The sequence below is a fragment of the Solimonas sp. SE-A11 genome (assembly GCF_030345715.1).
Taxonomy (GTDB): domain Bacteria; phylum Pseudomonadota; class Gammaproteobacteria; order Nevskiales; family Nevskiaceae; genus Solimonas_A.
On record NZ_JAUASX010000002.1, the window covers coordinates 115009 to 172679 of the forward strand.

50 protein-coding genes (2 of these 50 only partly in view) are annotated in these 57671 nt (G+C 67.5%); 30 read left to right on the plus strand and 20 right to left on the minus strand.

All coding sequences use genetic code 11. The features are described 5' to 3' along the window. From QT386_RS04020 to QT386_RS04030, 3 genes are all read right to left on the minus strand, one after another. Positions 1-200: the beginning of a TIGR00266 family protein gene (locus QT386_RS04020; protein ID WP_289272455.1), read on the minus strand. It extends 469 nt beyond the left edge of the window; 200 of the gene's 669 nt are visible here — the first part of the coding sequence; it begins with the start codon at positions 198-200; the stop codon falls past the left edge of the window. After that, on the minus strand, positions 184-1392 hold the full coding sequence (locus QT386_RS04025; RefSeq protein WP_289272456.1) for a M48 family metallopeptidase: 1209 nt from the start codon (positions 1390-1392) through the stop codon (positions 184-186). The genes QT386_RS04020 and QT386_RS04025 overlap by 17 nt, the downstream gene beginning before the upstream one ends. Positions 1393-1520: 128 nt before the next feature. Next, on the minus strand, positions 1521-3707 hold the full coding sequence (locus tag QT386_RS04030; protein ID WP_289272457.1) for a molybdopterin oxidoreductase family protein: 2187 nt from the start codon (positions 3705-3707) through the stop codon (positions 1521-1523). Between the two features lie 142 nt (positions 3708-3849). Between QT386_RS04030 and QT386_RS04035 the strand changes: the two genes are divergently transcribed. Continuing rightward, positions 3850-5172: a dihydroorotase gene (locus QT386_RS04035; RefSeq protein WP_289272458.1), complete on the plus strand. Its 1323-nt coding sequence runs from the start codon at positions 3850-3852 to the stop codon at positions 5170-5172. 14 nt (positions 5173-5186) lie between these two features. Beyond that, entirely contained in the window at positions 5187-5762 is a 576-nt protein-coding gene (locus tag QT386_RS04040; protein WP_289272459.1) for a DNA-3-methyladenine glycosylase I, read from the plus strand. Between the two features lie 73 nt (positions 5763-5835). Here QT386_RS04040 and urtE read toward each other — a convergent pair whose 3' ends face one another. From urtE to QT386_RS04070, 6 genes are all read right to left on the minus strand, one after another. Beyond that, a complete protein-coding gene (gene urtE, locus QT386_RS04045; RefSeq protein ID WP_289272460.1) occupies positions 5836-6531 on the minus strand; it encodes an urea ABC transporter ATP-binding subunit UrtE in 696 nt (231 codons plus the stop codon). Further along, positions 6525-7379 (minus strand): urea ABC transporter ATP-binding protein UrtD, encoded by an 855-nt coding sequence (gene urtD / locus QT386_RS04050; RefSeq protein WP_289272461.1) that lies wholly within the window; start codon positions 7377-7379, stop codon positions 6525-6527. The genes urtE and urtD overlap by 7 nt, the downstream gene beginning before the upstream one ends. After that, positions 7376-8482: an urea ABC transporter permease subunit UrtC gene (gene urtC / locus QT386_RS04055; protein WP_289272462.1), complete on the minus strand. Its 1107-nt coding sequence runs from the start codon at positions 8480-8482 to the stop codon at positions 7376-7378. Before urtC ends, urtD begins: the two co-directional genes overlap by 4 nt. Beyond that, complete coding sequence (gene urtB, locus QT386_RS04060) at positions 8482-10053, minus strand: urea ABC transporter permease subunit UrtB (protein WP_289272463.1); 1572 nt, start codon at positions 10051-10053, stop codon at positions 8482-8484. Before urtB ends, urtC begins: the two co-directional genes overlap by 1 nt. A gap of 203 nt (positions 10054-10256) precedes the next feature. Next, positions 10257-11528, minus strand: coding sequence for an urea ABC transporter substrate-binding protein (urtA, locus tag QT386_RS04065; protein ID WP_289272464.1), 1272 nt, complete (start codon positions 11526-11528; stop codon positions 10257-10259). A gap of 84 nt (positions 11529-11612) precedes the next feature. Beyond that, a complete protein-coding gene (locus tag QT386_RS04070; protein WP_289272465.1) occupies positions 11613-12635 on the minus strand; it encodes an outer membrane beta-barrel protein in 1023 nt (340 codons plus the stop codon). Between the two features lie 341 nt (positions 12636-12976). Here QT386_RS04070 and QT386_RS04075 point away from each other — a divergent pair, with 341 nt between their 5' ends. The 15 genes from QT386_RS04075 (at position 12977) to QT386_RS04145 (ending at position 27530) form a co-directional block, all read left to right on the plus strand. After that, a complete protein-coding gene (locus tag QT386_RS04075; protein WP_367401388.1) occupies positions 12977-16387 on the plus strand; it encodes an ATP-binding protein in 3411 nt (1136 codons plus the stop codon). Next, entirely contained in the window at positions 16380-17297 is a 918-nt protein-coding gene (locus QT386_RS04080) for a response regulator transcription factor (RefSeq protein WP_289272467.1), read from the plus strand. The genes QT386_RS04075 and QT386_RS04080 overlap by 8 nt, the downstream gene beginning before the upstream one ends. Before the next feature lie 28 nt (positions 17298-17325). Further along, positions 17326-17949, plus strand: coding sequence for a HupE/UreJ family protein (locus tag QT386_RS04085; RefSeq protein WP_289272468.1), 624 nt, complete (start codon positions 17326-17328; stop codon positions 17947-17949). Positions 17950-17969: 20 nt separating this feature from the next. Next, complete coding sequence (locus tag QT386_RS04090; protein WP_289272469.1) at positions 17970-18848, plus strand: urease accessory protein UreD; 879 nt, start codon at positions 17970-17972, stop codon at positions 18846-18848. After that, on the plus strand, positions 18848-19150 hold the full coding sequence (locus QT386_RS04095; protein ID WP_289272470.1) for an urease subunit gamma: 303 nt from the start codon (positions 18848-18850) through the stop codon (positions 19148-19150). The genes QT386_RS04090 and QT386_RS04095 overlap by 1 nt, the downstream gene beginning before the upstream one ends. An 8-nt stretch (positions 19151-19158) precedes the next feature. Beyond that, positions 19159-19482 (plus strand): urease subunit beta, encoded by a 324-nt coding sequence (locus tag QT386_RS04100; protein ID WP_289272471.1) that lies wholly within the window; start codon positions 19159-19161, stop codon positions 19480-19482. Between the two features lies 1 nt (position 19483). Continuing rightward, a complete protein-coding gene (gene ureC, locus QT386_RS04105; protein WP_289272472.1) occupies positions 19484-21190 on the plus strand; it encodes an urease subunit alpha in 1707 nt (568 codons plus the stop codon). Positions 21191-21192: 2 nt separating this feature from the next. Continuing rightward, entirely contained in the window at positions 21193-21750 is a 558-nt protein-coding gene (ureE, locus tag QT386_RS04110; protein WP_289272473.1) for an urease accessory protein UreE, read from the plus strand. Positions 21751-21809: 59 nt separating this feature from the next. Beyond that, positions 21810-22454 (plus strand): urease accessory protein UreF, encoded by a 645-nt coding sequence (locus QT386_RS04115; RefSeq protein ID WP_367401389.1) that lies wholly within the window; start codon positions 21810-21812, stop codon positions 22452-22454. Positions 22455-22457: 3 nt separating this feature from the next. Beyond that, the gene (gene ureG / locus QT386_RS04120) at positions 22458-23090 is read left to right on the plus strand and encodes an urease accessory protein UreG (RefSeq protein ID WP_289272475.1); all 633 of its coding nucleotides are present in this window, start codon (positions 22458-22460) and stop codon (positions 23088-23090) included. A gap of 258 nt (positions 23091-23348) precedes the next feature. Then, positions 23349-23720, plus strand: coding sequence for a hypothetical protein (locus tag QT386_RS04125; protein ID WP_289272476.1), 372 nt, complete (start codon positions 23349-23351; stop codon positions 23718-23720). A 61-nt stretch (positions 23721-23781) separates the two neighbouring features. Further along, positions 23782-25233, plus strand: coding sequence for a TolC family protein (locus QT386_RS04130; RefSeq protein WP_289272477.1), 1452 nt, complete (start codon positions 23782-23784; stop codon positions 25231-25233). Continuing rightward, positions 25233-26537 carry a multicopper oxidase family protein gene (locus tag QT386_RS04135; RefSeq protein WP_289272478.1) on the plus strand — a complete coding sequence of 435 codons (1305 nt, stop codon included), beginning with the start codon at positions 25233-25235 and terminating at the stop codon, positions 26535-26537. The genes QT386_RS04130 and QT386_RS04135 overlap by 1 nt, the downstream gene beginning before the upstream one ends. A 64-nt stretch (positions 26538-26601) precedes the next feature. Further along, complete coding sequence (locus QT386_RS04140) at positions 26602-27012, plus strand: heavy metal-responsive transcriptional regulator (RefSeq protein ID WP_289272479.1); 411 nt, start codon at positions 26602-26604, stop codon at positions 27010-27012. Then, positions 27009-27530 (plus strand): DUF4396 domain-containing protein, encoded by a 522-nt coding sequence (locus QT386_RS04145; protein ID WP_289272480.1) that lies wholly within the window; start codon positions 27009-27011, stop codon positions 27528-27530. Before QT386_RS04140 ends, QT386_RS04145 begins: the two co-directional genes overlap by 4 nt. Before the next feature lie 87 nt (positions 27531-27617). On the opposite strand, the gene cysS is transcribed toward QT386_RS04145, so the two are convergent. The 10 genes from cysS to QT386_RS04195 all read right to left on the minus strand — a co-directional run bounded on the left by cysS (position 27618) and on the right by QT386_RS04195 (position 43174). Then, on the minus strand, positions 27618-28994 hold the full coding sequence (cysS, locus tag QT386_RS04150; RefSeq protein ID WP_289272481.1) for a cysteine--tRNA ligase: 1377 nt from the start codon (positions 28992-28994) through the stop codon (positions 27618-27620). Positions 28995-29292: 298 nt separating this feature from the next. Next, a complete protein-coding gene (locus QT386_RS04155) occupies positions 29293-30372 on the minus strand; it encodes an aminopeptidase (protein ID WP_289272482.1) in 1080 nt (359 codons plus the stop codon). Continuing rightward, positions 30369-31880 (minus strand): hypothetical protein, encoded by a 1512-nt coding sequence (locus QT386_RS04160; RefSeq protein ID WP_289272483.1) that lies wholly within the window; start codon positions 31878-31880, stop codon positions 30369-30371. The genes QT386_RS04155 and QT386_RS04160 overlap by 4 nt, the downstream gene beginning before the upstream one ends. Before the next feature lie 82 nt (positions 31881-31962). Next, positions 31963-32889 carry a helix-turn-helix transcriptional regulator gene (locus QT386_RS23335; protein ID WP_289272484.1) on the minus strand — a complete coding sequence of 309 codons (927 nt, stop codon included), beginning with the start codon at positions 32887-32889 and terminating at the stop codon, positions 31963-31965. Between the two features lie 19 nt (positions 32890-32908). Beyond that, positions 32909-34354, minus strand: coding sequence for a wax ester/triacylglycerol synthase family O-acyltransferase (locus QT386_RS04170; RefSeq protein WP_289272485.1), 1446 nt, complete (start codon positions 34352-34354; stop codon positions 32909-32911). A 106-nt stretch (positions 34355-34460) separates the two neighbouring features. Next, entirely contained in the window at positions 34461-35360 is a 900-nt protein-coding gene (locus QT386_RS04175) for a cation diffusion facilitator family transporter (RefSeq protein WP_289272486.1), read from the minus strand. Between the two features lie 18 nt (positions 35361-35378). Beyond that, positions 35379-35846, minus strand: coding sequence for a chemotaxis protein CheW (locus tag QT386_RS04180; RefSeq protein ID WP_289272487.1), 468 nt, complete (start codon positions 35844-35846; stop codon positions 35379-35381). Beyond that, positions 35843-42256 carry an Hpt domain-containing protein gene (locus QT386_RS04185; RefSeq protein WP_289272488.1) on the minus strand — a complete coding sequence of 2138 codons (6414 nt, stop codon included), beginning with the start codon at positions 42254-42256 and terminating at the stop codon, positions 35843-35845. The genes QT386_RS04180 and QT386_RS04185 overlap by 4 nt, the downstream gene beginning before the upstream one ends. Position 42257: 1 nt before the next feature. Further along, positions 42258-42806, minus strand: coding sequence for a chemotaxis protein CheW (locus QT386_RS04190; RefSeq protein ID WP_289272489.1), 549 nt, complete (start codon positions 42804-42806; stop codon positions 42258-42260). Between the two features lie 14 nt (positions 42807-42820). Further along, positions 42821-43174 carry a PleD family two-component system response regulator gene (locus QT386_RS04195; protein WP_289272644.1) on the minus strand — a complete coding sequence of 118 codons (354 nt, stop codon included), beginning with the start codon at positions 43172-43174 and terminating at the stop codon, positions 42821-42823. Positions 43175-43352: 178 nt separating this feature from the next. On the opposite strand from QT386_RS04195, the gene gshA reads away from it, so the two are divergent. The 8 genes from gshA to QT386_RS04235 all read left to right on the plus strand — a co-directional run bounded on the left by gshA (position 43353) and on the right by QT386_RS04235 (position 51551). Beyond that, complete coding sequence (gene gshA / locus QT386_RS04200) at positions 43353-44663, plus strand: glutamate--cysteine ligase (protein ID WP_289272490.1); 1311 nt, start codon at positions 43353-43355, stop codon at positions 44661-44663. After that, positions 44660-45607: a glutathione synthase gene (gene gshB / locus QT386_RS04205; protein WP_289272491.1), complete on the plus strand. Its 948-nt coding sequence runs from the start codon at positions 44660-44662 to the stop codon at positions 45605-45607. The genes gshA and gshB overlap by 4 nt, the downstream gene beginning before the upstream one ends. Positions 45608-45717: 110 nt before the next feature. Beyond that, the gene (locus QT386_RS04210) at positions 45718-46275 is read left to right on the plus strand and encodes a YqgE/AlgH family protein (protein ID WP_289272492.1); all 558 of its coding nucleotides are present in this window, start codon (positions 45718-45720) and stop codon (positions 46273-46275) included. Then, positions 46272-46688 carry a Holliday junction resolvase RuvX gene (ruvX, locus tag QT386_RS04215; protein WP_289272493.1) on the plus strand — a complete coding sequence of 139 codons (417 nt, stop codon included), beginning with the start codon at positions 46272-46274 and terminating at the stop codon, positions 46686-46688. Before QT386_RS04210 ends, ruvX begins: the two co-directional genes overlap by 4 nt. Before the next feature lie 87 nt (positions 46689-46775). Continuing rightward, complete coding sequence (locus tag QT386_RS04220) at positions 46776-47732, plus strand: aspartate carbamoyltransferase catalytic subunit (RefSeq protein ID WP_289272494.1); 957 nt, start codon at positions 46776-46778, stop codon at positions 47730-47732. After that, positions 47729-49003, plus strand: coding sequence for a dihydroorotase family protein (locus QT386_RS04225; RefSeq protein ID WP_289272495.1), 1275 nt, complete (start codon positions 47729-47731; stop codon positions 49001-49003). Before QT386_RS04220 ends, QT386_RS04225 begins: the two co-directional genes overlap by 4 nt. A 124-nt stretch (positions 49004-49127) precedes the next feature. After that, positions 49128-49493 (plus strand): PleD family two-component system response regulator, encoded by a 366-nt coding sequence (locus QT386_RS04230; RefSeq protein WP_104228324.1) that lies wholly within the window; start codon positions 49128-49130, stop codon positions 49491-49493. A gap of 36 nt (positions 49494-49529) precedes the next feature. Further along, a complete protein-coding gene (locus QT386_RS04235; RefSeq protein WP_289272496.1) occupies positions 49530-51551 on the plus strand; it encodes a methyl-accepting chemotaxis protein in 2022 nt (673 codons plus the stop codon). A gap of 580 nt (positions 51552-52131) precedes the next feature. On the opposite strand, the gene QT386_RS04240 is transcribed toward QT386_RS04235, so the two are convergent. Continuing rightward, positions 52132-52278, minus strand: coding sequence for a hypothetical protein (locus tag QT386_RS04240; RefSeq protein ID WP_289272497.1), 147 nt, complete (start codon positions 52276-52278; stop codon positions 52132-52134). A gap of 39 nt (positions 52279-52317) precedes the next feature. Between QT386_RS04240 and QT386_RS04245 the strand changes: the two genes are divergently transcribed. The 5 genes from QT386_RS04245 to QT386_RS04265 form a co-directional block, all read left to right on the plus strand. Next, entirely contained in the window at positions 52318-53169 is an 852-nt protein-coding gene (locus tag QT386_RS04245) for a cation diffusion facilitator family transporter (protein ID WP_289272498.1), read from the plus strand. 150 nt (positions 53170-53319) lie between these two features. Continuing rightward, positions 53320-54975, plus strand: coding sequence for a phosphoenolpyruvate carboxykinase (ATP) (locus QT386_RS04250; RefSeq protein WP_289272499.1), 1656 nt, complete (start codon positions 53320-53322; stop codon positions 54973-54975). A 196-nt stretch (positions 54976-55171) separates the two neighbouring features. Next, positions 55172-56779, plus strand: coding sequence for a glycerol-3-phosphate dehydrogenase/oxidase (locus tag QT386_RS04255; RefSeq protein WP_289272500.1), 1608 nt, complete (start codon positions 55172-55174; stop codon positions 56777-56779). Positions 56780-56874: 95 nt separating this feature from the next. Continuing rightward, positions 56875-57513 (plus strand): fumarylacetoacetate hydrolase family protein, encoded by a 639-nt coding sequence (locus QT386_RS04260; protein WP_289272501.1) that lies wholly within the window; start codon positions 56875-56877, stop codon positions 57511-57513. 20 nt (positions 57514-57533) lie between these two features. After that, on the plus strand, positions 57534-57671 hold the start of the coding sequence (locus QT386_RS04265; RefSeq protein WP_367401390.1) for a DUF502 domain-containing protein. It continues 483 nt past the right edge of the window; the window shows 138 of its 621 coding nt (coding positions 1-138); the start codon lies at positions 57534-57536; the stop codon falls past the right edge of the window.

The window sequence follows — 57671 nt, forward strand, 5'->3', positions numbered from 1 at the left end:
AAGCGGTTGATGAACAGCGACTCCCCACCCAGGTACTTGCGCGCCAGGCCGCGCCAGAAGCCGCCGTTGAGGCGGGTGCGCAGGTCGAGCTCGGCCGACATGCTGGCCATGGCGTCGGACTCGGCAACGATCGACTCACCGGGCTCCAGCATCAGCTGCAGGTAGGCGAATGCCGGCCTGCCCTCAATTGCGGTTTTCATCTTCCGTCCCTTCCTCTTCGTCCTTGTTGTCTTGCGCCACGATAGCCCGGACCTGCTCCTGCAGGCGCTGGAAATCGGCGTCCAGGTTCACGTAGGGCCCCGGCTGCTTCGCCGCCATCTTGCGGATGGCCTCGATGCGGTCCTGGGTCTGCGGATGCGTGCTGAGGAACTTGGAGGCTCCCTCCAGCACATCGGCGGTGCGGTCACCGGCCGTCTTACGGATCTTCTCCTGGCGCTTCTTCTCCTCCGACTGCACCAGCTCGAAGAAGCGCACCATGCCCAGCGGATCGATGCCGGCGCGCTGCAGCAGTTCCACGCCGCGCTTGTCGGCCTGCTTCTCGAAACCGCGCGAATAGCTTTGGTTGAGCAGCAACGGCGCGGCGGAAGCCAGCGTGGCCGCCAGGCCCGCCACGTCGCCCAGCAGGGCCTGCGCGATCAGCAGCACGCCGGCCGAGGTGATCACCGAGCGCATGCCGTGCTGCTCGGTGACGTGCGACATCTCATGCGCCACCACGCCCAGCAGCTCGTCGGCCGTGCGCGCGCGCAGGATCAGCTCGGAGTTGATCACCACGTAGCCTCCCGGTAAGGCAAAGGCGTTGATCTGGCTGTCCTTGGCGATATGGAAACGGAACGGATAGCGCGGCTTCTCGATCTGCTGTTCCAGCGGGTCGGTGAGCTTCTTCAGCTGCGCCGCCAGCGCCTTGTCCTCCACCAGCTGCGCGCCGATCTCGTACTGGGCGAAGACTCGCTTGCCCAGCCCCTCCTCCCACTCCGGCGGAATGCGCTTGGCCGCCATGCCGGCGAAGATGTCGATGTTGAACAGAAAGGCCAGCGGCAGGCCCAGCAGCAGCAGGGCGATGGCAAGGGTCGCCAGCCAGCCACCGGTGCGCTTGCGGCGCATCGAGGACAGGGCCGGCTGCAACTCGGGCTGCTGCGCCAGCAGAGGATCGGCGATCAGGCTGCGGTCGTCGGTGTATACCGACCAGCCCAGCCGGGCCGGGTTGCTGATGAACACGAGGCGATCCGAGGCGCCACCCAAGCGCAGCTCCGCGCCACGGAACGGGAGGTCCACCGCGCCGGTAGCGCAGCGGAACTGGAAGCCCAGCGGCGTGACCAGCAGCTCGCCGGAGCTGCGGCCATCGGGCAGACTGTCATGAAAAGCATGTGCGGCGTAGCGGGACGGCGACGGCAAAGCGGCTCTCCCCGGGAGTCGGTGCGTCTGCGGCGAAATGCAGGCGCCAATCTACTGGAGCCCATGGCCCCGGACAACGTGGTCCGGTCGTCAGGTGTGCCGCAGGTCCGCTTTTACTCCCCGATCCGTCAGGCGGCCCGCACCCTCGCCGCTTCCACCGTCACCGGAATACCATTGAGCGCGGCGTTGCCGGACAGTGCGTCCAGCGCCTGGTCGTCGGTGAGGTCATTGGCGCTCTGCCCCGCCTGCGCCTGGGCGATGCGCAGCTTCACACCCGGACGTGCATGCCCCCAGCCGTGCGGCAGCGAGACCACGCCGGGCATGATGTCCTCGGTGGCCTGCATCTCCACGTCCACGCTGCCGACACGGGAACTGACCCGCACCATCTGCCCATCGGCCAGGCCGCGCGCCGCGAGATCCTGCGGATGCATGAACAGCTGATGACGCGGCTTGCCTTTCACCAGCCGCTGCGAGTTGTGCATCCAGGAATTGTTGCTGCGCACGTGACGGCGGCCGATCAGCCACAGCTCGCCCGGCCGCGGTGCCGCCGCTTCCTGCGACAGCAGCTCGCGCTCGAAACGCTGCAGGTCGGCCAGCACCGCCGCGGGGGCCGCGGCGATACGCTTGCTCTTGCCATGCAGCCGTTGCGGCAATGCCGGGCGCAGCGGCCCCAGGTCCACCCCATGCGGATGGGCCTTGAGCTTGGCCAGGCTCAGCCTCTGTGGCGCCTTGCGGCCGTAGGGCCCCAGGCGCAGGCCCAGGTCCAGGATGCGATGCGGCGGCGCACGCAGCAAGAACTCATCCTTGAGCTTGGCGCTGAGCCGCTTCATCAGCGACCCGCGAGGGCGCTCGTCCTGGCGCTCGCGCAGGCGCCGGCCCAGCCTGGCGAAGATTTCCCAGTCGTGCAACGCGCCCTTGGGCTTGGGGAAGATGGCCGGGCTGTACTTGGCGGTGTTGCGCACCGCCAAGTGGTGGAACACCAGGTCGTAGTGATCGTGCTCCAGGCCACCGGTGGGCGGCAGGATGAAATGCGCGTGCCGCGTGGTCTCGTTGAGGTAGGTATCCACGCAGACCATCAGGTCGAGCTGCTCCAGCGCCTGGTCGAGCTGCCGGCCATTGGGCGTGGACAGCACCGGGTTGCCGGCGATGGTGATCAGCGCCCGCACCTGGCCCTCGCCGGGCGTCAGGATCTCTTCCGCCAGCGCCGACACCGGCAGCTCGCCGCCGAACTCCGGCAGGCCGCGGACGCGGGTCTTCCAGGCGGCGTAGTGGCCGGGCTTGGAATTGCCGCCCTTGATCAGGTCCACCGCCGGATGCGGCAGCATCACGCCGCCCTCGCGGTCGAGATTGCCGGTGGCGATATTGAGCAGCTGGATGGCCCACTGGCACAGCGTGCCGAAAGCCTGCGTCGACACGCCCATGCGACCATAGACTGCGGCGGTCGGCGCCGCTGCCAGGTCGCGTGCAATGCGCCGGATGTCGTCCGCCCCGATGCCGGTGACGGCCGCGGCGCGCTCAGGCGTATAGCTGCGCAGCGCCTCCGCGGCCTGGTCCAGGCCATCGGTGAACTGAGCCAGCCGGCCGGGCTTGGCCAGGCCTTCGTTCAGCACCACGTTGAGCAGGGCCAGCAGCAGGGCCGCGTCGCTGCCGGGGCGGATGAAGTGGTGCTCGTCCGCGACCTCGGCCGTTTCCGTGCGGCGCGGGTCGATCAGCACCAGCCGGCCGCCGCGGGCCTGCATCGCCTTCAGTCGGTTGCGGAAGTCCGGCACCGTCCACAGGCTGCCATTGGAGGCCATGGGATTGGCGCCCAGCATCAGGATGTACTGGCTGCGGTCGATGTCCGGCACCGGAAGCAGCAGTTGGTGCCCATAGAGCCAGTAGGCCACCAGCTGGTGCGGCAACTGGTCCACCGAGGTGGCGGAATAGCGGCTGCGCGTCTTCAGCGGGCCGAACAGTGCGGCGCTATGGGTGAGGTTGCCCCAGTTGTGCACACTGGGGTTGCCCAGGTAGGCCGCGACGCTGTTGACGCCATGCTGGCGCTGCACCGCCACCAGACGGTCGGCGATCTCGTCCAGCGCCTCGTCCCAGCCGACCTCCTCCCAGCGTTCACCCACACGCTTGAGCGGTCGCCGCAGGCGGTCCGAGTCTTCGTGCAGGTCCTGCAGCGCCACGGCCTTGGGACAGATATGCCCCCGCGACAACGGGTCCTTGTCATCGCCGCGGATCGAGACGATACGCCCGTCGCGCACCCGGAACTCCAGGCCGCAGATCGCCTCGCAGAGGTTGCAGGCACCGTAGTGGACTTCTTCGCTCATTGGGTCTCCTCGCTGGCTGCAGGCTAGCCCCGGTCTGGTGCCGGAGGCCCATCATAGCGAGCCCCGGCCCGGCCCACACGCCCAGCCCTGACGGCCCGGCAAAGGCGTAAAATCGGCCGGACTACCCGCCCGGAGGCCCCCGATGTTGATCACCAACGCCCACATCATCAACGAAGGCCATGAAACCGCCGCCGACCTGCTGATCGTCAACGGCCGCATCGAGAAGATCGCCCGCAAGATCAACGCCCCCGCCGGGGTCCAGGTCTACGACGCCAAGGGCCAGTGGCTGCTGCCCGGGGTGATCGACGACCAGGTCCACTTCCGCGAACCTGGCCTGACCCACAAGGGCGACCTCTACACCGAGTCGCGCGCCGCGGTGGCCGGCGGCACCACGTCTTACTTCGACATGCCGAACAACATCCCGGCGATCACCACGCGGGAGTTGCAGCGCCAGAAGTACGCCATGGCCGAGGGCCGCAGCTTCGCCAACTACGCCTTCTACTTCGGCGGTGCCAACGACAATCTCGAGGAGATCGCCGCCCTGCAGCGCAACGAGGCCTGCGCCATCAAGGTGTTCATGGGCGCCTCCACCGGCAACATGCTGGTCGACAACCCCACCACCCTCAACGGCATCTTCGAGCGCGCCCCCATGATGGTGGTGACGCACTGCGAAGACACCCCGATGATCAAGGCCAACGAGGAGGCCGCCCGCCAGAAGTACGGCGAGGACGTGCCCTGGTCCGAGCACCCCAACATCCGCTCCGCCGAGGCCTGCTACGAATCCACGCTGCTGGCCACCACGCTGGCCAAAAAGCACAACGCCGACCTGCACGTGCTGCACCTGACCACCGCACGCGAGCTGGAGTTCTTCACCCCCGGCCCGATCAAGGGCAAGAAGATCACCGTGGAGGCCTGCGTGCATCACCTCTACATGGACGACCGCGACTACGCCGCCCTCGGCGCGCTGATCAAGTGCAACCCCGCCATCAAGACCCCGGAGGACCGCCGCGCGCTGGTCCGCGCCGTGATGGAAGACCGCATCGACATCGTCGCCACCGACCACGCCCCGCACACTGCCGAGGAAAAGGCCAACAAGTACTTCAAGGCGCCCTCGGGCCTCCCGCTGGTGCAGCACTCCCTGCTGATGCTGATCGACCTGGTCAAGCGCGGCGAGATGAACATGCGCACCGTCGTGCAGAAGACCAGCCACGCCGTCGCCGACCGCTTCGGCATCCCGGACCGCGGCTACATCCGCGAGGGCTATTGGGCCGACCTGGTGCTGGTGGACCCGCATGGCAGCACCACCGCGCGCAAGCAGGACATCCTCTACAAGTGCGGCTGGTCGCCGGTAGAAGGCCGCACCTTCCCCGCCAGCATCCTCGCCACCTGGGTCAACGGCAACATCGTCTACCAGGACGGCCAGGTCGTCGGCGGGCCGCGCGGCCAGCGCATGAACTTCGTCTGAGCCGGGGCCGCCGCATGCCCGTCGCCGCCGAACCCTGCCCCTGGTGCCTGTCCACCCCGCAGTACCGCGAATACCACGACCGCGAATGGGGCGTGCCGGTCCACGACGACCGTGTGCTCTTCGAGTTCCTGATCCTGGAAGGCGCCCAGGCCGGCCTGTCCTGGCGCACGATCCTCGAGCGCCGCGACGGCTACCGCAAGGCCTTCGCCGACTTCGACCCGCAGAAGGTCGCGCGCTACACCGACGCCAAGCTGGAGAAGCTGCTGCTGGACCCCGGCATCATCCGCAACCGCCTCAAGGTCTGGGCCGCACGCGCCAACGCCCAGGCATTCCTGGCCGTGCAGAAGGAGTTCGGCAGCTTCGACGCCTACCAGTGGAGCTTCGTCGGTGGCAAGCCGGTGGTGAACCGCTGGAAGTCGCTCAAGGAAGTCCCGGCCCGCACCGAGATCTCCGACCGCTACAGCAAGGACCTGCAGAAGCGCGGCTTCAAGTTCGTCGGCAGCACCATCATCTATGCCCACATGCAGGCCACGGGCATGGTCAACGACCACCTGGTGAGCTGCCCGAGACACAAGCAGGTCGGCGCCTGATGGCCCCGTAGGAGCGGCCGTTGGCCGCGAATGGGTGGATCGCGGCCCAACGGCCGCTCCTACGTGAGACGGATCACACCGTCAGGTGATGCTTCACCAGTTCATCGCTGAGCGCCGGGATCGCCCCCTGCGCCACCACCCGCCCCTTGTCCAGGATGCGGAACTCGCTGGCCACGCGGCGCGCAAAAGGCAGCTTCTGCTCCACCAGCAGCACGGTCAGGCCGGTATCCTGGTTAAGTCGCAGGATCAGGTCACCGATCTCCTGCACGATGTTCGGCTGGATGCCCTCGCAGGGCTCGTCCAGGATCAGCAGGCGCGGGTCGTAGATCAGCGCGCGGCCGATCGCCAGCTGCTGCTGCTGGCCGCCGGACAGGTCGCCGCCACGGCGGCGTGCCATCTGCTTGAGCACCGGGAAGGTGGAATAGACCTTCTCCAGCGCCTCCGCCTGGCCGCTCTTGCGCACGTACAGCCCCAGTCGCAGGTTCTCCTCCACCGTGAGCTGCGGGAAGATCTCGCGCCCCTGCGGCACGTAGCCGATCCCCATGCCGGCACGACGGTCAGCCGCCACCCGGCGGATGTCCTTGCCCTCGTAGAGGATCTCGCCGCTGGCCACCGGCAGCAGCCCCATCACCGCACGCAGCAGTGTGGTCTTGCCCATGCCGTTGCGGCCCATCAGGCAGGTCACGGAACCGGTCGCCACCTCCAGGTCCACGTCCCAGAGTGTATGGCTGCCGCCATAGAACTGGTTGACGCCCTTGACGCTCAGCATCGCGGTTCTCCCAGGTAGACCTCGACCACCCTCGGATCGTTCTGCACCTCGTCGATCGAGCCCTCCGCCAGCACACTGCCCTCATGCAGCACCGTCACCTGCCGCGCGATGGAGCGCACGAAATCCATGTCGTGCTCCACCACCACCACCGAATGCTTGCCCGCCAGCGACAGCAGCAGCTCCGCGGTCCGCTCGGTCTCCTGCGGAGTCATGCCGGCCACCGGCTCGTCCACCAGCAGCAGCTGCGGCTCCTGCATCAGCAGCATGCCGATCTCTAGCCACTGCTTCTGGCCGTGCGACAACACCCCGGCCAGCGCGCCGCGGTGCTCCTTCAGGCCGATGGTCTCCAGCACCTCGTCGATCCGCAGCAGTTGCGCCGGGCTGAGCTTGGCGAACAACATCTTCCACACCGACTTGTCGCCGGCCATGGCCAGCTCCAGGTTCTGGAACACCGTGTGCTGCTCGAACACTGTCGGCTTCTGGAACTTGCGGCCGATGCCGGCCTGTGCGATCTGCGGTTCGCTCATGCCCAGCAGGTCGATGGTCTGGCCAAACCAGGCCGTGCCGCTGTCCGGCCGGGTCTTGCCGGTGATCACGTCCATCATCGTGGTCTTGCCGGCGCCGTTGGGGCCGATGATGCAACGCAGTTCGCCGGCCTCCACGTACAGGGTCAGCTTGTTCAGCGCGCGGAAGCCGTCGAAGCTGACCGTGATGTCCTCCAGGTACAGCACTGTGTTGTGGCTGAGGTCCAGCCCCGGCGGATTGTGCCGCTCGAACACGTCGCCGCTGCGCGGCGACGGCCGCAGGCGTGCCGGGATCAACCGGGAGAAGGCGTGCGGGACGTTCATGCGGCACCCCGGCGCAGCTTCAGCTTCGAGATCAGCCCCACCAGGCCCTGCGGCAGGAACAGCGTCACCACCACGAACAGCGTGCCCAAGGCATAGAGCCAGATATCGGGCAGCACCGTGGTGAACCAGGTCTTGGCGTAGTTGACCACCACCGCGCCCAGCACCGCGCCGTAGAGCGTGCCGCGCCCACCCACCGCCACCCAGATCACCACCTCGATCGAATTGATCGGGCTGAACTCACCGGGGTTGATGATGCCCACCTGCGGCACGTACAGCGCGCCCGCCACGCCGGCCAGCATCGCCGAGAACACGAATAGCCAGAGCTTGTAGGACTCCACGCGGTAGCCGATGAAACGCGTGCGGCTTTCCGCATCGCGCACCGCCTGTACCACGCGGCCCAGGCGCGAACCGGTGATCATGCGGCCGGCGGCAAAGGCCACGCCCAGGGCCAGCGCCGTCGCCAGGAACAAAGCCATGCGCGTGCCAGGCGCCTTCAGGTCGAAGCCGAGGATCTCCTTGAAGTCGGTTAGGCCATTGTTGCCCCCGAAGCCCATCTCGTTGCGGAAGAAGGCCAGCAGCAGCGCATAGGTCAGCGCCTGCGTGATGATCGACAGGTACACGCCGGTGACGCGCGAGCGGAACGCCAGCCAGCCGAACACGTAGGCCAGCAGGCCCGGCGCCAGCAGCACCATGATCGCCGCGAACCAGAACATGTCGAAGCCCTGCCAGTACCAGGGCAGCTCGCTCCAGTTCAGGAACACCATGAAGTCCGGAAGCTCGGCATTGCCGTAGACGCCGCGCGTGCCGATCTGGCGCATCAGGTACATGCCCATGGCATAGCCACCCAGCGCGAAGAACGCCGAGTGACCCAGGCTGAGGATGCCGCAATAGCCCCAGATCAGGTCCACCGCCACCGCCAGGATCGCGTAAGACATGTACTTGCCGACCAGGGTCACCGTGTAGGTCGACATGTGCAGCGGCGAGCCCTCCGGCACCGCCAGGTTCAGCAGCGGCACCAGCACCGCGGTGGCCAGCAGCACGGCGTAGAAGCCGAAGGCGCCGCGCTCATTGCGCCAGGCCAGCAATCGTTCCATGAAAGTCATCAGTGGCCCTCCGCCGCGCGGCCTTTCTGCGGAAACAGACCCTGCTTGCGACGCTGGATGAACAGGATGATGAACACCAGCACCAGGATCTTGGCCATCACCGCGCCGACCCAAGGTTCCAGCAATTTGTTCGTCACGCCCAGCGCCATGCCGCCGATCAGCGTGCCCCAGAGATTGCCCACGCCGCCGAACACCACCACCATGAAGGAATCGATGATGTAGGCCTGCCCCAGGTTGGGTCCGACATTGGTCAGCTGCGACAGCGCCACGCCAGCGATGCCGGCAATGCCGGAACCCAGGCCGAAGGTCATCGCATCGACTCGGGAGGTGGCGATACCCATAGCCGTGGCCATGCGGCGGTTCTGCGACACCGCCCGCACCTTCAGGCCCAGCGAAGTCTTGTTCAGCGTCAGCCACAGCGCGGCGAACACAATCAGCATGAACAGCACGATGTAGAGGCGAATCCAGGTGACCGACAGCAAGTCGTTGAACTGCAGCGAGCCGCTGAGGAAGCCCGGCGTCTGCACCGAGCGGTTCAGCGGCGAGAACACCGAGCGCACCAGCTGCTGCAGCACCAGCGACAGGCCGAAGGTCGCCAGCAGGGTTTCCAGCGGGCGCCCGTAGAGATGCCGCACGATGCCACGCTCGATCGCGACGCCCGCCAGGCCGGAGACGATGAAGGCCACCGGGATCGACAGCAGCAGGGCCAGGCCGATGTGGTTCGGCAGCAGCAGCTGCATGACGTAGGCGGTATAGGCGCCCAGCATGATCAGCTCGCCATGCGCCATGTTGATCACGCCCATCACGCCGAAGGTGATGGCCAGGCCGATGGCCGCCAGTACCAGCACCGAGCCCAGGCTCAGGCCGAATAACAGGGTTTCCACGCCCTGGTAGAAGCTGCGCCACGATTCGATGCTGCGCACCGCCGCCAGGGCGGCGGCGCGCACCTGGGCGTCCGCGTCGGCCTCGTCGCCGGACGCCATCTGCGACAGGCTGTTGTAGACCTCGGCGCTGCGGTCTCCGTCCAAGCTGGCGATGGCCGCCAGGCGCTGCGACGGTTCTCCGGCCTGCAGCTCGGCCAGCGCCAGCGCCAGCTCGATCTCGTTTGTCACCGCGGCGTCGGTCTCCTGCTGCAGGCGCGCCTGCAGCGCCGCCACCGCGGATTCGTCCAGCTCGCGGCGCATCTCGCGCACCGCCCGGATGCGCGCCGAGGCCGTCGGGCTGGCCAGCGCGAACTGCGCCAGCATGCCCTTGAGACCCTTGCGCAGCCGGTTGTTGGTGCCGATCTTCTCCAGGTCATCGGCCTCGACCTTGCCCGCGCTGCCGCTGGCGGGGTCAACGTAGCCGCCCTCGCCCTCCAGCCAGATATGGCCGGAGGCATCGGCGTAGAGCTTGCCGTCCAGCCAGCCCTGCAGCAGCGCCTGGGCCTGGGGATGACCGCTGCGGGCGATCTGCCCCGCCAGCGCTTCCTTATCCATGTAGGAGGCCGTCGGCAATGACGCCACGGCCGTATCGAATTCGTTGCCGGCGGGGGCCTGCGCCCAGGCGACGGCGCCTCCCAGCCAGAGCATAAAAAGCAGCAGCGGCCGGCACAGAAGTGCGAAGCGACCTCGGTACCGCCGCTGCTGATTCCTTCGGAGCTGCATGTTCGTTTCCACGTCAGGGCCTTTCATCGATGCCCCTGTCGCTGCGACGGGGAAATGGATGACAAGTCCTAGAAAAGGGTCGGGAAAGCCGGCTCCCGCCTTCGGGAGCCGGCCTCCGCGTCAGGGCCTCAGTAGTTCTGGCCCGAACACTTCTTGGTCTTGGTGTTGTAGTTGCCGCACTTGAGCTTCACCCAGTCAGCCTCCACGTCCTTGCTGCCCGGCAGGTAGTCGGACCAGGCATCGCCCGCCACTTCACCCTTGGTCTGCCAGACGATGTCGAACTGGCCGTCCTCGCGGATCTCGCCGATGTACACCGGCTTGGTCAGGTGGTGGTTCGGCAGCATCTTGGCGGTGCCGCCGGTCAGGTTGGGCACTTCCAGGCCGATGATGGCGTCGCTGACCTTGGACACGTCGGTGGTCTTGGCCTTCTCCACCGCCTTGACCCAGAGGTTGAAGCCGATCACGGTCGCTTCCATCGGGTCGTTGAAGGTGCGGTCCGGCTTCTTGATGAACTTCTGCCAGGTGGCGATCTCGGCCTTGTTGGCCTTGGTGTTGATGCTCTGGAAGTAGTTCCAGGCCGCCAGGTGGCCGACCAGGGGCTTGGTGTCGAGGCCCGCCAGTTCCTCCTCACCCACCGAGAAGGCCACCACCGGGATGTCCTCAGCCGAGATCTTCTGGTTGCCCAGTTCCTTGTAGAACGGCACGTTGGCGTCGCCGTTGATGGTCGAGACCACCGCCGTCTTCTTGCCCGTCGAGCCGAACTTCTTGATGTCCGCCACGATCGACTGCCAGTCGGAATGACCGAAGGGCGTGTAGTTGATCATGATGTCTTCCGGCTTCACGCCCTTGCTCTTGAGGTAAGCCTCGAGAATCTTGTTCGTGGTGCGCGGGTAGACGTAGTCGGTGCCGGCCAGCACCCAACGCTTCACGCCCAGATCCTTCATCAGGTAGTCCACCGCAGGGATGGCCTGCTGGTTGGGCGAGGCACCGGTGTAGAACACGTTCTTGGAGGACTCTTCACCCTCGTACTGAACCGGGTAGAACAGCAGGCCGTTGTTCTTCTCGAACACCGGCAGCACCGACTTGCGCGACACCGAGGTCCAGCAGCCGAACACCACATCGACCTTGTCCTTGACCAGCAGCTGCTCGGCCTTCTCGGCGAACAGCGGCCAGTTGGAGGCCGGGTCCACGACCACGGCTTCCAGCTTCTTGCCCATGACGCCGCCCTTCTTGTTCTGCTCCTCGATCAGCATCAGGACGGTGTCCTTCAGTGTGGTCTCGGAGATGGCCATCGTGCCGGACAGCGAGTGCAGCACGCCGACCTTGATGGTGTCGGCCGCCTGGGCCGCGAAGCTGGCGACGCCGAGCGCGGCGGCCGTCAGGATGAATTTGAGTTTCATGAATAGAGACTCCGTTTTTGGTATGAGGTTGGCTGCGTCAGCCGGTCAGGGCTGGCGCAGCGTGATGACGCCGGGGAGGCCGGATCAGAACGTGAACAGGGCTTCGAGCGCGAACGCGTCCGAATCACCGTTGGTGTCGGAGCTGTCCTTGCGGTACTCGAGCACCAGCAGCAGGTTTTCGCCGACCTTGTAGCTGGGCGACAGGGTGATGGCGCTGCCATCGTCGACCGTGCCGCCGGCGGCGTTCTTGATCTCGAAGTCGTGGTAGCGCAGTGTGATGCCGTAGGGGCCCTTGGCGTAGTTGGCCATCAGCAGGTAGCCATCGCCATCGCCATTGACGACCGCGCTGGAATCACCGTAGTCGACCGTGTTGTACTCACCCGCGAAGGTGAATCCCGAGACCGCGTAGGACACCCAGGCGTTGATGATGTCCGTGTCGGTGTCCTTGTCGATGATGTAGAACGCCTTCGCGGTCAGGCCTTCGATCGGCATCACGGCTAAGCCGAATTCGTATCCCATCTTGTCGTCGACGCCGTCGACGCTGTTGCGGTCGTTCGGGTTGAAGGCGCTGGCGACGACGGAGCCCATCACCGCGAACTTGCCGCCGTTGTAGTAGGCCGACAGGCCGTTCTGGTAGTAGCCGTAGAAGTACTTGGCATAGCCGGTGCCGCTGTACTGGTACAGGCCGGTCGGCTCCTCGGTTTCCCAGCCGCTGTAGCTCAGGAAGCGGCCGGCCTTCATGCTGAACTGCTCGGTGAAGGCCTTGGTGATGAAAGCCTGCTCGACAAAGGTGTCGTCGCCGCTGCCTTCGAAGCCCTCGCCGTACTCGATGTCGACCTGGGCGGAAACGCCGTCCGAACCGGCGTACTTGAAGTCGATCTCGAACTGGTCGATGCCGACGCTTTCCGTGCTGGAGCCGGCGTCCGGGCTCACGGACGAGTACGACATGTCCAGGAAGCCGGTGATGCTGATGCCCTTGCCCAACTCGATCTCGGCGTGTGCCACGGGAATGGCGCCCATCGCGCCAGCGGCCATCAACGCCGATGCCCAGCGCGTGAGCTTGCCGATCCCGTTCATGCGCCGCGTTGCCGTGTCCTTCTTACTCACGTTCCATCTCCCTGTAAGTGCATCCGTCAATGGGCTCGAGCCCGAGAAATTCCGACGGAGGGGGCAGGCATTGGCCGGGTATCGGCATCCTTCTTGCTTCGCCGACCCCGCCCCCCTGTTGGCGGCCCCTCTCCCTCTGCCAGAACAGGCTAGGCGGCGGGTCGGAAGGCCGGTATGGGGTAATTGGCGTAAGGGGGTGGGGTATTTGACGTAGATGCAAAGCCCAGGCGCCCCGGCATCATTCGACCGTGCGTGGAGAGGACAAGCAGGAAGATGGCCCGGACAGACTCGAGGACAGGCAGCGGCAGCGCCGCGGCAGGCCATAGGGCCCTGCCGTGACGGTGGCGCTGCAGCCGCAGACGGCGCCGCCCGCGCGCAGCCGCCAGCGCATCGTTCGCGAGCGCCGGCAGTACAACAAGTGGGTGGGCAGCCAGACGCTGGAGGATTACGCGCTGCGCTATACCGCCGAGAAGGCGCGCAAGTACTCGTCCTTCCGTGTCGCCAACACCGCCTTCGGCGCCATTTCCTTCCTGGCCTGCGAGGCCATCGGCGCCACACTGACCCTGGCCTACGGCTTCGCCAACGCCGCCACCGCCATCGCCCTGGTCTGCGCGCTGATGTTCTTCATCGGCCTGCCCATCGCCCGCTATGCCGCGCGCTTCGGCCTCGACATCGATCTGCTGACCCGCGGTGCCGGCTTCGGCTACATGGGCTCCACGATCACCTCGCTGATCTATGCCTCGTTCACCTTCCTGCTGCTGGCGATCGAGGCCAGCATCATGTCCGGTGCCCTGCACCTGCTGTTCGACATTCCGCTGTGGCTGGGCCACATCGTCAGCGCCCTGCTGGTGATACCCATCGCCATCTACGGCATCCGCATGATCAGCCGCGTGCAGCTTGCCACACAGCCGGTCTGGCTGATCCTGCAGTTCGCGCCCTTCGTGTTCCTGCTGCTGTCCGGCAGCCAGCAGATGGCCGGCTGGATGCACTTCCCCGGCCGCCAGGGCGCTGCGGACGGCAGTCTCGATCCCATGTACCTGGCGATCTGCGCCTCCACCCTGCTGTCGCTGCTGCCACAGATCGGCGAGCAGGCGGACTACCTGCGCTTCCTGCCGGATAGCCAGAAGATCGGCCGCTGGCGCTGGTGGACCGCGCTGCTGACCACCGGGCCGGGCTGGGTCCTGATGGGTGGCATCAAGCTGATGGCCGGCTCCTTCCTGGCCTACTTCGCGCTCAACCACGGACTCAGCGAGTCCAGCGCGGCGGAGCCGGCGGAGATGTTCTTCGTCGTGTTCCGCGAAATGATCGGCTCGCCCCTCGTCGCCCTGGTGCTGACCGGCGTCTTCGTCATCACCTGCCAGCTCAAGATCAACGTGACCAATGCCTACGCCGGCTCGATCGCCTGGTCCAACTTCTTTTCGCGCCTGACCCATGCGCATCCGGGCCGCGTGGTGTGGCTGGTGTTCAACGTGCTGCTGGCCCTGCTGCTGATGCAGGTCGGCATCCTGCGCGTCATCGAGACCGTGCTGGTGCTCTACGCCAACTTCGCCGTAGCCTGGATCGGTGCCCTGACCGCCGACCTGGTCATCAACAAGCGCCTGGGCCTGAGCCCCGCCGGCATCGAGTTCAAGCGCGCCCACCTGTACGACATCAACCCGGTCGGCGTCGGCGCCATGGCCGCCTCGATCATCGTTTCGACCACCGCCTTCGTCGGCACACTGGGTCCCATGGCCCAGGCGCTCTCCCCCTTCGTGGGCCTGTTCGTCGCCTTCGCGATGGCGCCGCTGATCGCCTGGCTGACCCGGGGCCGCTACTACATCGCGCGCCGCCCGGACGGCCTGTCCACGCGCGCCGAGCAGTTCTGCTCCATCTGCGAGAACAGCTTCGAGCGCAACGACATGGCCTTGTGCCCGGCCTACAACGGCCCGATCTGCTCGCTGTGCTGCACCCTGGATGCGCGCTGCCACGACACCTGCAAGACCAACAGCCGCTTCAACGAACAGGTCACCCAGCTGCTGTCGCGCTTCCTGCCGCAGCGCTGGCTCAGCGGCGAGTACGGCGGCACCGGCCAGTTCGTCGGCACCTTCCTGCTGTTCAACCTGGTCGTCGGCTCGCTGCTGGGCTTCATCTACCTGCAGTACGTCGCCGCCTCGCCCGCGGAGGCCGAGGTGGTCGGCCACGCCCTGATGATCGTGTTCTTCACGCTGCTGGTGGTTACCGGGGTATCGGCCTGGCTGCTGGTGCTGGCCCAGCACAGCCGCCAGGCTGCCGAGCAGGAGACCCGCCACCAGACCGCGATGCTGATGGACGAGATCGAGGCGCACGAGAAGACCGACGCGGCCCTGCAGAAGGCCAAGGAGCTCGCCGAGAGTGCCAACGAGGCCAAGAGCCGCTACATCGTCGGCATGAGTCACGAGATCCGCTCGCCGCTCAACGCCATCCTCGGCTATGCACAACTGCTGGAGCGCGGCACCGCCCGGCCGGAGAACGCGATCCAGGTCATCCGCCGCAGCGCCGGACACCTGTCCAACCTGGTCGATGGCCTGCTCGACATCTCCAAGATCGAGAGCGGCGTCCTGCGCCTCAGCCGCGACAAGGTGCCCTTCGCCGAATTCCTCGACCAGATGTCCGACATGTTCCGCATGCAGGCCGCGGCCAAGGGCATCGAGTTCCGCTACACGCGGCCGCAGCAGCTGCCCGCCGCAGTCAACGCCGACCAGAAGCGTCTGCGCCAGATCCTGATCAACCTGCTGTCCAACGCCATCAAGTACACCCGCGACGGGCATGTGGGCCTGGCAGTCCGCTACCCGTCCAGCCAGGTCGCCGAGTTCGAGATCAGCGACAGCGGCATCGGCATCCGTCCAGAGGACCTGGACAGTATCTTCAAGCCCTTCGAGCGCGGCGGCATGCCCGGCATCGAGGCCGTGCCCGGCGTCGGCCTCGGCCTGACCATCACCAAGGTCCTGGTACAGATCATGGGTGGCGAGATCGCCGTGCGCAGCACGCCCGGCCAGGGCAGCCTGTTCTCGGTGCGCCTGTACCTGTCGCAGGCCGCGGCCGGCAGCATCAGCACCGAGCGGCGCCGCATCGTCGGCTACCTCGGCCCGCGCGTGACCGTGCTGATGGCCGACGACGATCCCGCCCATCGCGGCCTCATGGAGGGCATCCTGCGCCCGCTGGGCATCAACCTGTTCGCCGCCAGCGACGGCCTCGGCGGCCTGGAACTGGCCAGCGAATGCAACCCGCACCTGGTCATGCTCGACATCGCCATGCCCGGCATGAACGGCTGGCAGGTCGCCGAAACCCTGCGGGCGCTGGAAGCGCCGCAGCCGAAGATCATGATGGTCTCGGCCAATGCCCATGACTACAGCCCGGGGGGCGACGGCAACGCCGTGCATGACGCCTTCCTGATCAAGCCCATCGACGTCGATAGCCTGCTGGAGCGCATCGGCACGCTGCTGGGTCTGCGCTGGGTCTACGAGGGCGAGGAGCCGGAGCGCGAACCACTGCCCGCCCTGGCCGCCAACGAACGCCCGCCCCAGTCGGCCCGCCAGTTCGTGGACGAACTCGTGCGCCTCGGCCGCATCGGCCACGTGCGCGGCATCGAGGCCAAGCTTCGCGAGATGCAGGCCCAGGTGCCGGAAAGCGAGGCCTTCGCGCAGCGCCTCCTGAGCCTGGTTGCCGCCTTCGACATGAAGGGCTACGCGCAGCTGCTCGACAGCGTGCGCGAAGAGGTCGCCCGCGATGCATGACACGGCCACCAAGCGGCGCGACATCGTACTGGTGGTCGACGACACACCGGGCAACCTGAGCTTCCTCACCGACACGCTCGACCAGGTCGGCGTCACCGTGCTGGTCGCCACCGACGGTCTGAGTGCGCTGGCGCTGGTGGACCAGATCACCCCGGACCTGATCCTGATGGACGCGATGATGCCGGGCATCGACGGCTTCGAAACCTGCCGCCGCCTCAAGCAGGACAAGCAGCTGGCACACGTGCCGGTGATCTTCATGACCGGCCTCTCGGAGAGCTGGCATGTGGTCAAGGGCCTGGACGTCGGCGGCGTCGACTACGTCACCAAACCCATCGTGGTCGACGAGCTGCTGGCGCGCATCCGCGTACACCTGGCCAATGCACGCCTCGCCCACGGCACCCGGGCCGCCCTGGATGCCACCGGCCGTTTCCTGCTGTCCACCGACCAGCAGGGCCAGCTGCAGTGGTGTACGCCGCGCGCCGCGCAACTGCTGTCCGAGCTGTTCTCCAGCAGCGAAGGCCACGGCCTGCCGATGTCGGTCGCCGAGCGCCTGCGCCAGTTGCGCCAGCAGGGCACCGACGCGCAGGACAGCGCCTTCGTCGAGGCCGAGGGCCGCCGCCTGGAGTTCTCCTACATCGGCACCACCGGCCCCTCGGAGTTCCTGTTCCGCCTCGCCGACGTCAGCCCCGGCCGCGAGGAGCGGACGCTGCAGGACGCCCTGTCGCTCACCGCCCGGGAAGCCGACGTGCTGGTGTGGATCAGCCGCGGCAAGGCCAATCGCGAGATCAGCGAGATCCTCGGCATCAGCCACCGCACGGTGAACAAGCACCTCGAAACGGTCTTCGAGAAGCTCGGCGTCGAAAACCGCGCGGCCGCCGCCGCCAGAGCCGTACGTATCCTCAATCAATAGCCCTCATAGCCCCATGGAGCACCGTCTCGTGAAGCCCTTTCCTTTATCGCTGCGCCGGATCGCCCTGCTTGCGCTGCTGTGCGTCCCGGTGATCGCCCAGGCCCACCCCGGCCACGCCGGCTTCGCCCTGCGCGACGGCTTCCTGCATCCCTGGCTCGGGCTCGACCACCTGCTGGCGATGCTGGCCATCGGCCTGTGGGCCCGCCAGATGCAGGGCAGCCCCGCCGGCGCGAGCGAGCCGAGGACATGGGCCTCGCTACTGACGCTCCCGGCCCTATTCGTGCTGGCTGTGGCCGTGGGCGCCACGGCCGGCGAGCGCATCGGCGGCAGCGGGCTGGTCGAAACCCTGATCGCCGCCTCGCTGATCGCGCTGGGCGCCCTGCTCGCGGCGGCCCGCAGGCTGCCTCTCGGCGTGAGCGTAACCCTGGTCCTCGCGATGGGCCTGGCCCATGGCTGGGCCCATGGCGCCGAGATTCCGGTCGATGCGCCGCGGCAAGCCTTCTTCGCCGGCTTCCTGTCGGCCACCGCGCTGCTGCATCTCTGCGGCATCGCCCTGGCAAGCCTGGCGATCCACCGGGGTGCCGCCACGGGACTGCGCGCCAGTGGCATCGGCCTGGCCGCGGTCGGCTGCGGCCTGCTGGCTGGCATCTGAGCATCGCGAGGTCTGATGCCATGACGAGCACCGCGACAAGTCCGGTAGTGGTCGTGGGGCGGCCGTACGCCCAGCGCCGTGCCTGGCACGCGCGTATCCGCATGCAGGTCGACTCGCAGGACGGCCGCAGCCGCCTGCGCGACTGCGAGCACGCCGGCCCGCTGCGGATCCAGAAGGTCCTCTATCCGCAGGGCGGCCAGCTTGCGCAGTTGCTGCTGCTGCATCCTCCAGGCGGCATCGCTGGCGGTGACCAGCTCTCCATTCAGCTCAGGGTCGAGCCCGGAGCGCATGCCCTGCTGACCACGCCCGGCGCGGGCAAGTGGTACAAATCCGGCGGCGACATCGCGCGCCAGGACGTCGTCCTGCAGGTCGCGCCGGGCGCCGCGCTCGAATGGCTGCCGCAGGAGGCCATCGTCTTCGACCAGGCCGTCGCCGAGCAGACCCTGACGGTGGACTGCAGCGGCGACGCCCGCTGCTGCGGCTGGGACATCGTCGTGCTGGGCCGGCAGGCCCGCAACGAGCGCTTCATGGCCGGCCGCTGGTCGCAGCGCATCGAGATCCGTCGCGACGGCCAGCCGCTGTGGCTGGAGCGCAGCCGCATCGCGGGCGACGACGAACTGCTGCGCTCGGTCGTCGGCTGGAACGGTCACCACGTCAGCGGCCTGCTGTGGGCCACCGGCTTCACGCCGGGCGAATCGCTGATCGATCAGTGCCGCGCCGCGGTCGAGCAGGACGGCGTGATCGCCGGCGTCACCTTCCTGCCCGACGGCCCGCTGCTGGTCCGCGTCCTGGGCAGCAGTGCGGAGCAGGTACGCGAGGCACTGACCCGGGCCTGGGCACTGCTGCGGCCATCCCTGTTCGGCGTCGCCGCGCAAACGCCAAGAATCTGGAGCACCTGATGGAACTGACCCCACGCGAGAAGGACAAGCTGCTGATCTTCACCGCCGCGCTGCTGGCCGAGCGACGCCGCGCCCGAGGCCTCAAGTTGAACTACCCGGAAGCCGTGGCGCTGATCTCCGCCGACATCATGGAGGGCGCGCGCGACGGCCGCAGCGTCGCCGAGCTGATGCGCCACGGCCGCAGTCTGCTCAAGCGCGAGGACGTGATGGACGGGGTCGCCGAGATGATCCCGGACATCCAGATCGAAGCGACCTTCCCGGACGGCACCAAGCTGGTGACGATCCACGACCCCATCGTCTGAGAAAAGAAATGACTCCCGGAGAACTGCTGGCAGCCGAGGGCGAGATCGAGCTCAACGTCGGTCGCCCCACCATCCGCCTCAAGGTGAGCAACACCGGCGACCGTCCGGTGCAGGTGGGTTCGCACTACCACTTCCACGAGACCAACGAGGCGCTGGACTTCGACCGCGCCGCCGTCCGCGGCTTCCGCCTCAACATCGCCGCGGGCACCGCGGTGCGCTTCGAGCCGGGCCAGGAGCGCACGGTGGAGCTGGTCGCGCTGGCAGGCGACCGCATCGTCCATGGATTCAATGCCCGGGTTTCCGGGCCGCTCGATACCCAGGGGAGCAACTGACATGGCCCTGAAAATTTCCCGCCAGGCCTATGCCGAGATGTTCGGACCCACGGTCGGCGATCGCATCCGCCTGGCCGATACCGCGCTGATCGCCGAGGTCGAGAAGGACTTCACCGTCTACGGCGAGGAGGTGAAGTTCGGCGGCGGCAAGGTGATCCGCGACGGCATGGGCCAGTCGCAGCGCCTGAGCGCCGACTGCATGGACACCGTCATCACCAATGCCCTGATCATCGACCACTGGGGCATCGTCAAGGCCGACATCGGCATCAAGAACGCGCGCATCCAGCGCATCGGCAAGGCCGGCAACCCGGACATCCAGCCAGGCGTCAACATCGTTATCGGCCCGGGCACGGAGATCATCGCCGGCGAAGGCATGATCGTGACTGCCGGCGGCATCGACAGCCATATCCACTTCATCTGCCCGCAACAGATCGACGAGGCCCTGAACTCCGGCGTCACCACCATGATCGGCGGCGGCACCGGCCCGGCCACCGGCAGCTTCGCCACCACCGTCACTCCCGGCCCCTGGCACATCGAGCGCATGCTGCAGGCGGCCGAGGCCTATCCGATGAACCTGGGCTTCCTGGGCAAGGGCAACGCCAGCCTGCCGGCACCGCTGCACGAGCAGATCGCCGCCGGCGTCATCGGCTTGAAGCTGCACGAGGACTGGGGCACCACGCCGGCCGCCATCGACTGCTGCCTGGGCGTCGCCGATGAAACCGACACCCAGGTCGCCATCCATACCGACACGCTCAACGAATCCGGCTTCGTCGAGGCCACCGTCGCCGCTTTCCGCGGCCGCACCATCCACACCTATCACACGGAAGGCGCGGGCGGCGGCCATGCGCCGGACATCATCAAGGTCAGCGGCCTGCCCAACGTGCTGCCCTCCTCCACCAACCCGACGCGGCCCTACACCGTCAACACGCTCGACGAGCACCTGGACATGCTGATGGTCTGCCATCACCTGGACGCGTCGATCGCCGAGGACGTGGCCTTCGCCGAATCGCGCATCCGCAAAGAGACCATCGCCGCCGAGGACATCCTGCACGATCTCGGCGCCTTCTCGATGATCTCCTCCGACTCGCAGGCCATGGGCCGCGTCGGCGAGGTCGTCATCCGCACCTGGCAGACCGCGCACAAGATGAAGCAGCAGCGCGGCGCCCTGGCCGGCGACAGCGCACGCAATGACAACGCCCGCATCAAGCGCTACGTCGCCAAGTACACCATCAACCCGGCCCTGACCCACGGCATCGCCCACGAGGTCGGCTCCGTCGAAGCCGGCAAGTGGGCCGACCTGGTGCTATGGAAGCCAGCCTTCTTCGGCGTCAAGCCCTTCCTGATCATCAAGGGTGGCATGATCGTCAGCGCCGCGATGGGCGATCCCAACGCGTCCATCCCCACGCCGCAGCCGGTGCACTACCGCCCGATGTTCGGTGCCCACGGCAGCGCCGTGCTGCACAACTCCCTGACCTTCGTCTCGCAGGCCTCGCTGGCCGCCGGCATCGGCGAGCGCTACGGCTTGAAGAAACCGCTGGCAGCGGTGCGGGGCTGCCGCTCGATCACCAAGGACGGGATGATCCACAACAGCTGGCAGCCGGATATTTCCGTCGATCCGGAGACCTACGAGGTCATCGCCGACGGTCAGTCGCTGGTCTGCGAGCCCGCCACCGAGCTGCCGATGGCCCAGCGCTACTTCCTGTTCTGAGCATGAGCACCCTGCTGAAGATCACCGAGCGCCTGCCGCCGCCAGACCAGCCCGGCCTGCGCGAAATCGTGTTGAGCTATGGCGAGCGCGCACGCAGCCGCCTGCGCGCCGTGCTGGAAGACGGTACGGAGGTCGGCCTGTTCCTGCCTCGCGGCACGCAACTGCGCGGCGGCGATGGCCTGCGCGCCGAGAACGGCGAGGTCATCCGTGTCCGCTCCGCCGTGGAGCCGCTGTACCGTGTCACCGCCCCGACGGATACGGCCGATCCGGCCTTCGCGCTGCTGCGCGCCGCCTACCACCTGGGCAACCGCCACGTGCCGCTGGCACTGTCGCCGGGCGAGCTGCTGCTGGAGCCCGACCCGGTGCTGCGCGACATGCTGCAGGGCCTGGGCATGCTGGTGAGCGAATGCCTGACCGCGTTCGAGCCAGAGGCCGGTGCCTACGGCGGCGGGCATCGCCATGATCACGACGAGCAGGCCGGCTCCATCGGCGAGCTGCTGTCGCAGCAGGCCCACGCGCGCACGGCGGTCGACATGGCGACCCTGCAGTTTCACCGGTGAGCGACCTGACGCGCCACAGGCTGGAGATCGTAGCGCCAGCGGCCGACGGGCTGGATGCCATGGGCGCCCTGCTGCAACTCAGCAGCCCCGCCCTGCCGGTCGGCGCCTTCAGCTACTCGCAGGCGCTGGAGTCGGCCATCGACAGGGGCGTCGTCACCGACGCCGCCACGGCGCAGCGCTGGATCGCCGAGTCCCTGGAGCTGGTGCTCGGCCGCTACGAGGCGCCGGTCTGGTGCCGCTTGCGCAATGCCTGGGACGCAGGGGACATCGCGCGCTTCTCCGCATGGAATTGCGAGTTCATCGCCAGCCGCGAGACCCGCGAACTGCGCGCCGAGACTCTGCAGATGGGCTACTCGCTGCGCCAGCTGCTGCTCGCCACCGGCTGCGCAGACATCCCCGCGGGCGAGCTGTGCTTCCCCGCCGCCCATGCCTGCGCCAGCGCTCTCTGGGGCATCTCGCCATCGCTGGCCCTGTACGGCTACCTGTACAGCTGGCTGGAGAACCAGGTCATGTCCGCACTCAAGGCCGTGCCGCTGGGGCAGGTCTCCGGGCAGAAGCTGCTGCTCGCGGTGCGGCCACGGATTTCCGGCGTGGTCGAAGCCGCCTTCGCGATGCGCGACGAGGCGCTTTCCACCCAGGCACCGATGCTCGGCCTGCTCAGCAGCCAGCACGAAACCCAATACTCGAGACTATTCAGGAGCTGATGCATGGACAGGAACAACACAGATCACGGCGGCCCGTTGCGCGTCGGCATCGGCGGCCCGGTCGGCTCCGGCAAGACCACCCTGGTGGAGGTCCTGTGCAAGCGCATGCGCGATCACCACCGTCTCGCGGTGGTGACCAACGACATCTACACCAAGGAAGACGAGCGCTTGCTGGTGGCCGCCGGAGCGCTGGCGCCGGAGCGCATCATGGGCGTGGAGACCGGCGGCTGCCCGCACACCGCGATCCGCGAGGACGCCTCGATCAACCTCGAAGCCGTGGACCGCATGAGCCAGCGCTTCCCGGACCTGGAGCTGATCTTCATCGAATCCGGCGGCGACAACCTGGCCGCCACCTTCAGTCCGGAACTGTCGGACCTGACGATCTATGTCGTCGACGTCGCCGGCGGCGAGAAGATCCCGCGCAAGGGCGGCCCGGGCATCACCAAGGCCGACCTGCTGGTGATCAACAAGACTGATCTCGCCCCCTACGTCGGCGCCAACCTGGAAGTCATGGCCCACGACGCCACGCGCATGCGCGGCAAGCTGCCCTTCGTGATGACCAACCTGAAGACCGGCGACGGCGTCCAGACCGTGATCGACTTCATCGTCAGGCGCGGCATGTTGGGCGCAGCCTAGCGAAGCCTCGACGGAGTTACCGTTCGCCCTGAGCCTGTCGAAGGGTGAACGGTAACCAATTGGCCTACGTTGGCGAGGATACCCGGGCTTCGGCGAGCTCGGCGCGAACGGACTTCCCGCCCCCTGAGCCCGACCGGCCACGCCCACACCCCGAAGGCGCGCGGACGCACCGCCTCCGCACGGCCTGTTTCGCCGCGCAGCCCTCTTGGAGTCAACACCAGACTTGAATTGCCACGCGGCACTGCCTCTAATGCGCGCATGTCTTTCCTGTTGCGCCAGGTGCTGATGCTGTTGCTGGCCTGCGGCCTCGCGCTGCAGGGCGTGGCCGTCGCCACGCCCTGCCACCATGCGCAAGCCGTGCTGGTCCAGGCACCGCTCCAGGACGAGCATGCGTATCACAGCCATCACCATGAGATGGCGCAGACCGATGCCGCGGCCCAGCCGGATTCGGCAAGCTGCCTGACCGGCTGCAACTGCCCCGGCCACTGCGGCCTGTCGGTGGCCTTGCTTCCCCCGCTGCCCGCCATGGGCGAAGCCGCCGCCCCAGCGCCGCTGCGCCTGGCCCGCTGGACCCCGCCGCTGCAGACCGCGCACGGCCAGTCGCTGCTACGCCCACCGATCACCGCCTGACAGGCCCTGCGGCGCCCGCGCCGCCCGCTGTTCCCCATCACTCCCTGTCAGGAGATCAACCGTGTTCCCTCCCGTTGCCTTGCGGCGGGCCTGGATCTGTGTCCTGTTGCTGAGCCTCGCCGGCTGCGCGTCCCTCGCGCCCGAGCAAGGCCATGACGACGTGCGCGCGCTGGTCGCCGCGCGCCGGGACGCTGCCGAGCCGCCGACGTTCCAGCCCCCCGATGCCGCCGCACAGGCGCGCATCGACAGCCTGCTCCAGCAACCGCTGGACAGCCACACCGCCGTCACCATCGCCCTGCTGCAGAACCCGGCGCTGCGCATCGACGCCGCGGAATTCGGCCTGGCCCAGGCCGACCTGTTCGAAGCCGGCCGCCTGGCCAATCCACGCCTGTCGCTGTCCATGCAGGACTCCAGCGACCCCGCCGCGCAGGGCCCCAGCGTCAGCGTCGGCATCGCGCAGAACGTCGCGCGCCTGCTGACGCGCGCGCCGCGCCGTCAGTTCGCCGCCGGCGAGTTCGAGCGCGCCAAGACCGAGTTCGCCGGCCGCATCCTGGCGCTGGCCGACGACACCGAGTCCGCCTGGTTCGAGCTGGCCGGCGCCTCGCAGGTCGCCGAGCTGCGCCGCCTGGTGCTGGAATCCGCCGAGGCCGCCGCCGACCTGGCGCAGCGCATGCAGCAGGCCGGTACCCTCGCCGACCTGGACCTGGCCTTGCGCCAGGCCGCCGCCAGCGAAGCCCGCATCGCCCTGCAGCGCACCGAGGCCGACCAGGTCCAGGCCCGGCTCAAGCTGGCCGGGCTGATGGGCCTGCCGCCGGAGCGTCCCTGGCAGGCCGCGCCCGGCCTGCCGGCCCCGGCCGACTCGGAAGAGGCGCTGCCGGAGCTGCAGCAGCGCGCCCTGCGCCAGCGCCTGGACCTGGACTCCGCGCGCCGCGAGTTGGACCTGCTGCGCGAGGCCCTGGGCATGACCCGGCGCTACCGTTACCTCGGTGAATTCGAGGTGGGCCTGGACTACGAGCGCGAGACCGACCGCTCGCGCCTGCTCGGCCCCAGCATCGCGCTGGAGTTGCCGATCTTCGACCAGGGCCAGGCTGCGCTGGGTCGCTCGCAGGCGCGCCTACAGCAGTCCGAGGCGCGCCTGCAGCGCCTGGAACTGGACGCCGCCCGCGGCGTGGCGGCGGCGCATGCCCGCGTCGCCACCGCACGCACGCAATTGGATCATTACCGCGAGCAGCTGCTGCCGCAGCGCGAGCGCGTGGTCGCGCGCACGCTGGAGATGCAGCAGTACATGCTGCTGGGCGTGTTCGAACTGCTGGCGGCCCGCCGCGACGAGTTCGACGCCTACCAGGGTTACCTCGAAACCCTGCGCGACTACTGGCTGGCCCGCGTCGACCTCGCACGCGAAACCGGCGGCAGCCTGCCCGGCAGCGGCGGCGGGCCCGTCGCGATACCCGCGCCCGCGCCTGAGGAAGACCACTCCTCGCACCACATGCACCACCAGCACGGAGAACACTGATGCTGACCCAAAAGCTGACCCGCCGAAACCTGCTGTCGCTGATGGGCATCGGCGGTGCCGCCGCAGCAGCCGGCGCCGCGCCCTCCCTCGCCCAGGCCGCCGCGCCGCGCCCCACCGGCGGCTACCTGCCGGTGCGCACGCTCAACGGCTGGACCCTGCCCTGGCGCATGCGCAACGGCGCCAAGGAATTCCACCTGGTCGCCGAGGAGATCGAGCACGAGTTCGCGCCCGGCTCCAAGGCCAGCTGCTGGGGCTACAACGGCAGCACGCCGGGCCCCACCATCGAGGCGGTGGAAGGCGACCGCGTGCGCATCCTGGTGACCAACCGCCTGGGCGAGCCCACCACCGTGCACTGGCACGGCATCGACCTGCCCAACGGCATGGACGGCGTCGGCGGCCTCAACCAGCCGCACATCCAGCCCGGCGAGACCTACGCCTACGAGTTCACGCTGCGCCAGCACGGCACCCACATGTACCACCCGCATGCCGACGAGATGACGCAGATGGCCATGGGCATGATGGGCCTGTTCATCATCCACCCCAAGGCCGGAGAGGCCGTGCCGGTGCATCGCGACTACGCCCTGCTGCTGCACAACTGGGCGCTGCATCCGGGCACCTCGCGGCCCGATCCCTCGGTGATGCAGGACTTCGACCTGTGGACCTTCAACAGCAAGGTCTACCCGGCGATCGATCCGCTGGTCATGCGCACCGGCGAGCGCCTGCGCATCCGCGTCGGCAACCTGTCGATGTGGAACCATCCGATCCACCTGCACAGCAATCCCTTCTGGGTCACCGGGTCCGACGGCGGCCGCTGGCCACGATCGCAATGGCGCCGCGAGGTCACCGAGATCGTTGGCGTCGGCCAGATGCGCGACATCGAGTTCGTCGCCACCGCGGCGGGCGACTGGGCCTTCCACTGCCACATGGCGCACCACACCATGGGGCCGATGGGCCACGAAATACCCAACATGATCGGCGTGGACCAGGGCGAGGTGGAGCAGCGCATCCGCAAGCTGCTGCCCGGCTACATGGCCATGGGCCGCAACGGCATGGCCGAGCATGCCGGCCACCAGGCCATGGGCATGATGAAGGGCCCGGCCAACACCCTACCGATGATGACCGGCGAGGGGCCCTTCGGCCCCATCGACATGGGCGGCATGTTCACCGTGCTGAAAGTGCGCGACGACCAGCCCGCCGGCGACTACCGCGATCCCGGCTGGTACCGGCACCCCAAGGGCACGGTGGCGCAGCGGGTCAGCAGCGACCCGGACTACGGCCAGCCCCACCGGCGGGCCGGTGCATGAAGGGCTTGACCCTGGACCCTGGTCAAGGGTCTAGGATCGCGCGCAGGCCAACCAGGAACCTCCCATGCCCCATTCGCTGACCATCAGCCCCCTTGCCCGCCAGGCCGGCGTCGGCATCGACACCGTGCGCTACTACGAGCGCATGGGTCTGCTGCCCGAGCCGCCCCGCCGGGCCTCCGGCTACCGCGTCTATCCGGCCGAGACCCTGCAGCGCCTGCAGTTCATCCGCCGCGCGAAGAATCTCGGCTTCAGCCTTGAAGAAATTCGGGAATTGCTGGAGCTGAGCCACCGCAGCGGCGACGGCGTAGGCGCCGTCAAAGCGACCGCCGCGGCTAAGCTCAAGGACGTGGAGGAGCGCATCGTCGAGCTGGAGCGCATGCGCGACGGCCTGCGCCAGCTGGTGGACGCCTGCCCGGGCCATGGCGCCCCACAGGACTGCCCGATCCTGGGCGCCCTTTCCGGAGACTCGAAGTGAACGACTGCTGCCACCCGCCCGCCGCCGCCAAGCAGGCCCCGGCCTGCCACGGCTCCACCCCGGCCGCCGGCCATGAACACCATGGCCACGCCCCGGTCGGCCCCTGGCGCATGGCCGCCAGCGTCACCCTGCACTGCCTGACCGGCTGCGCCATCGGCGAGTGGACCGGCCTGGCCATCGGCGTCAGCCTGGGCCTGGATACCCACCACACCATCATGCTGGCCGTGTCCCTGGCCTTCCTGTTCGGCTTCGCGCTGACCCTGATGCCGCTGATGCGCCGCGGCATGAGCTTCTCCCAGGCCTGGAAGCTGGTCTGGCTGGGCGAGGTGGTGTCGATCTCGGCGATGGAGCTGGTGATGAACCTGGTGGACTACCACATGGGCGGCATGGGCCCGGGCATGAGCCTGGCTCATCCGCAGTACTGGATCGCCTTCGGCACCGCCGCGGTGGCCGGCTACTTCGCGGCCCTGCCGGTAAACTGGTGGCTGCTCAGGCGCGGCATGAAGAACTGCCACTGAACGGCCGGGAATCGAAAATGGGGAATCGGGAATCGTAAAAGCGGCTTGGCTTCTGCGATTCCCGATTCCCCATTCCCGCTCTTTGATTCAGGCGTAGCGCCAGCGCTGGCCGTCCTTGCCGTCCTCCACCAGCACGCCCTTGGCCTTCAGCTCATCGCGGATGCGGTCGGAGCCGGCCCAGTCGCGGGTGCGGCGGGCTTCGGCGCGCAGCGCCAGCTGGGACTCGATGGCCTCCGGCGTCAACTGCCCCTCACCCTCCGGGGCCCAGCCGAACCAGGCCGCCGGCTCCTGCTGCAGCAGGCCGATCAGCTTGCCGGCCTGCACCAGCTGCGCCTTGATGCGCGCCTTCTCGGCGGCATCCTCGCTCTTGTTGGCGGCGTGGCTCAGGGCGAACAGCTCGGCCAGCGCCATCGGCGTGTTGAGGTCGTCCTCCAGCGCATCGACGAAGGCCTGCGGCGCACCCTCGCCCGCGGCCGGCGCCACGTCGGCCAGTTCGCGCAGCGTGCCGTAGAGGCGGTCCAGCTTCTTGCGCGCCTCGGCGATCACCTCGTCGTTCCAGTCCAGTGGCTGGCGGTAGTGGCCCGACAGCAGCGCCAGACGGATCGCCTCGCCCGGGGCCTGCTTGAGCAGCTGGCGCACCAGCAGCACGTTGCCCACCGACTTGGCCATCTTCTCGCTGTTCACGGTGAGAAAGCCGTTGTGCATCCAGTAGCGCGCGTAGGTCTTGCCGCCGTGCGCGCAGGTGGACTGGGCGATCTCGTTCTCGTGGTGCGGGAAGATCAGGTCATGGCCGCCGGCATGGATGTCCAGCGTATCTCCCAGCAGCGCCTCGGACATGGCCGAGCACTCGATGTGCCAGCCCGGGCGGCCACGGCCCCAGGGCGAGTCCCAGCCCGGCTGCTCCGGCGTGGAGGGCTTCCACAGCACGAAATCGCCGGCGTCCTTCTTGTACGGCGCCACCTCGACACGGGCACCGGCCAGCAGTTGCTCCGGGTCGCGCTTGGACAGCTTGCCGTAGTCGGCGTAGCTGCGGGTATGGAACAGCACGTGGCCGTCGGCCTCGTAGGCGTGACCGTTGTCGATCAGGCGCTGCACCATGGCGATGATCTGCGGCAGGTGCTCGGTCACGCGCGGCTCGAAGTCCGGCGGCAGCACGCCGATGGCCTCCAGGTCCTCGTGATAGGCGGCCGCGAACTTCGCGGTGATCACGCCGATCTCGACGCCTTGGTCGGCGGCGGCCTTGTTGATCTTGTCGTCGATGTCCGTGATGTTGCGGGCATACAGCACGCCGGGATAGCGGCGGCGCAGCACGCGGGCCAGCACATCGAACACCACCGCCGGGCGGGCGTTGCCGATATGGGCGTAGCTGTAGACCGTCGGGCCGCAGACGTACATCGTCACGCGCTCGGGATTCAGCGGCTGGAAGGCCTCTTTGCGGCCGGTATAGGTGTTATGGACTTGCATGGCGGGTCAGGCAAAAAACCCGCGAAGGATACCGCCCGGCGCCAGCCTTGTCGCGTCAACCCAGCAGCATGAGGCAAACGAGCCCCATGGTCACCACACCGGCTGCATATCCCCAAAGACCCCAGACATAGCGCCGCTTGATACGGGTACGGCCAGTTACAGCATCGAAGTAGGTGAGGCCCACGGCATTTTCCCGTCAAGGATTGCAGGCTATCCGAGCCTGGTTCACACACGCGAAATACACATCTCTGACACGCATCAAGCGTGCCCGCTGCAGCGGAAAAACGACATCCCCTTTCTAGGGCGTACTGCCATCGACCTGCTGGCGCATCAGTTCGCGCAACTGCTGCCTGCGTTGACTGGCCGGCAACTTCGCAAGTTCCCTGACGGCGACGTGAAATCGTCGCCAATCTCCACCGCTCTGCCGGAGCAGCGCAGCGAATGCAGGCTTGTATTCATCGTAGAGGGCGAAAGGCAGCAGCCGGGCATTGTTGGGCTCCGCGGCCGAGAACCAGGCATCGAAGCCGGCGTAGCCCGTCCAGGGGCCATCGCGCAATTGCCGGTAGTCCTCCGCCAACTGCTCGAACTGGCGCTGCTTGGCGTTGCGCTTGTCCTCGTCGCCCATGGGCGACTCATAAACCTGGGCCAGACGCGAGCGCGTCGCCAGCACTAGGTCGACAAACTGGCGGCGGCGGTGGCTATACAACTGCCAGGCCTCGCGGCTACCGCCGGTCTCGGCCAGGTACTCCTCCAGCCCCTGATCCTCGACGAACTCCGCATAGGATTCATTGAAGGCGGTGTCGTCCCGTACGTACAGTACCTGGTGCGCCAGCTCGTGAAAGATCATCCCCACCAGAACTTCGTCCGACCACCGCATCATGGTGTTCAACACAGGATCGGCGAACCAGTTAAGCGTGGAGTACGCCGGCACGCCGCCGACGTGGACGTCATAGCCCTGTTTGCGCAACTCCTCGGCGCGGTCCTCCGCGCGATTCCGCTCGTAGTAGCCACGGTAGGCCATGCAGCCCACCAGCAGGAAGCAGTTCTGGTACGGCTCCAGCGACAGCTTGGGCGCCGCGAACACGTTCCACACCACGAAGGGGCGGCCCAGGTCGGCGTAGGTGGTGTAGCTGCGGTTGTCCGGCAGGCCCAGTTTCTGCACCGCCCACTGGCGCGCCTGCTGCACCTTCTGCAGGCGCCGGCGCAGTTCGGGGTCCCGCTGCTCGTCGGCCACGATCCGGTCGATCGGCTCGCGCGCCTTCAGCAGGGCGCGCTGTCCCTGGGCCAGGCCGCCGTAGTAGCCCAAGGTACTGCAGCCGGACAGCGGCAGCAGCAGGGACAGCAGCAGGAGATGTGTCGGTAAACGGCGGGCGGTCACGGCCCCCGCAGCATAGCGCGACGCCGCAGCGCCAGCGCCAGCAGCAGGCCCAGCAACCCGGTACCGGGCGCGCCACCGGAGGAGCCGCCACCAGTGCCGCCTCCGGCATCATCCAGGGACGGATGGGTGCAGCCGGCACGGATGTCGTCACAGGCCGCCGTGCGTCCCGCACGCGTCGGGTAGTGGCGTGCCGAGCGGTAGTGGAAGCTGTAGCGCTCCTGCCAGTCCGCGTCCGCCAGCAGGCGCTGGTCGGCGTCGGCATATCCCGCTTCTCCCGGCTGCTTCAGCCAGCGGTCCAGCCAGGCGACCGAGTAGTGCTCCGCCAGGGGCCGGCCCCAGCCACCCTCGCAGCGGCCGTTGGAGGTCTTGGGGCACCAGGAACTGGAGGGAAAGGTCGGGATCAGGCTCCACTCGAAATGCGTGCTGCCCTGGATCGTCAGCTGGAATACCGGTTGGCCCGCCGCCACCCACTGTTCGTAGCCAGCCTTGTGCGCCTCCGGATCCGGCGGGCTCAGCAACGGCGTGCCGGCGATGCCGTACTCCGAGGTCTGTCCCATGGCCGGCACGCGCGGCACGATACCGTCACCGCTGGACAGGCTGTCCCAGGCCACGATCACATCCACCGGGTTCTGCGCATCCAGCAGCCCCGGCCAGGGCGCCGCGCCGGGGCCTCCGTAGGACTGCACCACGGACACGCCGCGCGCGCCCAGCGAGTGCCCGGCGATGCCGAGCCGGCCGCGGTCCTGCACGGCATGGTCCGGGTTGAAGGCCGCCACCTCGGTGGGATAGCGGCCGGCACAGCTCAGGTTGTGCGGGTACGGGGCTACTGGCGTCGAGTGGAAGAAGTCGATGGCATCGACCAGCCCTTCCCAGAACACCGCGGAGTTGAAGTTTCCCCCTTGCCCGCCGCTCGGCGTCTGCATGTCGGAGCGGCCCTGGCCGCGCGGGTCGAAGGTCAGCACCGTGTAGCCCTGGCGCACCAGGGCCTGCGCCATCCACCAGTACAGCGGCTCCGGCGCCTGGATCGAGCCGTTCTCGATCACCACGCCGGGCAAGGCACGCCCGGTGGACGCGCGCGGCTTCCACACCCGCCCGGAGATGCGCGCGCAGCCGTGGTCGTAGAACACCACCGGCGTGACCTCGCCCTCCGTCTCGTAGAAGGGGTCGATGCCGGGATAACGGTAGGGATCACCGGCGCACTGTTCGGCCCAGGTGGTGCACAGCGGCAGCACCGCGGTATTGGCCGCCAGCGGGCTCAGCCAGGAAGGGTCCTTCAGCCCGCGCAGCAGCCACTGCTGCGCGTTGAACACGCTTTGCAGTTGCAGGCGCAGCAGGAAGGCCGGGTTGGTGGCCTGCTCGGTGGGACCTTCCAGGGTGCGGGCATAGTTGGCCAGCTCGCGCTGCGTCCAGGCAGCGGACGGATACTCCGGCCCTTCCGGGATCGCCTGCGCGGCTTGCGCCCCGCAGCACAGGACCGCGGCCGCCAGGCCGCGCAGATGGTTGCGCATGTTCTCCCCCAGGCCTCTCTGTCGGAGGCACGATCAGTATTGGTGCCCCGGCACTGTACCGGATGCACCGCCGAAGCGGCGCTCAGGCCGCCTTGGCGACCTTCGACGTCTGCAGCAGGTTGACCAGTTCCTCGCGCCGGAAGATGCCCAGCTTGCGGTAGATCCTGGAAGCATGGTTCGCCACCGTGCTGACGGCGATATCCAGCTGCCGCGCAACGGTCTTGAAGGTCTTGCCCTCGGACAGCGCGCGGGCGATCTCCTGCTCGCGCGGCGACAGTCCGTCCAGCGGCAACGGACGCCGCGCATGCAGCAGGAACAGGCGGCCATGCGTCGAGACGCGCAGGTGCAGCGTGCCGACGGTGAAGATGCCCTGCTCCTCCAGCGCCGCACGCGGCAGGCGGAACGGCAGGTCATGGAAATCGCCCTCGCCGAATTCGCCGACCAGCAGGTCGCGGAAGCGGCCGCTGGCGGAGTACACCGTGCCGTCCTCGTCCACCAGGGCGGCGGAACCACGCGACGGCCGTCCCAGCGAGATCAGCCACTCGTCACGCTGCACCACCTGGCGCAGCGATAGCGTGCTCGCCTCCACCATGTGGCCCACCGCGCGGCGCAGGTCTTCCTTGAGTTCCACCTCTTGATGCTGGGGGAACTCCAGCAGGATCAGGCTGGTGAGCAGCGGGCTGCTGCGGTGCGAGTAGTTCAGGATCAGGCCCTGACGAGCCGGCTGCCCGGGCGTTTCCACCGGCAGCGATTCAACCCAGCGCTCGCGCTGGTTGTTGGGCGGCGCCAGCGACAGCAGGATCTCGGCATCACCGCCGCTGCCCGGCCATTCGCTGAACTCGCCGTGGACGCTGCCGCGCGAACGGGTCAGCCAGCGCGCCGAAAGGGCGCCGCTGGCGCGGCAGACCAGGGCCAGCGCTTCGCGCCGGAACGTGGGCCAGTCGATCTCCAGCGCCGTGCCATACAGCACCTGGATCAGACGGTCGATCTCCTTGAGCGTCACGGACACTACCCCACCCCTCCTCGCGTCATCCTGTCTTTCGCAGCTGCTGTTGCGCGCGATGCTTGAGCTGCGCCAGCGCTGCTGCCATTCCTTCCATGATCACCTCGACGTCGGGAACGGTGCCCCGGTGCGCCGTGATGCCCACGTCCAGGCTGTCCTGGTAGCTGAATACCGTAATGTTACAGGCGAGTCCATGGTACGGGATCGAAATCGGATAGTGGGCCTCCACTTTCGCCCCATCCAGGTACAAGGGCACCCGCGGCCCCGGTACGTTGGAGATCAGCAGGTTGAACGGCGGGTTCACCAGGTCCTGGATGCTGAAATTCTCGTACAGCCGGGCCGCCTGCGCCATGACCGCCGGCGGCGGGGTGTGGGCCCAATCCAGCATCAGGCTGGCCGGGATCGCCTTCATGCTGCGCTTGACGCCCACCATCTTGGCGCTGAGGGCCTGCAGGCGCTCCACCGGATCGGCGATGTCGGTGGCCAGCGAGGCCCGCAGCATGGTCACCCGGTTGCCACCGCGCTCGCCATCGGAGCGCACCGACATCGGCACCGCCGCGATCAGCGGCCTGGCCGGCAGTTCCTTGCCCGCCAGCAGGTAGTTGCGCAACGCCTCGGCGCAGACGCCCATGACCACGTCGTTCAGCGACACGCCGAAGGCGTTCTTGACCAGCTTGATGTCCTTCAGCGACAGCGAGCCGGTGGCGTAGGAGCGGCGCGCGGTGATGGTGGTGTTGAAGCGCATGCGCGGCGCCATCACCATCGGTTTGCGATTGGTGTCCGCATCCACCAGCGTGGCGCGGCGGCTGGCCTGCTGGCGCGCCATGGCCTCGCGGCGTACCTCCAGCACCAGCGGGATCGTGCGTCGCGCCAGGTTGTAGACCTTGCCCGGCCGCGACAGGAAGTTCTTCGCGGTGATGTAGCTCAGCTTCAGTGGCGGCGGCAGCTCGTCGGGAATCCAGGGCGCCTCCGGCGGCGGCACCTCGCGCGGCTGCGGCGTGATGTCCAGCAAGGTGCTGAACAGCTCGGCACCCGAGACGCCGTCGATGCAGGCGTGGTGGATCTTGGACACCAGCGCCACCTTGCCGCCCTCCAGCCCTTCCACGTAGTACACCTTCCACAACGGCATGCTGCGGTCCAGACGGATGCTCATGACATCGCAGACTAGATCGTTGAGTTGCTTGAGCGTGCCGGGGCGCGGCAGCGCCCGATGCCGCACGTGCATCTCGATGTCGAAGTCCGGGTCCTCGATCCAGTAGGGCTGGTCCAGGCCCAGCGGCGTGGTCATCAGGCGGCGCCGGAACATCGGCAGCAGGTGCAGGCGCTTCTCGATCAGCCGGCGCACGGACTCGAAGCCGAAGTCCGGCCCGGCCGTCGCCGGGTCCATGATGGCGAGGCTACCGATGTGCATCGGCACGGCATTGGTTTCGAGGTTCAGAAAAACCGTATCGAGACCGCTGAGTTGCTGCATGGGCGTCCTGCCTCCGGCTATCCAGGGTGTGAGCGGATATTCGGCCTAGATATACCACTCCCTTGTGACAGGTCCAAACGGTTTTGGTGCCGGAAAGCCCACCCGTTCAGGGCCGGTCAAGTCCCTCGTCGCCGTAGGACACCGCATCCTCGATCGGCTCCAGGTGGGTCAGGACCGTGACCGGCGCCAGGCGGGCGGCGATACGCTGCTCTAGGTCCTCCACCAGGGCATGCCCCCGCCGCACGCTCCAGTCGCCCGGGACCAGGACGTGCATGGAGATGAAGCGCCGCGAGGCCGAGCGCCGGGTACGCACGGCATGGAAGCCGATACCCTCGGCGCGGAACGCGTCGAGCACCGCTTCGAGCTGCGCCAGGTCTTCGGGCGGCAGGGCCGCATCCATCAGCCCGGCCACCGAGTCGAGCATCAGGGCGCGGCCGGTCCACAGTACGTTCAGGGCCACGGCGATGGCCAGCAGGGGGTCCAGCCGGTTCCAGCCGGTCAAACTCACCAGCAGCACGCCCAGGACCACGCCGCCGGAGGTCCAGACGTCCGTCATCAGGTGATGGCCGTCGGCGGTAAGGGCGATGGACCGGTGCTGCCGCCCGGCGCGCAGCAGCACCTGCGCCACCGCCAGGTTGACGGCCGAGGCCGCTACCGACACGGCCAGGCCCAGGCCGGCGCTTTCCAGCGGCCGCGGGTCGAGCAGGCGCGGCAGCGCCGCCCACAGGATCGAGCCCGACGCCACCACGATCAGCAGGCCCTCGACGATGCTGGAGAAGTATTCCGCCTTGCTGTGGCCATAGGCGTGCCCGGCGTCGGGCGGCATGGCGGCGATGCGCAGCATCGACAGCATCATCAGGGCGCCGCCCAGGTTCACCAGCGATTCCAGCGCATCGGACAACAGGCCCACCGAGCCGGTGAGTTTCCAGGCCAGCAGCTTGAGCAGCAAGGTGAAGACCGCCGTTGCCAGCGACAGCCAGGCGTAGCGCGTCAGGTCAGGGCGCATGCACCCGCCTCGTCGCGGTCAGGCTGCGCTCTGGACGCGCGCGACCTCGGCTTCCAGCGCGGCAAGGTCCGGGATCGCGGCTTCCTGGTTGGCGATGCGCACGCGTGCCAGCACCAGGTCGGCGCGGTCGGTAGGGCGCAGCTCCAGCGGCTTCACGGCCGAGCGGTTCAGTGTCACCAGGTGTGGATAGCCCTGGCTCACGATCGCCAGCAGGCCGCTGGGCAGGTGCGTGCCGAAGGAATTGAGCACCACCACGCGGGCGCGACGCGACTCGGCATTGTGTCCGGAACCGTTGGCCGCCTCGAAGCTGATCACCGGCACGCGGCGGTTGTTCCAGTCGCAGTAGCCGGCCAGCCAGCCCGGGGCGCCGGGCTCGGCCGGCTGCAGCGAATCACGCGCCACCACTTCAGCCACCGCGGCATTGGGCAGCAGCAGCGTGTCGCCTTCCAGCGCCATCAGCACGGCGTAGATCTGTTCGCGGTTCACGGGAGGTTCTCGTCGATCACTTCACGCAGCTCCCCGACCAGCTGCTCTTCCTGGTAGGGCTTGATCAGGTAGCGGTTGACGCCGATCGAGCGGGCGCGCTCGCGGTGCTTGTCGCCCGAGCGCGAGGTGATCATGATGATCGGCGTGGCAGCGATGCGCGAGCTGTTGCGCACGAAGGTCGCCACCTCGAAGCCGTCGGCACGCGGCATCTCGATATCCAGCAGGATCGCCGCCGGGCTCTCGGTCTGCAGCTGCGCCATGGCATCGAGGCCGTCCTTGGCGGTCACCACGCGATAGCCGTTCTTCAGCAGCAGTCGCTCGGTGACGCGGCGGATCGTGATGGAGTCGTCCACCACCATGATCAGGTTGCGCGAATCCTCGGCCTTCTCCGCGGCATCCGCCCTGCCCGCCGCCAGGCTGGCCAGGGTACGGCGGGCACGGTCCTGGGCTAGGGCACCCGGATCCAGGATCAGCACTACGCGGCCGTCGGCCAGGATCGTGGCGCCGGTAACGCCGGCCACCGAGCTGACCTGAGGGCCCACGGCCTTGGACACGATTTCGCGGTTGCCGAGCAACTGGTCCACCACCACCGCGATGCGGCGGTCGGCAGCGCCCAGGCCTTCGCCCATGCGCACCAGGATGGCGTTGACCGTACGAGATTCGGTCGTGCGGTCGCGCGGCACGTCGATGAAGTCGCCCAGGTAGCGCACGCGGTACTCGGCACTGCCGTAGTTCAGCAGCGGGCCGTCCTCGCGGTAGAAGTCGTCGAGCTGCTCGCGCGGGATGCGGGCGATGCCCTCGACGCTGGACAGCAGCACGGCGTACTGCTCGGGGCCGACGCCGACCAGCAGGGCCTGCGACATGGCCAGCGTCAGCGGCAGTCGCACCAGGAAGCGGGTGCCCTTGCCCCATTCGGAATTCAATTCCAGCGTGCCGCCCAGCTGCTTGACCTCGCTGGCCACCACGTCCATGCCGATGCCGCGGCCGGCGTCCTGGGTCAGCTTCTTGGCCGTGGAGAAGCCCGGCTGGAAGATGAACTGCGCCACTTCGTCGTCCTTGGGCGTGGCGTCCGGCGGCATCAGGCCCTTGCGGATCGCCTGGGCGCGGATCGCCTCGAAGTCCAGCCCCTTGCCGTCGTCACGCAGCTCGATCAGCAACTGCGAACCTTCGCGCCACAGGCCCACGGCGATGCGGCCCTGGGGTTCCTTGCCCGCGTTCGTGCGCGTGGCGGGGTCCTCGATACCGTGGACGACGGCGTTGCGCAGCAAGTGTTCCAGCGGCGCCGTCATGCGCTCCAGCACGTTGCGGTCCAGCTCGCTCTCGATACCGGCGAAGACGGCTTCGGCCTGCTTGCCGTTCTCGCTGGCGGTCTGCTTGACCACGCGCTGCAGTCGCGACACCTGGCGCGAGAAGGGCACCATCAGCGTGCGCATCAGGCCCTGCTGCAGCGAGGTGTTCACACGGCCCTGCTGCATCAGCAGGGTATCGGCCTCGCTGATCAGGCCGTCCATGGTGGCATGCAGGCCGGCAAGGTCGCCGATGGATTCGTTCAGCGCGCGCGACAGCTCCTGCATGCGCGTGTAGCGGTCCATTTCCAGCGGGTCGAACTCGGCCGCGTACCGGTCGGACTGGTCCGGCGCCTGGCCCAGGCCGCGCGCGGCGATCTGCGCGTCGGTCTCGGCATCCATCTGGCGGAGCTGGTCGCGGATGCGCGCGATGGCCTGGCGCATTTCGTCCAGTTGCGCCTCGACGCCGCTGTTGTGCTCTTCCAGGCGCGAGCGGTAGATCGAGATTTCGCCCGCTTCGTTGAGCATGCCGTCCAGCGATTCGACAGGAACGCGCGCCGTTTCGCGGCGGAACGAAGCCTCTGCTTCTTCCTCCGGACGCCAGAACAGCAACGGATCCCAGGCGTGGGCCGGCGATACCGGAGCCGCGTCCTCGGCCGGCAGGTCCGGCAGCAGCTCGGCCTCTTCCTGCTGCCCGGCTTCGCCCTCGATCAGCGGGGCGACATCGCCGCGCTCGAGCAGGTCATGCATCTGGTGCAGACGCTCGCCTTCCTTCGACAGCTCGGCCAGCGTCGACGCGTCCGCCGGCTCCAGCCCGGCTTCGATACGGTTGATGCGGGTCTCCATGTCATGGGCCAGATCGCCCATGGCATTGAGGCCGGCCATGCGCGCGCCGCCCTTGAAGGTATGCAGCACGCGCTGCAGGTCGCGGATCGGCGCCGGGTTGGAAGGTTCCGCCACCCAGACACGCAGCGATTGCTCCAGCGATTCCAGCAACTCGGCGGCTTCGCCGGAGAAGATCTCGCCAAGCTCGGCGTCGTAGCTGCGCAGTGATTCGGCGGCCGGCGTGAAGGCCGCCGGGGCCAGGTCAGGCTCCGCTGCCTGCGGTCCACGCTCCTCGGTCAGGTCTGCCAGCAATGCCTGGGTATCGGGAATCTTGCCGCGGCGCAGGTCGTCCAGCACCAGGTGCAGGCCGTCGGAGGCCGCGTGCATCTTGGTGAAAAAGCCGGCATCCGCACGTGCCTGGCCACGCTCGATGCGCTCGAACAGGGTTTCCAGATGATGCGCCACCTCGCCGATATCATCCAGCCCCGCCATGCGGGCACTGCCCTTGAGGGTGTGCAGCACGCGCTTGAGCTCGGCCGTGGCCTGGCTGTCGTGTACGTTGCGTTCCAGCGTGGTGTTGCTGCGATCCAGCGACTCCAGCAATTCCTCGGCCTCGGCCAGGAAGACGCCGAGCATCTCGGTGTCCATGGCTTCGTCTTCGCTCACGGCCGGCATTTCCACGGCCGGCGGCATGAGCTCGATGCTGGCCTCGACTTCCGGCGGAATCTCCACCACCAGGCCGGTATCCGACAGGTCGGCAAGATCCAGTTCGATCACCGGCTCCGACAGCTCGAGCGCCGGCTCGATCCGTTCCGGCGTCAGTTCGATGACTGGCTCCGGAATCTCCGACCCGAGCTCGGCAAGCTCCAGTGACGGCTCGGACAGTTCGAGCACGACGGGCTCCGCCCATTCGATCGACGGCGGCGCATCCGCCACCGGCTCCACGGCCAGCTCCACCACCAGGTCCGGCATCGCCTTTGCTTCCGGCCATGCATCCGGCACCGTCTCGACCGCTTCCTCGACGGCCGGCATCTCGATCACCTCGAGCGCCGCCTCGATCTCTTCGGGCAACGGCAAGGGTTCGGCCAGAGGCAACTCGGCAGACTCGACCAGTTCGATCTCCTCGGCGGCCGCGGCCACCGGTTCAACCGAGATGGGCGGCATCTCCGGCGGCACCTCGGGCGCGTCGGCAGCCAGCGACAGGGGTTCTTCGGCGGTCGACACGGTCGCTTCGCCGCGCCAGGCGAAACCGGCGGCCAGCTTGCCCCAGGTGGTGCCTTCGTCACGCAGGCGACCGTCGCGATAGGCATCGAGCAGCTGGTACAGGCCCTCGGTCAGCTCCGCCAGGGTCCTGAAAGCTGCGGCATCGGGCTGCACCGCGCCGCCGATCGCCTCGTCCATGCGGGTATGCAGGATCTTGGCGACATCGCCGATCGGCTGGCAGTTGGACATGTAGGCCGCGCCCTTGAGCGTGTGCAGCACGACCTTGAGATCCAGCGGCGCCTGTCGGTTGTCCGGGTTCTGCGACCAGGCGTTGGCGGTGTCCTCGAACTTCTGTACCAGCTCCAGGGCTTCGCCGGCGAAGATTTCCGCCAGTTGGCGATCCTCGGCCGCCTGCACGGCGTCCTCGGGCACGGCGGAGCTGAGATGTTCGATGCGCGCCAGCCAGGGCCGGGCGTCCTGCTGTGCCACGGCCGGGCTGCCGACTTCCTCGACCCACTGGGCGAGGACCGTGGTCGCTTCGGCGAGCAGGCCGACATCGGCGGCGCTCAGGCGCAGCGTGGCACCGCGCACGGAATCGAGGTGGGCTTCGAGTGCCTCGGCCAGGTCCGCCAGCTGCGTCGCGGCCACGATGTGACCGGCGCCGCGTAGGGTGTGATAGGCGCGCACCACGTCGTCATCGACGTCGAAATCGGGCAGGCCGCGATCCAGGCCGTCCAGCCAGGCACGGATCTCGGCGATCTTGCCGCGGGCATCCTCGCGGAAGATATGCACCAGGTCAGGTTCGGGCTGCTCCTGCGCACCGCGTCCGGCGGCGAGGTTCTGTGCACGCTCCACCAGGCCGGCGAGTGGCGGCGGCGCACCCAGGCGCTCGCGGAAGCTGTTGATCAGGCGCGGCAGCAGTTCCACCGCTTCGATGGCAACGGTCACCACCGGAGCGGACACGGCCACGGAGCCGTCCAGGCACTTGTTGAGCAATTGCTCGATGGCCCAGCCGAACTCGCCAATCTCGGCGGCGCCGACCATGCGACCGCTGCCCTTCAGGGTATGGAAGGCGCGACGCAGGGTGGTGAGGGATTCACGGTCTGAGGCATCGCGCGTCCAGCGCGGCATCGCCGACTGCAGCGTCTGCAGCACTTCGGCGGCTTCCTCGAGGAATATCTCGCGGATTTCCGGATCGACGTCGTCGGCGGAAACCACCACCGGGGTGGGTGGGGAGACGGGAACCGACACGGCGACCGGCTCCGGCGCCAGCTCCAGCGATGACTCGGCAGCGGCCGGCGGCTCGGCCAGCACCAGGTCGGCCAGCGACTGCATCTCCAGCGACGGCGCCAGCTCCAGCGGCTCGGCGGCAGACTCCGACGGCGCCGCAGCGGCCGGAGCGGCGTCCAGCTGGCCGACGAAACGGGCCAGGTTGTCGAGGATGTAGCCGGCATCCGGCAGGTTGTCGCGCACCGCCTCGATGTAGTACTCGACGCAGGCCACGGCGTCGGCAAAGCGATCGGTACGGTCCTGCGACTCGCGCAGCGCGGCGAAGGCCGGGCTGCGCACCACCGCGACCAGGCGTTCCACCAGGCCGGCGGCGCGTTCGTCCTGCAGGATATGGAAGCCCGACGCGATCTCGTCGAGCATGCGCGCGGCTTCCACCACGACGATGCTGCCGTCCTGACCGCGGATCAGGGCATCGACCTGCGACTTGAGCTTGGCCAGGTTGACCAGCGACTCGCGCTGGAGGGCGTCGATGCCCTCGGCAAGGTCACGGCTGTGCGGCACGATCTCCTGGAGATTCTCCTGCGCCGGCTCGCCGGTGCGGGCCTGGCGCAGCTGCTGGAACAGGGCATCGTCCAGGCTGTGCTCCACGCGCAGGATCGAGGTGGCCAGTTCCATCCAGGCCGACGGGGCGGCCTCGTCACCGAGGCCGTCCAGCAGCAACGCCTGGTTCTCGACGATACGCTGCAGCGTGCCCAGGCCCAGGATCGACAGCGTGTCGGAGATGCGCTTCAGGCTCTTGCGCGTCCCCTCCAGGTCGGGCAGGCCCTTGCCGCCGGCGCGTACCGCCAGGTCGATGACGTCCTTGATCTTGGCGAAGTCGCTGCGGATCTCGTCGGAGACGCGTACCAGCAGCGTGGTATTGGGTCCGTGGATGCGCCGGCGCAGGTCCTCGAGCTGGGAGGCGCCCGGCAGGAGCTGTTGCAACTGGAAGGCCTTGCGCATCACCGTGACGCGAGGGCCCTGGCCGCGCGAGCGGCCGATGAAGTATAGCAGCTGCAGCGACAGGTCGCCGACGGCGGCGTCGGCACGCGGCTCGCCCTCGGCAGCCAGCGCCTTGATCTGCGCGCCGCTGCGGCCGATCAGGCGCTTGACCTCCAGGGAGTCGTCCAGCCCCTGGCCCAGCAGGGCCTCCACCACCGCGGCGACGACGCGCCACAACTGGTGCACGCCCGGCAGCTCGGCACAGCCCGCCAGCAGTTCGGCGATCTTGCCGATGCGTGCCAGGGCGGTGGCGGCGTCCGGCTCGTTCTTGAGCCAGTGCAGCAGCGACGACTGGTAGACGCCCAGGTACTTGTGGGCCTGCTGCTGTGCGGCGCCGGGGGTGCGTCCGTCGTCCTCGGGCAGCGGCAGCCCCAGGGCCAAGCCCTGCATCTGCATGACGAACAGGTCGGCTTCGGTCAGCACGGCCTTGCCGCGCGCCAGGCGCAGCTCGTTGATCGCCGGCTGCAGGATCAGGACGCAGTCATCCATGCCGTCGGCCAGCGACTCGATGTAGTCGCTCAGCAGCACCGTGGCACCGAGCAGGGCCGAATAGGCCGCATCGGTCTCGCGGATGCGGCTGTGCAGCAGGTCACCGATGGCCTGCTTCATTTCCTCGGCCAGTTCGGCGATGCCGTGGCACTGGATCATGCTCGCCGTGCCGCGGACCTGGTGCAGTTCCACGAAGGCCTGCTGCATCGGCAGTGGGTCGGTGCCGCCCTCGGCGTGCTGCTCGACCAGCGTGCGGACGCGGGAGAGGCTCTGTTCGATCTCGCCGCGTACCCAGTGCAGGCCGTTGGCGGTGTTGGCGCGGAGTCTGGCGTTCATGTCAGAGGCCCGCCATCAGGAATTCGCTGCCCTGCACCACGCGGTGCAGGCTGAAGGCCAGCCAGGGCTGCCCGTCGCGGACGAAGGCGCCCAGCATGAAGGGAGTGAAGGCGCCGGAGTCCTGCTTGATCTCATGCCGCTGTTCGGTCGGGGAAAACTGGCGATAGCCGGCGACTTCGTCCACCAGGAAGCCCGCCGGAACACGCTCGGAATTGAACACCAGCAGGCGCCGCGCGCGGCTTTCGGCATCGCCTTCCACGCCCAGCAGGCGCGGCAGGTCGACAATGGTCAGCAATTCGCCGCGGACATTGGCCACGCCGCTCATCCAGGGCTTGGCGTTGGGCACGCGAGTGGGCTTGGGCGGCACGATCACCTCGCGCACGTCGTCCTTGGGCACGGCCAGCCAGTTGCGGCCGATCCGGAAGCCGAGCCCCGTCCAGCTCTCGGCCTGGCCGGCGGCGATGTCCAACTTGGTGGCGCGCAGGCGCATTTCGAGCAGCAACAGCAGCTCGAAAGGGTCATCACGCAGGCTCCTGAGTTCCGCGCTCATGCCTTCTCCGGGCCTTACTTTCGCACGTGCGCGCGCACGGCGCCCAGCAATTCGTCCTTGGTGAAGGGCTTGGTCAGGTATTCGTCGGAGCCGACGATACGACCGCGGGCGCGATCAAACAGCCCGTCCTTGGACGACAGCATGATCACCGGGGTGCTCTGGAACTTGGGGTTGGCCTTGATCAGGGCACAGGCCTGGTAGCCGTCCAGGCGAGGCATCATGATGTCGATGAATATGAGATCCGGCTGGTAGTCAGCCACCTTGGACAAGGCCTCGAAGCCGTCCTGGGCGGTGATGACCTGGTAGCCTTCGCGCGCCAACAACGTTTCTGCGGTGCGACGGATAGTCTGGCTATCGTCGATCACCATGATCTTGGCGGTGTCATTGGACTGCGTCGACACTAATCCCTCTCCCTGCTTGCTGCACGGTCTTCTGCGCGCTTTATTCGCCGTTTTAGCACAGTCTTGAGAGTAGTGCCTACCGCCCCCATAAGAGGCGTGGAAAAACTTTGCGCTACCATTTCGGCGCCTGAACCGGGGACCCCCAATGCAAAGCTACGTGCCGCACCTTGTCACAGCACAAACCGGGCCGTTGCAGCAGCTCGAAGCCACCCTGCTGCGGCAGGTCCCGGACATCGAGGCTTGGTTCCGCAGCCAGTGGCAGAAGCACAAGCCACCGTTCTACTCCTCGGTGGATCTGCGCAATGCCGGCTTCAAGCTGGCTCCGGTGGACACCAACCTGTTCCCCGGCGGCTTCAACAACCTGAACCCGGCCTTCGAACCGCTCTGCGTCCAGGCCCTGCAGACCGCCATCCAGCGCATCTGTCCCAGCGCCCGGGGCATCCTGCTGGTGCCGGAGAACCACACCCGCAACAAGTTCTACCTGGAAAACGTCGCCACCCTGGTCGACCTGATCCGCAAGGCCGGCTACCGGGTGCACATCGGCAGCCTCAACCCCGAAATCCGCGAACCCACCGAGCTGGTCCTGGAGCTCTCCGGCCGCAAGCTCTGGCTGGAACCGGTAGAGCGGGCCGACGACCAGCTCTTCGTCGGCGACTTCTCGCCCTGCTCGATCCTGCTCAACAACGACCTGTCGGCCGGCATCCCGCAAATCCTGCAGAACCTCGACCAGGACATCATCCCGCCGCTGGACCTGGGCTGGCACAAGCGCCAGAAGTCCGGGCATTTCGGCTTCTACCGCGAGGTGGCCAAGGAGTTCGGCAGCCTGCTGGGCCTGGACCCCTGGTTCTTCGATCCGCTGTTCCGCAACTGCGGCGAGATCAACTTCATGAAGCACGAGGGCTGGGAATGCCTGGAGGCCAACGTGGAGCTGCTGCTGGAGGACATCGGCGAGAAATACAAGCAGTACGGCATCACCGAGGAGCCGTTCGTCATCATCAAGTCCGACGCCGGCACCTACGGCATGGGCGTGATGACCGCCAAGAGCGTGGATGACGTGCGCAACATGAACCGCAAGTCACGCACCCACATGTCCAGCGCCAAGGAGGGCCGCGAGGTCACCGGCGCCATCATCCAGGAAGGCGTCTACACCTTCGAGAAGCTGGGCGACGACCAGGCCACCGCCGAGCCGGTGGTCTACATGATCGACCAGTACGTGGTCGGTGGCTTCTACCGCCTGAACTCCAAGCGCGGCAACCAGGAAAACCTCAACGCCCCGGGCATGCGCTTCGAGCCCCTGGCCTTCGAGGAAGACTGCATCACCCCGGACCCGAGCTGTGGACCGGACGAGCGCCCCAACCGCTTCTACGCCTATGGCGTGGTCGCCCGCCTGGCTGCCCTGGCGGCCGCCCGCGAGATCGCCGCCAGCGAGGAACTGGCCAAGGCGGCAGCGGCATGAGCCGCGTTCTGGGCGTTGTGATGGATCCCATCGGATCCATCAAGCCATATAAGGACACCACCCTGGCCCTGATGCTGGCCGCCCAGAAGCGCGGCTGGCAGCTGCGCTACCTGGAGATGGGCGACCTGTGGCTGCGCGACGGCGTGGCCCGCGGCCGGGTGCGGCCGGTAACCGTGTACGACGACAAGAAGCACTGGTACGACCTGGGCGAGCCCCAGGAGATCGACCTGGGCTCGCTGGACGCGATCCTGATGCGCAAGGACCCGCCCTTCGACCTGGAGTACATCACCGCAACCTATATATTGGAGCGCGCCGAGGACCAGGGTGCCCTGGTGGTGAACAAGCCGCGCTCGCTGCGCGACGCCAACGAGAAGGTCTTCATCTCCTGGTTCAGCCAGTGCTGCACCCCGACCCTGGTCAGCCGCGATGCCGACCAGCTCAAGGCCTTCCATGCCGAGCAGGGCGACGTGGTGCTCAAGCCGCTGGACGGCATGGGCGGCATGGGCATCTTCCGCATCGGCGCCGACGGCCTGAACCTGGGCGCGGTGATCGAGACGCTGACCGACAACGGCCAGCGCAGCATCATGGCGCAGCGCTACCTGCCGCAGATCACCGACGGCGACACCCGCGTGCTGGTGATCGACGGTGAACCGGTGCCCTATGGCCTGGCGCGCATCCCCAAGGCCGGCGAGACCCGCGGAAACCTGGCGGCCGGTGGCCGCGGCGAGGCCCGCCCCCTGACCGAGCGGCAGCGCTGGCTGGCGGCCCAGGTGGGGCCGAAGCTCAAGGAAATGGGCCTGCTGTTCGTGGGCCTGGACGTGATCGGCGACTACCTGACCGAGATCAATGTCACCTCGCCCACCTGCGCCCGCGAGATCGACGCGGCCTTCGGCACCGACATCGGTGATCTGGCGATACAAGCGGTCGAGGCGCGCCTGAAGTAGCACCAGCATCGGGCGTCCTGCATGGCCGGGTGCCCCATTCGGGTGCGTGACAACGATGAACGGGCCCCGGGGCGCTTGTAGACCTCGGGGTCGACCCGGATACTAGCCCCATGGACGAGTCCATCCTGAAGAACCAATTCCTCATCGCCATGCCCAGCATGGAGGACGAGAATTTCAGCCATACCGTGTCCCTGCTCTGCGAGCACAACGACAACGGGGCCATCGGCCTGGTGATCAACCGCCCCACCGACCTCAAGCTCGCCGACATGATGGAGCAGATGGGCCTGGAACATGAGGCGCTCAACGACGAGCAGATCGTCTACTGGGGCGGCCCGGTGCAGCCGGAGCGCGGCTTCGTGGTCCACCGCACGCCGGGCGGCTGGGAGTCCTGCCTGCAGGTGGACAGCGACCTGTTCATCACCACCTCGCGGGACATCCTCAAGGCCATCGGCAAGGGCGAGGGTCCCCAGGACTACTTCGTGGTGCTGGGCTATGCCGGCTGGGGTGAAGGCCAGCTGGAAAGCGAAATCCTGCACAACGCCTGGCTCAATACCGACGTCAGCCAGCAGATCCTGTTCGAAACTCCGGCGCGCGACCGCTGGCAGGCCGCCACCCGCCTGCTGGGCGTGGACGTGACCCAACTCGCCGGCAACGCCGGTCACGCGTGAGCTCGGTCTACCTGGGATTCGACTACGGATCCAAGCGCATCGGGGTCGCAGTCGGCGACAGCCTGACCCGCAGCGCCCGTCCCCTGCCCGCCCTGCCCGGCCCCGACTGGGCCGTGATCGCTCGCCTGGTGGCCGAGTGGCGCCCGGCCGCCCTGGTGGTGGGCCTGCCGCTGGACGAGGATGGCAGCGAACAGGCCATCACCGGCCCGGCCCGGGACTTTGCCGCGGCGCTGGGCAAGCGCCTGAAGCTGCCGGTGTACCAGGCCGACGAGCGCTATTCCTCTCGAGCCGCCGACGATGCCCTGCGCGAGGCCCGCGCCAGCGGCCGCATGCAGCGCCGGGTGCGCAAGGGCGACCGCGACGGCCAGGCGGCGCGCGTGATTTTGGAGCAATGGCTGCTGGAAAACGTCTGAAAGCACCGGTTTTGCACGAAAACCGTTCAATATCCCGCTAATGCCCTTCTAAACCGTGGGCGCGAGCCTTCATAATTCGCGTCCAACATGAATCCGAATCTCCAACTCACTCCCGACGGCAGGCTGCGGCATCTCCTGACGCTCGAAGGTCTCGACGCGGCCCTGTTGACGCAGATTCTGGACAAGGCGGAGGAACTGGACGCCGCCACCCAGGGCCCCGAGAAGAAACTCGAACTGCTGCGCGGCCGTACGGTCATCAACCTGTTCTTCGAGGCCAGCACCCGCACCCGCACCACCTTCGAACTGGCGGCCAAGCGCCTGTCGGCCGACGTGCTGAACCTGCAGGTCTCGGCCTCGTCCACGTCCAAGGGCGAAACCCTGCTGGACACGCTCAAGACCCTGGAAGCGATGCAGGCGGACATGTTCGTGATCCGCCACGAGGCCAGCGGCGCGGCGCATTTCTTCGCCGAGCACGCCGCCCCGGGCGTGGCGATCCTGAATGCCGGCGATGGCCGCCACGCGCACCCGACCCAGGGCCTGCTGGACCTCTACACGATCCGCAAGCACAAGGGCGATTTCCGCCAGTTGACGGTCGCCATCGTCGGCGACATCCTGCACTCCCGCGTGGCGCGCTCCGACATCCACGGCCTGCGCGCCCTGGGGGCCAAGGAGATCCGCGTGGTGGCACCGCCGACGCTGATCCCGGCCGGCATCGAGGCCATGGGCGCCAAGGTCTACCCCTCGCTAGCCTCCGGCCTTGACGGTGCCGACGTGGTGATCCTGCTGCGCCTGCAGAAGGAGCGCATGCTGGGCGCCTTCCTGCCCTCGCTGGGCGAGTTCCACCGCGATTTCGGCCTGACGCGCGAGCGCCTGCGCCACCTCAAGCCCGACGCCATCATCATGCACCCTGGCCCCATCAACCGCGGCGTGGAGATCGAGGGCGACCTCGCCTACGGCGAGCGCAGCCTGATCCTGCAGCAGGTGCAGTACGGCATCTCCGCTCGCATGGCGGTGATGGCCCTGATCCTCGGAGCCGAAGCATGAGCCTGCTGATCCGTGGCGCACGCGTGCTGGACCCGGCCTCCGGCCTCGACGGCATTGCCGAAGTGGGCATCCGCAACGGACTGATCGACCACCTCGGCAGCGGCGCCCCCGCCGGCGCCTACGAGGAAACACTGGACGCCGCCGGCCTGTGGCTGCTGCCCGGCCTGCTGGACCTGGCGGCGCGCTTCCGCGAGCCGGGCCAGAGCCACAAGGCCAGCTTCCGCAGTGAGGTTCCCGCGGCCTTTGCCTCGGGCATTACCGGCATCGTGCTGCCGCCCGACACCAGCCCGGCGATCGACTCGCCCGCCATCGTCAACCGTATCCACCGCAGCGCCAGTGCTGCGGGCCCGCTCAACGTCCACGTCCTCGGCGCCTTGACCAAGGGCCTGGCCGGCGAGGCGCTGAGCGAGATGGGATCGCTGAAGCAGGCCGGCTGCGTTGGCCTGGGCAACGCCTATGCCCCCCTGGCCAACTCCCTGATCGCACGCCGCGCCCTGGAGTATGCGAATGGCCTGGGCCTGACCGTTCACGTGTTCGCCCAAGACGCCTCGCTGGCCAATGGCGGCTGCGTGCACGAGGGCCCGGTGGGCACCCGCCTGGGCCTATCGCCGATCCCGGCCGCGGCCGAAGTCGCCGCGCTGCGCTTCTGGGTCTCGCTGGTGGAAGACACCGGCGCCAGCATCCACGTGGGACGCCTGTCCACGTCCAAGGGCGCCGGCTTGGTGGAATCGGCCCAACGCCGCGGCCTGCCGGTAACGGCCGACGTGGCCGTACACCAGCTGTTCCTCACCGACGAGGACGTGGACGGCTTCAACGCCCAGTGCCACGTGATCCCGCCGCTGCGTTCCGCCGAGGACCGCGACGGTCTGCGCGAGGCCGTGCGCCGCGGCGTGATCGGGACGATCTGCTCGGATCACCAGCCGCACGAGATCGACGCGAAGACCAATCCCTTTCCGCAGACCGAGCCGGGCATCTCCGGCCTGGAAAGCCTGCTGCCGCTAGCCCTGCGCTTCGCCGCCGAGACCGGCATGGCGCCGCTGGACCTGGTGGCCCGCCTCAGCAGCGGCCCCGCCGCAGTGATCGACGCCGAAGCCGGCAGCCTGGCACTGGGCCGCCCGGCAGACCTTTTGCTGGTGGATTCGCAGGCGCGCTGGCGGCTACAGGCATCGGCGCTGCGCAGTGCGGGCCGCAACACGGCCTTCGACGGCAGCGAGATGCATGGCCGCGTGGTGCGCACCCTGGTGCGGGGGCAGACGGTCTTCTCGGCCTGAGCCAGGGGTGGGGACAACAGGCGTTAGCCTGTGACAGGGCTTGGTGTATAGTCTTGAGCAAACATCTGTACCTATAGAATTCTCATTGGGAGGCAGCCCTTTTCGGGGCTGATCGAGGAAGCACATGGCGCGAGTGTTGATCGTTGACGATTCCCCGACGGACGTGCAGAACCTCCGGGCCATCCTGCAGAAAGCCGGCCACACGGTGATCGAAGCCTCCAGCGGCCATGACGTGCTGGACCGCGTCAAGCTGGAGCGCCCCGATATCGTGATCATGGACGTGGTCATGCCGGGCGTGAACGGCTTCCAGGCCACCCGCACGCTGAGCAAGGATGCGGCCACCAGCCACATCCCCATCGTCGTGGTCAGCAGCAAGAGCCAGGAAACCGACCGTGTCTGGGCGCTGCGCCAGGGCGCCAAGGAATACATGGTCAAGCCGGTCAAGGAACCCGACCTGCTCGGCAAGATCAGCGCCCTGCTCGGCGCCTGAGCCGGCGGCAAAACCTAGAAAACTCGGGGGAGAACGATGGCCGAAGAGAAAAACCTGGCCAAGGGAGCCACCAGCAGTCGCGAGTTGGCCCTGCTGGTCGCCGCCGTGCTGTTCATGGCGGCCGCGATGCTGGGCTTCCTGTACATCCAGTCGACCGAATCGCAGGACGAGCAGTGGCTGACGCTGTCGCGCTCGATCCCAACCGACGTCAATGAACTGGCGCAGATCGGCGAAGAAGCGGCGCGCGGCGTGGCTCCCGACTTCCAGACGCTGTCCGCCCGCGCCGACGACCTCGGCACCGTCATCAACGGCCTGGCCCAGGGTGACGACGAGGCTGGCATCGAGCCGGCACCTGCGATCGTGCAACCGGAAGTGCAGTCCGTGGCCGAATCCTGGAAAAAGATGCACGTGGTGGTGCAGGCGGTACTCGGCGGCGAAGTGCCGTACAAGCGCGTCGCCAGCAACATCTCGATCATCACCGAGGCGATCCACACCTCGGAGGATCCTACCCAGGACCAGGGTATCTACACGCTGTACACCGACATGGCCGAGCGCCTGGGCGCGCGCGGCGCTTCGTCGGCGCAGATCTACACCGCCGCCGGCCAGCTGAATCGCCTGGAGCGCATCTCCGCCACCGCGCAGCGTGTGCTGTCGCAGGGTCGCGATGCCAAGGTCTCCGCCGATGCGCTGCAGCACGAGGTGGACGAGTTCCTGCGCAACAACGCCCTGCTGGGCGACCCGGCCGCGCGCACCGCCGCCGAGCGCTTCGAACCGCTGACCGAGGCCGCCAAGGCGATCAACGTCGATGCCGAGGCGATCAACAAGATGCAGCTGGCCTCCGGACAGATCAAGGGTGCGGCGGCAGACGTCATCGCTACCTCCGGCGCGCTGGAACAGCGCCTGATCGACACCCGCGTGAAGGAAGTGGTGGCGCCGATCCTGATCGGCCTGGCCGGCTTCGCCGCCCTGTTGCTGATGGTGGGCGCCGCGGTGATGAGCTACATCAACTTCCGCAACCGCATCCGCTTCGCCGACGACCGTGACGCCCGCCAGCAGCAAGCCATTCTCGGCCTGCTGGACGAAATCACCAATCTGGCCGACGGCGACCTGACGGTGGACGTGACGGTGACGGAGGACTTCACCGGCGCCATCGCCGACTCCATCAACTACACCGTCCAGAACATGCGTAACCTGGTCGGCACGATCAACAGCACCTCGGTGGAGATCGCCGCTTCGGCCGGCAACACCTCGCAGACCGCGATGCGCATGACCGACGCCTCCGAGCGTCAGGCGCGCGAGATCAACGCGGTGACCAGTACGATCGCCTCCACCGCGCAGTCGATGCAACAGGTGTCCGCACGCGCCGACCAGCTGGCACTGCAGGCACAGCAGTCGGTGCAGGTGGCCCACAACGGTGCCCAGACCGTGGGTCGCACGATCCAGGGCATGGCCGCGCTGCGCGAGCAGATCCAGGACACCTCCAAGCGCATCAAGCGCCTGGGTGAATCGTCCCAGGAAATCGGCAACATCATCGAGTTCATCAACGACATCGCCGAGCAGACCAATACGCTGGCGCTGAACGCATCGATCCAGGCCGCCATGGCCGGCGAAGCGGGCCGCGGCTTCGCGGTGGTTGCCGACGAAGTCCAGCGACTCGCCGAACGCGCCGCCACCGCGACGCGCCAGATCGAAAACCTGGTCAAGACGATTCAGGCCGATACCAACGAAGCCATCATCTCGATGGAGCGCTCCACCCAGAACGTGGTGGTCGGCGCCAAGAGTGCCGAAGAAGCGGGCCAGTCGCTGACCCGCATCGAATCCTCCTCGCAGGAACTGGCCAAGCTGATCACGGAGATCTCCTCCTCCGCCCGCAACCAGTCCGGCGCCGCGACCAAGATCGCCGGCACCATGCAGGTCATCCGGGACATCGCCATGCAGACCTCCAGCTCCGCCGGCCAGACGGCGCAAGCGGTCGGCGAGTTGAACTCGCTGTCCGAGAAGCTGCGCGAGTCGGTGTCGGGCTTCAAGCTGCCGGACGAGACGGGGCTGGTGCCGTAAGGCAACGCCGCTTCAGCATAATCCCCGCTTCGGCGGGGTTTTTTTTGGTGCGCATGCCCGAGTCGTTCATCCCAAGTGCCGCTTGGCGATGTATCGAGAGACGCGGAGGCGCCGGCGACTACGCCGGTCGGATGCGGTGGCTCCCTGTTGGTTTATTTCGCCTGTGGGCGAGTTACTTTCTTTTCTTGTGAAAAGAAAGTAACCAAAGCAACACACCTGAGGTGCGGGCGGCCCCGCTTTGGGGGGTAACCTGCGCGGCGGTCAGGCGCGACGGGTCGCGCCCCCAGGCCATCCATGGCCTGAGGCCCCTCGGCCGGACATCCTGTCCGGCTCGACCCTGCGCCCGACCACCGCGCAGGCACCCGCACAACAGGGGTCCGAACATCAAAGGCATTCGCTTCCGCTCACCAAGAGTCCCCACGAGCAGGGTCAAAATAGATGGCAGTCAACAATTGCCCCCAGCGCAAAAATGGCTCCTATCTAAGTGGCGGCACCTGTCAGCCCGTAGGCACCGGCCAGCGTGGCCATGGGCATGAACAGCCCTCCTGCCGACCCTGCCCTGCCGCTATCCGTTAAGCTTTCACCCATGCCGCACGATCACCCGTCCCATAAGTCCCATTCCCACCACCAAGGCCATGCTCATGGCCATGGTCATAAGCATGGACACGACCATCACGGCCATGACCACGATCATGGACATTCGCGCGGGCACGATCATGGCGGCCATGGCCACTCCCATGATCATCCGCATGGCAGCGAGCGCCAGTTGCTGGTTGCTTTCATCCTTACTGCCGGCTTCATGCTGGCCGAGGTCATCGGCGGACTGATCTCCGGCTCGCTGGCACTGATCGCCGATGCCGGGCACATGCTGACCGACGCCGCTTCGCTGGCCCTGGCGCTGTTTGCCGTGCGCCTGAGCCGCCGCCCCTCCGACCGACGCCGCTCCTACGGCTATGGCCGCATGCAGGTGCTGGCGGCCTTCGTCAACGGGCTGTCGCTGCTGGCCCTGATTGCCTGGATCGCGGTGGAAGCGGTGCTGCGCCTGTGGGAGCCGGTGCCGGTGCTGGCGGGGCCGATGCTGGTCATCGCCTGCCTGGGCTTGCTGGTGAACATCGCGGCCTTCTGGATCCTGCACAGGGGCGAGCGCGGCAATCTCAACGTGGATGGCGCCCTGGCGCATGTGCTGGGTGATCTGCTGGGCTCGGTGGCGGCCATCATCGCGTCGCTGGTGATCATGGCCACCGGCTGGACGCCGGTGGACCCGCTGCTATCGGTGCTGGTCTGCGGGCTGATCCTACGCACGGCGCTTCGCATCACCCGCGAGTCCGGGCATATCCTGCTGCAGGGCAGCCCGACGGAGCTCGATCCCGCCCAACTGGAACGCGAAGTGCGCGAGAACGTCCCGGGCGTCGCCGGGATTCATCATGTCCACCTTTGGTCCCTGACCCCCGGGGAACGCATCATTACCCTGCACGCCGTGCTCGGCCCCGCTGCCGATGGCGACCAGGTGACCGCCGGAATCGGCGATTTCCTGCGTAGTAGCAGGGGGATAGGCCATGTCACGGTGCAGATCGAGCGCCAACCCTGCGCCGAGCCGGAGCACCGCTGCCCGGGCTGAACGGCGCCATCGGTCGGGATTGGCCGTACAGCCAGGGGATCAGTTGTCGCGCAACTTGCCTCCTACCGCCCCCCTCCTTACCATTTGCGCTCTTCAGCGGCCACACCCGCCTATTTTTTGCCCATTTTCTTGTCAGTTTAAGGATAGTTCATGACCTTTCAGGCCGATCTCGAGAAGCTCTTCGGGCTCAAAAACGTCAGCTACAAGTACAACCTGACCAAGCCGGAGCTGTTTCACGAAGCCATCGCCAACGACCGTGGCCGTGTGCGCCGCGGTGGTCCGAGCAACGAGCAGAAAGCCTTCCCGACCGTCCTGGGCGTGAACGGTCCGCTGGTCTATTACACCGATCCGGATTGCACCGGCCGCCGCACCAAGGACACCTATGCGGTGAAGTGGCCCGAGATCGCCGACGAGATCTGGTTCAAGGCCGACCTCAACCCCTACGACACCGAGAAGTACGAGGCGCTGCTCAAGCGCGTCGTGGCTCACCTGAACGACAAGAAGGCCTCGCTGTACGTGAAGGACCTGTTCATGGGTTCGGACCCGGACTTCGCCGTGCCCTACCGCTTCGTCGGCGAGTACGCCACGCACGCGATGTTCTGCCACAACATGTTCCCCAAGGACCTGCAGGGCGTGAAGGATGCCGACGCGCGCCGCTGGACCATGCTGAACGTGCCGAGCTTCGTCTGCGAGCCAGAGCGTGACGGCAGCCGCGCCGAAGCCGCGGTGATCATCGATACGCGCAACAAGATCTGCCTGGTCGCCGGCCGCGCCGACTACTGCGGCGTCAACAAGAAGACCATCTTCACGGTCGGCAACTACCTGCTGCCCAAGGAAGGCCGCCTGTCGATGCACTGCTCGGCCAACGTCGGCAAGAACAACGACGCGGCGATCCTGTTCGGCCTCTCCGGCACGGGCAAGACCACGCTGTCGGCCGACGCCAACCGCCGCCTGATCGGTGACGACGAGACCATCTGGTCCGACAACGGCCTGTGCAACCTGGAAGACGGCTGCTACGCCAAGCTGATCGACCTGGACAAGCAGAACGAGCCGGTGATCGCCCAGGCCCTCAGCAAGGCTGGCACCATCATCGAGAACGTGCCGCCGCTGCCGGGCAAGAAGATGGAAGAGTGCCACCCGGACGAGCTGGACCTGTTCGACGGCTCCATCGCCGAGAACACCCGCTTCAGCTACCCGCTGGACGCCAACCCGAACGTGATGCCGAACGGCCAGGGCCCGCATCCGAAGACCATCGTGCTGCTGACCGCCGATGCCTTTGGCGTGCTGCCCCCGATCTCGATCCTCGAGCCCAAGGACGTGATGTACCACTTCGTCTCGGGCTTCACCGCCCGCGTCGCCGGTACGGAAGTGGGCGTAACCGAGCCGCAGCCGACCTTCTCGGCCTGCTTCGGCGGCCCCTTCATGGCGCAGAAGCCCAATGTCTACGCCAAGCTGCTGGCCGAGAAGATGGAGCAGCACCAGGCCCGCTGCATCCTGCTGAACACCGGCTGGAGCGGTGGCGGCGCCACCACCGGCGGCGCCCGCATGAAGCTCAAGGTCACCCGCGCCCTGCTGGATGCGGCCCTGAACGGCGAGCTGGACGGCGTCGAGACCGAGGTGCAGCCAATCCTGAACCTCAAGATGCCCAAGTCCTGCCCGGGCGTGGACAGCAACATCCTGAACCCGCGCAACACCTGGGCGGATAAGGATGCCTACGACGCCACCGCCACGAAGCTGCGCGACATGTTCCGCGACAACTTCAAGAAGAAGGGCTTTGCCGCCTTCGGCATCGAGGAGCGCATCTAAGCGTCCCGCTGTATCGAAAAGGCCGGGCATTGCCCGGCCTTTTTGTTTCAAAGCCTTCAACAGCTCTTTTTTGCCACCGATTAAACGGAGAAACACGGATCAAGACGGGCTTCCAATCCGTGTTCATCCGCGTTCATCCGTGGCTAAATTGCTTTTCTCTGGTCCAGAATAGCCCGTCCGCCCTGCCCAGCCACCCATGAAACTACGCGCCAGCAACATCGCCAAGCTCAAGGACCAGTCCTTCGACGTGCTGATCGTCGGCGGCGGCATCAATGGCTCGGTGGCGGCCGCGGCCCTGGCGGCGCGCGGGGTCTCGGTGGCCCTGATCGACAAGGGTGACTTCGCCGGCTTCACCAGCCAGCAGTCGTCCAATCTGGCCTGGGGCGGCATCAAGTACATGGAGACTTGGGAGTATCCGCTGGTGCGGGCGCTGTGCATGAGCCGCAACCGGCTGATTCGCAGCTACCCGTCCACGGTCAAGGAAATCCGCTTCTTCACCTCGGTGCAAAAGGGCTTCCGCTGGCATCCCTGGATCTTGTGGGCGGGCACCTGGCTGTACTGGCTGATCGGCAACGGCTTCACCCGCGTGCCCTTCCTGCGCCCGGTGGGCGCTATCCAGCGCGAGGAGCCGGTAGTACGCACCGACGCGCTCAGCGGCGGCTTCGAGTATTCCGACTCCTACCTGCACGACAACGACGCGCGCTTCGTCTTCAACTTCATCCGCTCGGCGCTGAGCCGCGGCTGCATCGCGGCCAACTACGTGGCCGCCGAGGGCTCGCGCCGCGAGGGCACGGAATGGGTCACGCAGTTGCGTGATGTACGCGGCGGTGAGAGCTTCCCGGTACGCAGCAAGGTGCTGGTCAACGCCGCCGGCCCGTTCGTGGACGAGGTCAATGCTCGGAATGGCATCTCAACGCGTCACCGGCACGTGTTCTCCAAGGGCATCCACCTGATCGTGCCGCGCATCACCGACAGCAAGCGCGTGCTGACCTTCTTTGCCGATGACGGCCGCCTGTTCTTTGCGATCCCGATGGGCAACCGCACCTGCATCGGCACCACCGACAATCGCGTGGACACGCCCTACGCCACGGTGACCGAGGCGGACCGCCGCTTCGTGCTGGACAACATCAACAAGCGCCTGAACCTGCCCAAACCGCTGACCGAGGTCGACGTGATCTCGGAGCGCTGCGGCGTGCGCCCGCTGGTGGTGGAAGGCGCGGCCGGCGAGAAGACCGACTTCCTGCAGCTGTCGCGCAAGCATGCGGTGGAGGTAGATGCCGCCTCGCAGCAAATCAGCATCTTCGGCGGCAAGCTCACCGATTGCATCAACGTGGGCGAGGAGATCTGCGACGAGGTGCAGCGTCTGGGGGTGACCATCCCGGAGCCGGATTTCACCTGGTACGGCGAGGCGCCCGATTCGGTGCGCGACGAGTTCCTGCACCAGGCGCGCCTGATGAACCTGGACGCCTACACCGCGCCGGAATCCTCGGAGCCACTGTCGCAGCGCCTGTGGCGCCGCTACGGCGCGCAGGCCATCGGCCTGCTGGAAAACATCCGCGAGGATTCGCGCGAGGCCGAGGTGCTGATCAAGGGCACCGAGTACATCCGCTGCGAGTTGCGCCAGGCGGCGCGGCGCGAGATGGTGGTGACGCTGGATGATTTCCTGCGCCGCCGCTCCAAGATCGCACTGGTGGAGCGCCGCGAGACGATCCGGCAATCGCCTGGGCTGATGGATGCCTGCCGCATCCTGTTCGGGGATGAGGCACAGGCGCGGCATGATGAGTATTTTGGAACGAGCGGATAATACCTGCTTGCATCACCCTCAACCCACCACCCGCATCCGCGGGTGGTCCTCCCCTCTCCGCTGGCGGGAGAGGGACAGTGGAGTCGCTGCGCGACATGAAAGTTAATCGCATCTTCTGCATCGGCAAGAACTACGCCGATCATGTCGCCGAATTGGCCCACCTGGGGCATCAGGCGGACGGCGATTGCGTGGTCTTCATGAAACCGGCCTCCGCCGCGGTGCCGGAGGGTCAGCCGATTCCCCTGCCCCGCGACCGTGGCAGCATCCATTACGAGGCCGAGCTGGTGGTGATGCTGACCGGCGGCGGCCGCAACATCCCGATGAAGCATGCGCTGGGCAGCGTCGCTGGCCTGACCCTGGGCCTGGACCTGACCTTGCGCGACCTGCAGACCGAGCTGAAGGATAGGGGCAAGCCCTGGGAAATCGCCAAGTCGTACGACGGCAGCGCGGCGCTGGGCGACTTCAAGCCCTTCCTGGAGCAGGACCTGCAGAAGCTGGAGTTCACGCTGCACGTCAACGGCGAGCTACGCCAGCACGGCCGCACGCGCGAGATGCTTTACCCGGTGGCTCGCCAGATCCATATCCTTTCACAGAGCTGGGCATTGCAGCCTGGCGACGTCATCTTCACCGGCACACCGAAGGGTGTCGGCCCGCTGGCCCACGGCGACCAGCTGGTGCTGGCCGGCGAAGGCATCGGTGAGTTCCGCTGGACCTGCAGGCAGGAGAAGAAGTGAACGAGCAACAGAAGCAGCAGCTGCGCAAGATCGCCGGCACCTTCTTCACCGGCCTGTTGGCGGTGCTGCCGATCCTGGTGACGGTGGCGCTGGTGATGTGGCTGATCGGCGCCGCCGAGGCGGTGCTGGGCGGCCTGCTGGGCTTCCTGCTGCCGCGT

Bases quoted from the DNA above. Each gene is read 5' to 3' on its own strand.
- QT386_RS04030 (WP_289272457.1), bottom strand. From the start codon at position 3,707: ATGAGCGAAGAAGTCCACTACGGTGCCTGCAACCTCTGCGAGGCGATC.
- QT386_RS04035 (WP_289272458.1), top strand. From the start codon at position 3,850: ATGTTGATCACCAACGCCCACATCATCAACGAAGGCCATGAAACCGCC.
- QT386_RS04040 (WP_289272459.1), top strand. From the start codon at position 5,187: ATGCCCGTCGCCGCCGAACCCTGCCCCTGGTGCCTGTCCACCCCGCAG.
- urtE (WP_289272460.1), bottom strand. From the start codon at position 6,531: ATGCTGAGCGTCAAGGGCGTCAACCAGTTCTATGGCGGCAGCCATACA.
- urtD (WP_289272461.1), bottom strand. From the start codon at position 7,379: ATGAACGTCCCGCACGCCTTCTCCCGGTTGATCCCGGCACGCCTGCGG.
- urtC (WP_289272462.1), bottom strand. From the start codon at position 8,482: ATGACTTTCATGGAACGATTGCTGGCCTGGCGCAATGAGCGCGGCGCC.
- urtB (WP_289272463.1), bottom strand. From the start codon at position 10,053: ATGCTCTGGCTGGGAGGCGCCGTCGCCTGGGCGCAGGCCCCCGCCGGC.
- urtA (WP_289272464.1), bottom strand. From the start codon at position 11,528: ATGAAACTCAAATTCATCCTGACGGCCGCCGCGCTCGGCGTCGCCAGC.
- QT386_RS04080 (WP_289272467.1), top strand. From the start codon at position 16,380: ATGCATGACACGGCCACCAAGCGGCGCGACATCGTACTGGTGGTCGAC.
- QT386_RS04090 (WP_289272469.1), top strand. From the start codon at position 17,970: ATGACGAGCACCGCGACAAGTCCGGTAGTGGTCGTGGGGCGGCCGTAC.
- QT386_RS04095 (WP_289272470.1), top strand. From the start codon at position 18,848: ATGGAACTGACCCCACGCGAGAAGGACAAGCTGCTGATCTTCACCGCC.
- QT386_RS04100 (WP_289272471.1), top strand. From the start codon at position 19,159: ATGACTCCCGGAGAACTGCTGGCAGCCGAGGGCGAGATCGAGCTCAAC.
- ureC (WP_289272472.1), top strand. From the start codon at position 19,484: ATGGCCCTGAAAATTTCCCGCCAGGCCTATGCCGAGATGTTCGGACCC.
- ureE (WP_289272473.1), top strand. From the start codon at position 21,193: ATGAGCACCCTGCTGAAGATCACCGAGCGCCTGCCGCCGCCAGACCAG.
- QT386_RS04115 (WP_367401389.1), top strand. From the start codon at position 21,810: ATGGGCGCCCTGCTGCAACTCAGCAGCCCCGCCCTGCCGGTCGGCGCC.
- ureG (WP_289272475.1), top strand. From the start codon at position 22,458: ATGGACAGGAACAACACAGATCACGGCGGCCCGTTGCGCGTCGGCATC.
- QT386_RS04125 (WP_289272476.1), top strand. From the start codon at position 23,349: ATGTCTTTCCTGTTGCGCCAGGTGCTGATGCTGTTGCTGGCCTGCGGC.
- QT386_RS04135 (WP_289272478.1), top strand. From the start codon at position 25,233: ATGCTGACCCAAAAGCTGACCCGCCGAAACCTGCTGTCGCTGATGGGC.
- QT386_RS04140 (WP_289272479.1), top strand. From the start codon at position 26,602: ATGCCCCATTCGCTGACCATCAGCCCCCTTGCCCGCCAGGCCGGCGTC.
- cysS (WP_289272481.1), bottom strand. From the start codon at position 28,994: ATGCAAGTCCATAACACCTATACCGGCCGCAAAGAGGCCTTCCAGCCG.
- QT386_RS04160 (WP_289272483.1), bottom strand. From the start codon at position 31,880: ATGCGCAACCATCTGCGCGGCCTGGCGGCCGCGGTCCTGTGCTGCGGG.
- QT386_RS04170 (WP_289272485.1), bottom strand. From the start codon at position 34,354: ATGCAGCAACTCAGCGGTCTCGATACGGTTTTTCTGAACCTCGAAACC.
- QT386_RS04175 (WP_289272486.1), bottom strand. From the start codon at position 35,360: ATGCGCCCTGACCTGACGCGCTACGCCTGGCTGTCGCTGGCAACGGCG.
- QT386_RS04185 (WP_289272488.1), bottom strand. From the start codon at position 42,256: ATGAACGCCAGACTCCGCGCCAACACCGCCAACGGCCTGCACTGGGTA.
- QT386_RS04190 (WP_289272489.1), bottom strand. From the start codon at position 42,806: ATGAGCGCGGAACTCAGGAGCCTGCGTGATGACCCTTTCGAGCTGCTG.
- QT386_RS04195 (WP_289272644.1), bottom strand. From the start codon at position 43,174: ATGGTGATCGACGATAGCCAGACTATCCGTCGCACCGCAGAAACGTTG.
- gshA (WP_289272490.1), top strand. From the start codon at position 43,353: ATGCAAAGCTACGTGCCGCACCTTGTCACAGCACAAACCGGGCCGTTG.
- gshB (WP_289272491.1), top strand. From the start codon at position 44,660: ATGAGCCGCGTTCTGGGCGTTGTGATGGATCCCATCGGATCCATCAAG.
- QT386_RS04210 (WP_289272492.1), top strand. From the start codon at position 45,718: ATGGACGAGTCCATCCTGAAGAACCAATTCCTCATCGCCATGCCCAGC.
- QT386_RS04220 (WP_289272494.1), top strand. From the start codon at position 46,776: ATGAATCCGAATCTCCAACTCACTCCCGACGGCAGGCTGCGGCATCTC.
- QT386_RS04225 (WP_289272495.1), top strand. From the start codon at position 47,729: ATGAGCCTGCTGATCCGTGGCGCACGCGTGCTGGACCCGGCCTCCGGC.
- QT386_RS04230 (WP_104228324.1), top strand. From the start codon at position 49,128: ATGGCGCGAGTGTTGATCGTTGACGATTCCCCGACGGACGTGCAGAAC.
- QT386_RS04235 (WP_289272496.1), top strand. From the start codon at position 49,530: ATGGCCGAAGAGAAAAACCTGGCCAAGGGAGCCACCAGCAGTCGCGAG.
- QT386_RS04240 (WP_289272497.1), bottom strand. From the start codon at position 52,278: ATGGCCGCCATGATCGTGCCCGCGCGAATGTCCATGATCGTGGTCATG.
- QT386_RS04250 (WP_289272499.1), top strand. From the start codon at position 53,320: ATGACCTTTCAGGCCGATCTCGAGAAGCTCTTCGGGCTCAAAAACGTC.
- QT386_RS04255 (WP_289272500.1), top strand. From the start codon at position 55,172: ATGAAACTACGCGCCAGCAACATCGCCAAGCTCAAGGACCAGTCCTTC.
- QT386_RS04260 (WP_289272501.1), top strand. From the start codon at position 56,875: ATGAAAGTTAATCGCATCTTCTGCATCGGCAAGAACTACGCCGATCAT.